Raw genomic sequence first — 57,671 nt, forward strand, 5'->3', positions numbered from 1 at the left:
GAAGTTGCTTTGTGCCCTAAAATTTGTGCTGATTTATACAATAGGCAGATTGTGAGCGAAGCTGTTGAAGATTTTTCTGGCGCGCGAACTGAGTTTTTAGTGCTAGCTCCTAGAGATGAGGCTTTAAGTTTTGTTAATATGCAGCGCGAAAGCTATTCATCTTTTTCTTCGATTATTGCTTTTATTCCGCGTTCTACAGGTGCTGGAGTATTAGCAAATTTGCTTGATGTTGTGCGCGATCATGGTCTTAATATGACTTCTTTTATGTCTAGGCCGATTAAGGGTCAGGATGGTTTATATAGTTTTATTGCAACTGTTGATTCTGCTCCTTGGGATTCTACGTGTAAAGCTATGATTCAAGAAGTTGTTAAACATGGTGATTGGGTTCGAGTTTTAGCAGTGTACCCTTCTGATAATCGCAAGAATCCAGTTATGAATGATTGGATGCTGCCAAATGGTGGAGTGTGCATTGATGTTTCGGCTGATGCTTTGAGTACTTTGAATGTAATGCGTGCAGAAAGAGAATTATTATGGTAGAAGATGCTGAATTTTCTCAAAAATTTTCTGTTGGTATTGTTGGACTTGGGCTTATTGGCGGCTCAATCGCAAAGCGTTTGGTGGACACTGGCTCTTGCAAAGTGTATGCGTATAATCGCCATCAAACAATGTACAGCGAGGCGAGGGCGCTTGGAATCACTTGCGTTGAAAGCGTTGCGGATCTTGCGCGTATGCAGCCAAATGTTTTGATTTTGTGCAATTCGCTTGCATCTATGCCAGAAGTTCTTGGCGAGATTTCGCGCGGAATCAACAAGCAGCGCACTACTTTGACGGATGTTGGTAGCGTTAAAGGGCTTGTGCGCGAGCAGGTTAAGGCAGTGGGGCTTGGCGATTGTTATATTGGCGCGCATCCTATGGCCGGAAGCGAGTTTACGGGTTGGCAGGCGTCGAGCGCGGAGTTGCTGCGCGGCGCGCTTTGGGCAGTTAGCGTTGATGAGAGCAGCGATTTTTGGCGATTTTTGGCGGTTTTGCGCGTGATTGTTAATCTGTGTGGAAACCGCGCGCTTGTGTTGAACGATTCTATACACGATGCTTCTGCGGCGCTGATTTCACACATGCCGCACGTTGTTTCTACAGCGCTGGCGAATGTTTTGTGTGAAAGCGCGAATCGCAATGTTGCGTTGCAAATGTCGGCTGGTTCTTGGCGAGATATGACGCGAGTGGCGCTTACGGACCCGAATCGCACGCGTGCGATGGTTGCGGAAAATCGGCGAAATGTGGCGGATTTGCTGGGGAGCGTTATTGCGGAGTTGAGTTTTGCTAAGAAGATGCTTGAGGAGAGCGATGAGTGCAATGAGCGCGATGAGCGCGCGTTTTTTGCTAAGGCTGATTCTTGGCGCGAGTACAAGTATAAGGAGCGCGCGGCGGCTTTCGATGAGTCTGGCGATTCGCGTGATTTGGCGGCGGTTGCTGGCGATTTGCGCGAGCTTCGATTTGCGCTTGATTGCCCAGGTGATTGGCAAAGTAAGATGATTCAAAGCGCGCAAAACGGTGAGCAGATTGTTGGGGTGGCGTTTAGCGACTCTGCGGTTGCTGGCGATGAGTGCGCGTCTCGCATAACACTTCGCCACGTCTCAACTCTCTAATCGTTTTGCATTTCGCTACAATCGAACGCCGAATTTTGTACAAAGTCGAGCGAAGATGTGAGCGATATTCTTTGTTTGGTGTTGCGCGAGGTTTGAGTATTTCTCTCCTCGCAAGTGACGCGCACTTTTACGTATAGCTTATGAACGTTAATATTCTAATGTTTTAGGTTGGCGCTATTTATTGCTCGTAGAGAAATACATCAAACCTTCTGAATATCTAGAACTTTTGCGTATCTTGCATCACCGAGATTCTCGGTTTTTCTTCTTCATTCGATGAATCACCATCAAAGATGCTGAGGTTCATCTCATTCAGTGCGAAAAATCTCGAATCTCCACCGCGTTTGGTGGTGTTTTAAATTCGAAGTGGTAGATTCGAGCGGCATATAATTAACATATGACCGAATCGCAGCAATCGCCATTTTCCCTAAAAATTCAGCAATTTCTAAACCACATAAGCGTGGAGCGTGGGCTTTCTCCCAAAACCGTTGAAGCCTACGAGTCGGATCTTACAAAATACACGAACTGGCTGCGCGAATCCCAAAAAATCAACGATGTTAACAAAATCACGCAACTAGACATCGAAGAATACGTGCGCGCAATGTCATCACAAGCAATGGCAGCGCAAAACTTAGGCCCTCGCACGATTGCGCGGCGAATCGCAAGCATCCACGAGTGGAACAAATTCATGCTTTCCAACGCGCAAATCGCAAGCGATCCTTCTGCAGAAGTCAAAGCGCCTAAGCAGTCGGAGCATCTTCCAGACGTGCTCAGTATTAGCGAAGTTGAGCGCGTAATCGATGCAGCTGGCGGCTTTGGCAGCACGGATGCCGTCTCGCTGCGAGACCGTGCGCTCGTGGAATTTTTGTACGCTACGGGCGCGCGCGTGAGTGAAGCGGTTGGCCTAAAATTCGAGGACATTGATTTAGCGGAATCGGTTGTGCGTCTTAGCGGCAAGGGGCAAAAGCAGAGGCTTGTGCCCCTTGGAAAGTGCGCGGTTCGTGCGTTGCGCGATTATTTAGATAAAGCTAGGCCGATTCTTGAAAGCCGCGCGCAAAAGTCGCCAGCAACCGCAGAGTTACAACTCAAATCGCCCTTAAACTCATCTTCAAAATCCGCGTCAAAATCCGCAAATTCTCACATGATTTTCCTAAACAAACGCGGCAAAGCGCTATCTCGCCAATCCGCGTGGGAGGCTATCTCGCACGCTGGCAAGATGGCAAAAATCGGCAAAGAATTGCATCCGCACACGCTTCGTCACTCCTTTGCAACGCATTTGATTTCGGGCGGCGCTGATGTGCGCACGGTTCAGGAGCTGCTTGGCCATGCGTCCGTTACAACAACGCAAATTTACACGCATATAAGTCCAGACGCGCTTATGGAAGCGTATGTTATGAGCCATCCGCGCGCAAGGTAGGGGTTATATTCGCCGCCGCATCGCGCAAATCCACTGAACATACCTTTTGATAGACTGGAGCGTATGCCTACTGATTTACTTGGACGCGAATATGAGACTTTCCGCGCGCCAGATGCGCTTACAACGCACGGTCCTGCGCGCATTATTGCTATGTGTAACCAGAAGGGTGGCGTTGGTAAAACAACCAGCTCCATCAATATCGCTGGTGCGCTGAGTCAATACGGTAGGCGCGTTTTAATTGTTGACTTCGATCCGCAAGGCGCTGCAACGGTGGGGCTTGGGATTAATGCGAACGCGCTTGATAACACTGTTTACACGGCGCTTTTTGATTCTTCTGTAGACGTGCACGATGTGATTCGCCACACGGCCACCGAAAACATTGACGTTATGCCTGCAAACATTGATCTTTCGGCAGCCGAGGTTCAGCTTGTTACCGAGGTTGGTCGCGAGCAGATTTTGGCTGGAGTGTTGCGCAAGGTTCGTAACGAATACGACGTTATTATTATTGACTGCCAGCCTTCGCTTGGCTTGCTTACCGTCAACGCGCTTACGGCGGCGGATGGCGTGATTATTCCTGTTGCTGCGGAGTTCTTTGCGCTTAGGGGCGTGGCGCTGCTTATGCAATCGATTGAAAAAGTTCAGCACCGAATTAACCCAGATTTGCAAGTGTTTGGCGTGCTCGTTACTATGTTTACGCGCACTTTGCACAGCGAAGAGGTTTTGCAAAGGATTTACGAGGCTTTCCAGGGGCGCGTGTTGCATTCTGTGATTTCGCGTTCGATTAAGCTGCCGGATTCTACTGTTGCGGCGGTTCCGATTACGATTTTTGCTCCTGAGCATAAGACTGCTAAGGAGTATCGCGAGGTTGCGCGCGAGCTTATTTCTAACGGCGTGGTTGAATAGCGCTTTGCGCGACGACCTGCCTTTTCGCTTAGACTGTGCGAACGATATTTCCGCTTTTTGTTGTTGATTTTGCGGTTTTGAGCCACAAAGTCGGCATACATCAAATATCACTGTATCGTGATATAATTATCAATATGATTTAATGAGGAAAAGAGAAATCAGAAAAAGAAAGAGGGGTGAATGTGCCTGTAATTTCAAGGTTTTATGGGATTGTTATACGAATGTATTTTGCCAGTGCAGAGCATAATCCGCCGCATATTCATGCTATCTATGGTAATTATGTTGCTGCTTTAGATATTCAATTATGCAAAGTCATTGACGGATATTTGCCAAGGAGAGCAGAGTGCATGGTGATTGAGTGGATGACAGTTCATAAAGATGAGTTGATTTTTATGTGGAATACTCAAGAATTTAAGAAAATAGAACCGCTAAGTTGATATGTGTAGTTAGCTAGCAAGTTGATAAAGTACTAAAAAATTAGTGCGTTAAAGCACATTTGAGGCAGCAATATTAGCTAGGCGATAAGTGCAACAAAGGAGAAAATATGAATTTCCACAAGATTAAAGATGTAAAAGCGTGCGCAAATATGAGGCTCCTCGTGCATTTTGTAAACGGAATCGTTAAAGAATATGATGTGCATAATCTGCTGCGCAAGTTTCCAGCGTTTAAAGCATTGGAAGACGAAGAGTTGTTTAATAAAGTTGTTGTGGATACGGGCGGATATGGCATTATTTGGAATGATGATTTAGATGTTTCTTGTGATGAGTTGTGGAATAATGGCGAGCAGATTAAAACGCCATTTGACAATTTAATGTCTTTTGCAGATGCGAGTGATTTGTGGAATTTAAGCGAGTCGACTCTTAGAAAAGCGGTGTCGTATAAGAAACTTGTTAAGGGCGTTGATGCTCAAAAATACGGCAAACAGTGGATTGTTACTCGTAGTGCGATGGTACGAGAGTATGGGAATCAAGTTGGTGTCGATTAGAGTTACAAAATGCGTCAATTGACGATTGCATGTAGTGCGATTGCGCGACGACCTGCCTTTTCGCTTAAAGCGTAGCGCGAAAAGGTAATTCGGAGCGCCGAGCTTGCTTAAGGTTGAAAGCACGGTGTGCTTTCAACGCGAGCGAGGACGTTCGCGCGCTTAGACCGCGCGAACGACGACACGCTGTATTTTAGGTACAATCGCACTACATGGCTCGCGCAGATTAAATGCGATGTTTGCGCTCGGGTATTGGCTTTAGCCTTACGATTGTGCGCGCGTCGATGAACATTTCTTGCTCGGGTCGGCTTCCATTTGCGGCCGCGTCGCGCATAAGGTGCAATGTTGCGCCGTCCCAGCTGATTACGTGACCAATCGCGTCGTGGTATTCGATTTTTTGTGTGTGACTGGTTGTTGGAGTGCTTGCTGTTATTGGCGCGATTCCACTTGTTTCTGCGCTGGCGTCGTCTGTTTGAGCACAGCCATTGTCTGTTTGTATGCTGCCAGCGGTTTGCAATCTTTCGCCGCTGCCTAATTGCGCGATTTTGTACGTTCGCACAACAATTCGCGCGCCAACTGGTATAAACTCTGGCAGAATCTGCTGCCTAATTAAGCTGCTCGTAGTTTGCCTCCGCGTTATTCGTGTCTTTGCGTTTTTTGTGTCTTTGCGTTATTTATCGTCGTAGTGACCTTTGCAATTGTGCTCTTCAAGCTTTATTGTGCCATTTTTAACGCCATCAATCTGCGATTTCAAATATGCTTGATTTGACGGTTCGTAAAACGGGTCTAGCGAAAAATCTAACGGTATCCTCTTTTCGCGACCAATTGTTTTAATAAACACGTTAAGCGCTGCGCTCATAGAGATTCCGAGTTCTTTGCAAACTCGTTCTGCGTTGAGTTTGTCTTCTTTCTTTGCTCGAAAGTTTACGTTTACTACGTCTGTTGTTGCTATAGTCATCTTGGTTCCTACTCTTATGCTTTTGTGGGGAGTTTTGTACTTTTGCATAAATATATACGACAATTATATATGATGTAACGTAAATGTCATTAATAATGCAAGTAATTGTTGATGATTTTGCGGTAATTCGCGCGCGCCAACCTGCCGGAGCGCTTGAAGCGTAGCGCGCGAAGGCAATTTGGCGCGCTGAGCTTGCTTAAGGTTGAAAGCACGGTGTGCTTTCAACGCAAGCGAAGACGTGAGCGCGCTGTAACGCGCGAACGACGACCTGCCTTTTCGCTTTGATGTTGTGCGTTTGTATTAAAAAACACCGAAATCAGGTACAATCGCACTACATAGCTGGCGATTTGTGGTCAGCGCGCATTTGAGCCACAAGATGTTGTGGTTTTGCGACACGCGGGTCATAAAAAACACTTCACCTACTACATAAAAGTATTCGGTTATTATCGCGTATTCAATAGATTTTTTGTAAAAGTCAATCATTATAAAAACTTTTACGTATTTTGAAATTGTATAGTATTTTAACTTGCAATTCGTTAGGGGGGGGGTATAAATGTTAAAGGCTTTGTTTAAAGCTGCGCCTTGCTATCTTGTTTTTTGCGCGCGCGTTTAGCGTTGCAAACGTTGTTGAACGTTGTTTAGCATTTAACGTTAAAAGGTGGCCGTTTGGTTGATAGTTTTTCGGCGCTTGCTGAGTTGACATGGTTGTTTTCCTGTCTTCTTGCACTCGCTGAATGTTTTTGAGTACTTGATTTATTGGGTGCTCTACCCATTTTTGGGCGTTACGCTCAAATGCACAAGACAAGTAAGAACGAAGAGTAACGAAGAAGAACTAAGAACAAGCTGCATGGAATGAGTTTATGCAGTTTTGTTGGGGTTACCACGATATTCGCGGTGCCAGAGAAGGTGAGTAGACTATGTTGCCAGCAGGGTTACGTGGATTCGCATCACGAGTGGGTCGTCTTGCGTCGCGCGCTTTTGCTTGGAATAAGGAAGGCGCCGACTCTTGTTCTGCCGCCGTTGTCTCCGACTCTGACTCACTCTCCAGCACCGCTGCAACAACCGCCGCTCGCACCGCACATCCAGCCCGCACTTCCCGAACCCTACTCCGCGCGCTCTTCGCAATGATCCTCGCCGCCGCCACGCTTTTCGCGACTTTTGTTGTGCCGCCTGTAAAAGAAGCAAATGCAACTCAGGCTTGGTGGGATTACGCTGGCAATGGATATTTTACTGATGGTGACTATTGGGTTGGTGATGCTGTTCGTGATGTTTCTATTAGCTATCCTAATATTCAATACAATCAGTGGGATAGTGATTATGGCAAAAGTGGAACTAAAATCAGTTGGGATATTACCTTCAATGCGAATGGTATGGGATTAAATTCTTTATCTTTCAATGTGCCTCCTAAAGGAAATGCAAAGTCAGATGGTTCGCCGTGGGATGGTAGGCCAGATTTGACAGTTTTTCTTCCAAAAGGTCTTAGGGATGGTGATGCTTCGCATCAAAGTTCAGTTCGCGTAACTCGCACTGCTGTTACGAGATATTTTGTAAAGAAAGAAGGAGAAGAAGGTCATTGGGAATTTAAAAGAGAAGTAAAATATAATAGTCAAAGACCAAGTGAATTTACTAATAGTGCTAAGCATAATTATACCTACGCTGATGGCGATTATTATTTTAATGAGGCTTGGAAATACTCGTTAGGTAGAGAAAAACTTGGTAAAAGCGATGATGCTACCTGTGGAGACCCCGAAATTAGAAAGAAATACAATTTTTGTGAGATTCGTAAGTGGCGAGGCAATCCGAATAATCCGAATGATCCCAGCAATAAATTTGGTCGTGTATTTCTTGATTGGGCTCAGAGTGATACAACTTTCTCTTATGAGTGGCATATAGAAGCATTTGTTGAAGATGGTGTTAATCCAGAAACCTTACCTATTATTGCTGGTTGGGATGCTAATACAACTGGTGTGGGTGCAGGTTATTGGGGGAATAGTACACGTAACAAGTGGGCTGCTATGGGCCCATTTGATACTGATGGTGATGGTATTCCTGATTACGTTGAGCATCAAGTAAAAATGGATCCGACAAATGGTGATGAGATTTCATACCCTCAATACAATAGTTCGGATGATAAAAAGTATGGGCAAGATAATATTCCTATTACTACATATCATCGCCCTGTTACAGTGAAACCGTTTGCAAGAACCGGTGAGTGGGAAGGTAATTCTTCGAAGGGCAGTTTTGAATACGATGGTGGTACGACTACTAATTTGCCTACCAATCTTGGCATAAAATATGAGCTTACTAAAAAAATTCCTAGTGGTGTAAAAGTAGTTAATTCTCCATCGAATATGCCTGAGGGCTCTGTGTATATTGATAGCAGAACTGGTCATGTAACTTATAACCCTAGAAAAGAAGATAAGGGCAAAGTTCTGGAATTTGGAACAAAAATTACTTATCCTGATCCTTCTCGATACCCGTATAACTGCAAGTATTATGATCGTGGTTCTTTCGCTACGGAGAAGCACACAACTAAGATAAAGGTTGTTTCGCAAGCATCGCTGTACAACCCTGTTTACACCCCAATTAATCTGACAGAAAAAACTGGCGATAATCAGGCTAGTGTAATGCCAATTGTTTACGCATCTGTTAAGAGCGTGCGTGATAATTCTAAGAAGAATGCTGATATTATTCAGACTGGTAATCTCCCTAACGATGCTACTTTTGAGCTTAAGCAGTATGTAAATGGTAAGAATGAGAGCGATCATGTTCTTGATTGGAGCAGTATTGAGAATAAGGATTTACATAACGGCAAAGTTCGTTTTTATTCCAACAAGTGGAGAGAAGTCGGTAAGTATCATTCACCAGTGATAGTGACTTATGCTGACGGATCTAAATCTACAGATTCAACTGCTGGTAATGCTGATAAGAATGGCGATTTCAAAAAAAGCGTTATTTACGCTACTGTTAACGTGAAACGTCCAAATCCTTCAAATCCTTACATTATTATGAATATTCATAATGGTGTAGGCGGTACTAATTTAGGAGATAATGGAACAGTTTACGCTGATATAAATTCTCCGCTTAATCCAGGCTTGTGGATTGATTCGTGGTCTAGATATAAAACTGGTCAAATTTCTTTGAAATCCTTGTGCTGGAAGGAAACTACAGGCAAGGGCGGTAAAGTAGAAAAGAAGGATTACACCTTTAGTAATGTCGGAGAAGATAGTACTAACTCTTTTAGCGGATTAACTTTTAAGCAAACTGAGAAATGGGCTCATGCTAGTGACAAAGATCAGCAGTGCTGGATTAATGGTAGATCTTGCAACCGTCAGAGCCAATTATATGATGACGACCAATACACTATTGAGCGTTCTCGTGGAGAAATTAAAGGAAGTCCTAATAAGGGTGGTAAGTACGTTTGTCGTGTGTTTGCGTTGAGTGATGGCAGCGATGCTAAGAAAAAATTCGACGCTTTTGTAAAAGAAAACAAACATGATTTTGCTTTGCCAACAGCTAGTAAAAATACTGAATGGGTTTCTAAAGACGTTAATATTGTTATTCGTTCACTGGCGCATAAGTATAACCCACGTTACACAAAGGTTGAAGTGCAAGCTGGCGGTAAAGCAAAGTCTGATGCTCCAGAAAGCCATCGTGGTGCTAACGGTGTAGATAAAAACGATAGCAGTCAGAATGATTTGGTGCAGGATGGCACTTCTTTGCCAAAGGGCACATGGTTTGAGCTTAAAAAGTACTCTAAGCATAAGAAATCAAAAGATAAGCTTGACTGGTCCAATTTCGAAGGAAAAGACAGTAATAAGAAGAAGGATGATAATAAGCCAGAAGATACTAAGACTGACACTAAGTATGGTCAAGTTACTTTTGCACCGCGTAAAAATACTCCTACTGATGACTATCTTGTTCCTGTAATTGTACATTATTCAGACGGTTCAACTTCAGAAGATGATGATTCTGGTAACAGAGGTATGCCAGTGTACGTTCCTGTGAGCGTGGTAAGTAAGCCAGTTACAGGAAAAGACTTGAAGTTAAATGTTTACTCTAATAGACAATTGAGCAGACATATTTCTGATAATGATAGTGAAGGTATGCGATTCCGAAAGGGTGATGAACTTAGGGATTTAACTGATGCAGAGAGCAAGGATAGTAAGAAAATTCCTGCCAATAGGAAAGATCCAATGTTCTTCGACTCTTGGTCAAGTACTAAGCAAGGCAAAATCTATCAGCATATGCTTTGTTATGAGATAAACCAGAAAACTGGCGCGCGTGAAAATTATAAGTTCGATGAAGTTAATGGTTTAAAGCTTGCTGGTAGAAAAGGCAACAAGGATAACGGAGCCTTTGAAGATGGGAATCCTTCTCAGTGGACTAGGTCAGAAAAGACGCGTCAGCAGTGCAATAAAAACAATAGTTGTAATAATGATCTTTACCTTTATGGCGACGAGCGTGACACGACTGAGCGTACTCGCGGTTGGTTGCATGGAACAGTTGAGAAAAATGGTGATTTTGTTTGCACCGTGTACGCTATTAAAGACCTTGAAAATAAAGGTAAACATGGTGGATTACAAACTAAGTTTGAAAAAGCTGTAAAAGGTTTTATAAATAATCAGTCTGGTAGGACTTTAGAAAAAGTTATTAATGGAGTTTTGACTAATAAGGAAGATAAAGAAAATCCTCAAAACAATACTATGAGGCATGTTGATTGGGAGTCTGTAACATTCCCAATTCATGTGCATAGTGACGCTCACTACTACAACCCAAAGTATCTTCCCGTTACTGTAAAAGCGGGCAATAAGGTTACTACCGAAAAACCTAAAAGCGCTAAGCCAGAAATTGGTGGAACGGCTGGTGGTATTACAGATTCAGGTCAAATGTATAAGGATATGAAGGTTGGTGACTTGCCACAAGGCACAAAATTCAAACTTAAGCAATATAAAAAAGACAATGAACATAAAGTTATCCCATGGTCATTTATGAAACAGTCTTCTGGAATTGGTTATAGTAACTCTGGCGAAGTGACCTTCTATCCAGATGTGACCATTAGTGCTAAAGATTATGAGACTCCAGTGGTTGTTACATACCCTGATGGTTCAACGTCGGAAGATGAGGATGCTGGAAATCAGGGCAAGCCTGTGTATGCGAAGGTTACAGTCGAAGGCTTAGATCAAAGTAATCTTCAGCTTAAATTGTACAAAGATAAGGATCCGCAAACTGGCGAGCCGATGAATGGTGAGTTGAAAGATAGGCTGTATGTTATGAATGGCATATCGTTGCTTAGAAAGCCGTTCATTCGCACTTGGAGTTTGACTAGCAAGAATAAGCTTAACCTTCGCATGCTGTGCCACAAAGATCATACAAGTGGTAATTGGACCAGCGATGAAAATCAAAGTGTTGTTTATATTCCTGGCAATGGTAGTAAATCTACTCAATGGAAGTTTGCTAACGAAGAGCAGCAAATGAATTGTCGCGAACGAGGGAATTGCAATGCTGCACATACACTTTATGGATTCATTAATGATCAGAGTGATGTGAATAGTGTTAAGAACGCAATCGCTAGAACAGAAGATATTGTTGACGGCACTCCAAAACAAACTGGCGACTATAGTTGCACAGTGTTTACGCTGGATGATGCTGCGCTGAATAGGTTCAATACTCTTGCTTCCGATAATACTTTTATGAGGAATCCTTCTAATAATGATGCTCGTAACTTAATGAATAATAATTTTTTGAAGCAGGGAACTAATTGGGATAGACTCACGTTCAATATTACTGTGGTCGAACAATTTAAGCTGCCGAATACGGGCGGGGAAGATTGCGTGAATTGGAACATGCTGATGAGCGTGGTGTGCGTGATTGGTACGGGCGTGATGGCAGCTGGGTTCTTCCTTGATCAGACCAAGTGGGGGCGCGCGATGCTTGAGGCGTTGCTGCGTAAGGCGCTGGCGCATATGGCGTTGTTGCGTAAGGCGCTGATGCGCAATGTGCAAATTAAAGATTTTATCTGCAAAACTGCCAAAAAGCTTCGCGCTTTAAGGCGACGTAGCGAAAGGTGGCGATGCTGATGAAAATTTTCTGCAGCGCAAAAACTGCAGTATCAACGTTCCATGTGTCGGGAATGACATTACGCGTTACACAGTGATGTTACACAGCAATGGCAATTATGCCGAAGCATGGTTCGGATTTAATCTTGCTGCGCGCGGCGCAAATCGTAGCCGCCAACAGAGTTCATGCGGCTTGCAATGGCTCCGCCGACCGTGCGCAACACAAAACAGAAAACTTATCTCTTAAAACTGCTCGAAAGGGCAATAAACAAGGAGAAATTATGAACAAGATAACTAAGCAATGCGTGGCCGCAATCGCCTCGCTCGCGATGGCTGGCACGCTGTGCGTTGCTGGCGCCGTGGTGGCTGGCAGCTCCGCTTGGGCTGATGATGGGACCGTCTGCGATACTTCTAAGGCACCATGGGCTAAAGACCAAATCGCCAACTGCGTTGGTTCCATCGAGATCACCAATTATGAGGCATCAGAATATCTTGTCGATACCCTTCTTCCTGGTGCTAAGTTCAAGGTACAAAGAGTTACGAAGCTTTCTACCTCTGATACCACAAGCACAGACCTCAAAGATTACAAGAATTGGGAAGCTCTTGCCACTAAGGTGAAATCTCTTAATGATAATCCTAATCCTACAGGCATGGAATTTGATAGCAATGCTACGCAAGAAGGTACTACTGGTTCCACAAAACCAAATAAGGGTGTAGTTAAATTCAACAATCTTCCTTTCGGCCTTTACAAGGTTGAAGAAACCGAGGCTGCACCTGGTCACTCTAACGACGTTACACCGTTCTACATGACGATTCCAGAAATCATTCATGAAGCAAATAATAAGGTTAATTATAGGTACAATGTATTTGTATTTCCAAAGAACCAGAGCCTTGCTGGTAAGATTACGAAGACTCTTGTTCATGGAGACAATGAAACATCATTCGTGGGTAAAAGCGATACCATGACCTACAAGATTTCTGCTGCTATTACTAGTAACACCGCTACAGAACGTTCGAATTGGACTAAGGATGATCTGAAGGGATACACTGTATTCGATCAGGCTCCTGATTATGCATTCACTTCCTTTTCGGAAGATAATGTTAAGTCTGTAAACTTAGTTTATACAAACAGCAATAAAGTGAAAACAACTACACAATTGACAGGTAAATATAGTGTAAGCCTCGAAGAAATTAGAGATGCTACTGGTACGAAAGTTGTAGCACATCGTGTTAAAGTTTCTTTCGATGGAGCAAATGGTGGTTTAAATGATATTGCAAACGCAGCAAAAGTTGATCCTGACGCAAAAGTTGAAATTGAGTTTGCGTTCGCGATTCATGATCCTATGGACGTCTCTGAAACTAGTTTCACCAATAAGTCTGGTTTTATTCAGGGACAGGGCAAGAATAAGCCAGCTCCTACCCCAGAAGTTTCAGACGATAAAGGTTCAACGGTTACGTCCAATTACGGCTATTTGCAGGTGAACAAGTACGATGGCACCTTTAAATCAACTGATAAGAATACTGATTCGGTTAAGCCTAAGCTCGCTGGCGCTAAGTTCAAGCTCTTCGCTAAGAAGGCTGACGCTGATAAGTGCGCTGCAGATACTTCTGCAGATGAATGCAAAAACGCTTCAAAGGTTGGCGAACTCACCACTAATGAGAATGGTATGTTTGAAAAACCTGTAAAGGTTGTTATTGATAGTGCAGATCATCCGTTCTACATTGTTGAGACTGAAGCTCCAGCTAATTATGAGCGTGATCATCAGGCTCATGAAGCAACTGTTCTTACAACTTCCACTGTGTCTAGCCCTACATCCGTTGACATTGCTAACTTGCCAACCAAGGATAATGGTTCTTGGTTCAAGCTTCCAAAGTCTGGTGCTGCAGGCGTGATTATCTTTGCGTTGGCTGGCGTGTGCTTGGTGTGCTTCGGCATCTTCGTCTTCATGCGCAACCGCAAGAAAGATGAAGAGCAGGCTGCGTGATTTGCTTACTTTAATCAGCAAATCATAAGTGATTGAGTCTATAAAGATTAAATCTATAAACGATTGAGTCTGTAACGATTGAGTCTGCATAAATTGAGTCTAGGAGCAAAATCCTAGACTCAATCCTATGTAGCCTGTTTGAGCTACAAAATCTGAAAAATCGCTCGCGCGTTACGCTTTGAGCGCGAAAGCAGGTCGTCGCGCCTGCTCTTATTCCTTTTTATCCCGCGTTTGTTCCCTTTTTGGTCGATTTGGGGAACAAAATCGGGAATTACTTCATTAAATAGCTTGAGCTTGGAGGAGTTATGAAGCTAGCCGATATTAGCAATTTGTGCCGCTCATTGATTGCGCGCGCTGTTGCTAAATTGTTTAAGAATAAGGCGAAGCGTACCTCCAGTGCGGCTGGCGCAAGCAGGGTGGCTGGTGTTAGCGATGTGGCTGGCGCAAGTGGTGTGGCTGCGGATAAGTCGCCAGCAACCGAAGAGCAAACTCCACGATCCAACTCAAGCCAAAAAATAAACCAAAATACACTTAAAACTAAACAAACAACTAAAAAAATAACTAAAAAGAAAAGTACACTGATGCGCATTCTAGAGCCGATTGCGCTGGTTCTTGCGGGAATTCTGTGCTTTAGTTACCCTGTGTGCTCAACGCTGTGGAACAATCACGTTTCTAAGGAGATTTCCACTGCGTACGATAAGTACAACCACGACCAGGCTGGCGATGTGCGCCGCGCACACATTCGCGCTGCGAAGCGCTATAATGCAACGCGCAAGGATATGCTCACGCGCGATCCGTACGGCGGCGACGGTCAGGAAAGCATAACTAACACGCCTGCGTACAAGCGCTACCTTAAAACGCTTGAGGAGCCGATGGGCATTATTGGCATCGTAAAAATTCCGAAGATTGGCGTGAAGTTGCCGATTTATCACGGTAGTTCGCAGGAAGTTTTGGCGCATGGCGCGGGGCATTTGTATGGCACAGATTTGCCAGTTGGGGGTAAGAATCGTCATGCGGTGGTGACGGCGCATACTGGTTTGGCGAATGCAACAATGTTTGATGATTTGGTGAATTTGAAGAAGGGTGACTATTTTTACTTTGACGTGCAGGGGGAGACCTTGCGATACAAGGTGTTTCGTATAAACGTAGTGGATCCGCACGATATAAGCCTTCTTCAGCGCGAGAAGGGGCGCGATTTGGCGACGCTGCTTACGTGCACGCCGTATGGTGTGAACTCGCACAGGCTGCTAGTGACTGGCTATCGCGTACTGCCGGATCCTGTTGCGGCGCCAGAGGACCACGTGCAATGGCCGCTTTGGATGACGCTGTTTGTTATAGCGGTGATATTCTCGGCTGCGATTCTTTCCATGATGATTACGGCGGCGGCTGGTAAGAAGCGGCGTAAGTGGGATATTCGCGGCAAGCACATATTGCGCGACGACCTGCCTTTTCGCTTCGAGCGTAGCGCGAAAAGGTAATTCGGAGCGCTGAGCTTGCTTAAGGTTGAAAGCACGGTGTGCTTTCAACGCAAGCGAAGACGTTCGCGCGCTGTAACGCGCGAACGATGCGTGGCGAGATTAAACTGCGCTAGCGATATTTCCCGAGTTTGTAGCTTTTGAGTTGCAGAATGTGAATAAAGCAACTGAGCTCTTGTCCAAAATGAACAAGAGCTCAATGAAATCACGTGTAGGAGCAACCTACACAGGTTTGTCAATTCTATCACACTCCATAACTATTTGTATTTTTACAATCATCTTGCGCAACTCATTTTGTGATTGTATTTCTGCGTTAAATATCAAACTAGATGTACAATGTCTTAATGGCTGTTAATACATCTTTTATATCTCTTCAAGAAGCGCAACAATTCTGCGGCGTTGCACGATTTGAACGTTATATGCGCGATGCGAATAATGATGTGAGCACAGCCATGCTTATATGCAAATCAAATCATGAATTAGCAGGAATATTACACGAGCAGATTGGATACGTAGAAATATGCGTGCGTAATTCAATTGATTTAGAGCTTCGCAAACTTGCATTGCAAGAAAAGCAAAATGAAGCATGGACTAATCCTCTATATACGCCAGATTTAGTTAAAGACTTAATAAAAAATCAAATCAATGAAGCAAAAAAAATCGCAGTTCACGCTCATGCTGGTAGCAGTGTAACTCATGATGACATTTTATCTAAACTCATGTGGGGAACGTGGGTAAAACTTATTGGATCTTCTGAAACAACAAAAAACAATCTCATACAGCAAAAACTTTGGCAAATATCTATATGTAACGCATTTCCATTTGTGAATGATTCCAAGAGCAATAAAAAATATGATGAGGATAGGAAGACAATAGCAAAAAATCTTATTTATATTAAAGAGATTAGGAATAAAGCAGCTCATTTTGATAATCTATACAACATAGCTAAAGGAAAGAGAAATCTTACAAACGCATTATTTACGCTACTTCATTCAGTTAATAAATCATTTACGAATGGCTGGATTGATTCTGCGAAAATACGTAAAGCTGCTAATAAGTATTTAGAACTAATAGATGGTTGAGTAAAACTTCCCGCTTTTTGTTGTTGATTTTGCCGTTTTGAGCTACAAAACGCGCGCGGACTATTCACACAATTTGGAATATTGGCTTTGCGTTAATCGTTGTTACGAACGCTTTTCGCTGAATTTCCGCATCTTCGTCCGCTAACGGCTGAGTTACGTAACTTTTGTTAACTAGGTCGATTTTTCTGCCCAATCAATCGGCGAGTGATCGCATTAGCTCTTGTTTGCGCACAATTCGCGAGGTTTCGCGTTCTAAGTTCGATTCGTCTTGCAGTTCGTATATAAAATCTACGTCTGAGTTGCGATTGGCGGTTCCTTGCGCAACCGATCCGAATAGATACAGTGATTTTACGCCGAGTTTGCGTGCGATTGGAGCACAAAGTTTTTGCACGACTAACGGGGTTAGAGTAGGAGGGTAGGCCAGCTTTGTGCTTTTTGAGATTTCTGCATATTTCGCAGATTTCGCTGGATTTGCAACTGTTGCATTAATTGCCATTTTTCCCTCCTTGTGCGCAAATAATTGTTAATTTTGACTTGATGATACCTATATATAAGTTTATACGTTTGCGCGACGACCTACCTTCGCGCTCAAAGCGTAGCGCGCTGTAACGCGCGAACGACACGACCTGCCTTTTCGCGCGTATTCTCAGGCGATTATCAGACTTATAACAAAATTGCGAGTAAAATAAAAAACGTGATACTTGATCGTCATAATCGTTTAAATTTGGCTGAACTTTACGCAAGCTTGCAAGGAGCAGGCGATGGTGGGGCACCAGACGCCGCTGCGGCAAATGCAGAAGCCGCGGAATCTGCGGAAAAGTCGCCAGCAACCGCCGACGAAAAGTCCGCGCAAAAATCACCTATAAAAAGCGAAACGCCGCATCTTCCGCCCGAGCAAATGGACGAATTTGTAAACATGATGCAAGTTTACGAAGGTGCGATGTACGAAATTAGCACGAAGCTGGAGATTTTGGACGGCGAGTTTCAAGTGCGATTTTCGCACAACCCCGTGCATCATATGGAGCGGCGACTAAAATCCGTGCACTCGATTTTTGAGAAGCTGCGCCGCAGAAACCTAAGCATATCAACGCGTTCGATTCGCGACAATCTGTTCGATGTGGCTGGAATCCGCGTGATTTGCAACTATCGCGACGACGTGTACGCGGTTGCGCAATACCTTTCCAAGCAAACGGATATTCAGGTGCTGCAGGTTAAGGATTACATTAAAAACCCAAAGCCGAACGGGTACCGAAGTTTGCATGTGATTTACGCTGTGCCAGTGTTTTTGTCGTCGGGCGCGCATTACACGCCTGTGGAGGTGCAATTCCGCACAATTGCAATGGATTATTGGGCAAGTTTGGAGCACGCGTTGCGTTATAAAGCGGATTTGCCTGACGCAAAGTTGGCGGAGCATTCCAAGACGCTGCTTGAGTGTGCGCAGAATTTGCAGGCAATTGAGGCGCAAATGCAGGGGATTCATCGCGATATTAATGGTGCACCGCGCGTGGAGGATGCGCCTGAGTCGTAACAAGCTAATGCGCGACGACCTGCCTTTTCGCTTAAAGCGTAGCGCGAATCGACTTGCATGAGCGCTTAAAGCGTAGCGCGCGAATGCACTTCGATTCGCTGAGCCGCTCAAAACAGAAGCACTGCTTCTGTGCGGCGAAGACGTTCGCGCGCGTAGACCGCGCGAACGACGACCTACATCTCCGCTTTTTGTAGCACGACACGCATAGTCGTACAAATGTACTATAATTAGATATTTAATAAGGATTTAGGAGGATTTATGGGAGATTTTGGAAATTTTAATGGCAATTATGCTGGCGATTTTGCGCAAAACCCAACAATCGTTGACGCGCAGGCTACTTATGTGCGCGAGCACGCTGAGCGAGTGAGTGTGCGTCGAGTTTACGCAGAGATGACCGTTGGATTAATCGTTACAACGCTTGTGGCAATGTTTACGCAAAGTACGGGTGCGCTTTACTCTTACTTGTATGCTACGGGTAGGTTTGGTTTCTTCGGCATTATTATTGCGCAAGTAGTGCTTGCTGTTGTGCTTGGAATGCGCGTTATGAAAATGAGTGTTGTGGCAGCTCGCGCACTTTTCTATGCATATGCTGCACTTACAGGCTTTACACTTAGCACGATTTTTACTGTGTTTAGCCTAGGCTCTATTGCAATGGTTTTGGCTTTAACTGCTGGATTCTTCCTGTGCCTTACAATGCTTGCGCTTACTACAAAAGTGAATATGCTTAAGGCTGGCCCGATTCTTATGGTGGCTTTGTTGGTGCTGTGCGTGAGCCAGGTAATTCTTATGTTTGTTGCTCCAAGCGCTGGAACAATGCGACTTATTGCTGCGATTGCTGTGTTGATCTTTGCAGGTCTTACGGCTTACGATGCGCAGAAGACTCGTGCGATTTTTGAAGCTTATGCTAATCAGCCAGAAATGATTAAGCGCGTTTCGATTATTTGCGCGTTTAATCTTTATTTGGACTTCATCAACATGTTTGTATACTTGCTAGAGTTGCTGGGAAACAGGCGCGACTAGGTACGGAGTCTGCGCGTTTTTCCTGGGGATTATGGTAAAATATACGCTTGTGTGCTTTGCGTGCTTATAGTGCGACTAGCGCACATGGATGGGTGTCCGAGTGGTCTAAGGAGACGGTCTTGAAAACCGTTGTAGGGAAACCTACCGCGAGTTCGAATCTCGCCTCATCCGCTTTTAGAATTCTATTAAAAGTTAAGTGTTAGCGACTTTTTACATACTTGTATATGTTGAAAGGAGATTGAACATGAAATCATTAGATATAGCAGCAATCTTCATTGAAAAGCATGGCAAGACGTTAACATTAACCAATCTCGCTTTAAACAAGCTCGTATATTTTGCGCAAGTTGAGGCTTTACGTAATAATCCTAGTCAACCTTTATTCACTGATGAGATTCAAGCGTGGGAATATGGTCCTGTAGAACCTAGTGTATATAACGCGTTTAAGCAATTTGGTCGCAATCGCATTACTCATGCGCCTAATCATGAAACAAGTCAGTATGCTTCGCAGATTGTAGAGTCTGTTGTTGAAAAATATGGTTGGATGAGTGCGTTCGATTTAGTAAACTATGCGCATCGCCTTGGTGGTGCATGGCATAACGTATACGATTCTGAACAGAAAAAACCGATTTTAGTTAACGATATTCTTCAGTCATCTGATATAGCTTCGTATCCTACTATGCAAAATACATTTATCAGTGCTGTAGATGCTGTGAAAAAACAGTATCCTAATACTTTACGTATTCTTGGTGATGCATGAGCAAGTATGATACTCTCGTTTGGAATGATGAGCAGATTATTGCTTTTGCTGGAATAGTGTGTTCTGTTCAGCGAGATATTGTTGACAATGGTCAAGGACTTTCTACTACTAAGCAAGAAGTTCAGGGTAGTGTTGAAAGTGTTTTGTATTCTACATTTGCGATCATTTTCGATAAATCTCCAGCTGAGCGATATGATTATACGGATATTTTTGACCAGATTGCAGATTTTGCTACTCATCTATCTAAAGATCACATTTTTCCTGATGCTAATAAGCGTACAACGGTGTTAACTTGTGTGGCTTTGCTTAGGAATAATGGAATTGTGCTTGATATTGAGGACAGCCTAAACCCATTCGATAATGTGTTATATCAGTGGATTCAAAGTGTTGTTGAAGGCAAGATTGATCGTTCTATCTTGGCTGAACAATTACGATCACGTGCATTGTAGCTATACTTATGTGTTGTCGTGTTTGCGCGATGACCTGCCTTTTTCGCTTAGAGCGTAGCACGAAAAGGCAATTCGGAGCGATGAGCTTGCTTAAGGTTGAAAGCACAGTGTGCTTTCAACGCGAGCGAGGACGTTCGCGCGGATTAGCCGTGTATTCCTCGCGGCTATTAGTAGCCGCTCGGCTGATTTGGCATGTAAAGTCCACTGGACTTTACATTTGAGCCAAATCACGCTTTGAAGGAGCTTGAAATGCGTTATGCAATTTCAAGCTCAGTCAAAGCGCAATCGCACTACAACTAGATAGAAAGATAGTTGCGCTCTTGAGATGTGATGGAGTCAAGCACGAATCGCGCGCCACTTCGATTCTCTTGGCTGCTTACAAAATCTTGCGGAGAATAAGGCGCCGCGCTGTTAAACATTTCCTCGTATTGCGAAACGCGTAATTGCGTGCGATTGTTTAGCGCTTTTATGTGCTGATTAGAAAACAGCGCGCTACGCCAGCCTGGAACCAGTGTTGCGCTAAAGAATTCCGCTACAGCTCCAGAACCATAGGAGAACAAGCCGATTTTTTGGCCTGGGAGTAGGGGAGATGGGCGCAACGGTGACTCATTTGGGTGTGTTGCGGAAGATGAATCGCCAGCAACCGACGAATCGCAAGTAACCGACGAATCGCAAGTAACCGCAGATGAATCGCCAGCAGACTCTGATGAATCGCAAGAATTCCTAAAATAATCGTAATCAAGTAAAGAAATTAATCCCAAATAGAGCGAACCAGTGTAAATATTCCCGATTCGGCGACTATATTGCGTGCTGTCTTCGTATCGCGCAAGAAGACGTTCGCGCGAATTGCTTGTAAGAGACACGCCGTCATTTGTGTACGACACGCCATCACATGCGTGCGACACGCCCGAATTTGCCTCGAAACCAGCTCGAAGCGCCTTAAGCCCCATTTTTGTGTACGGAAGATGGAAGCAAATCGCCTCAAAATCGTTGAAATTGCAGTCGTTTTCCGCACTGTATTTCTGCCACACATCGCAGAACATACGAATGTATTGCTCGGTTGAAAACTTTCCGCGCGCCAAAGCCGTGCTTTGATATACGGGACGCCAAAAATCCTGGATTTCCGCCGATTTTACAACACTGTCATCGTTGATTTGCAACACGCGCGGATTCTCGCTTACAAGCATCGCCACAGCACCAGCGCCTTGCGTCACCTCGCCAGGAGTTCCCACGCCGTAGCGCGCGATGTCTGCTGCAATTACCAAAACTTGCGCGCCAGAGTGCGCCAAAACGTAGTCACGAGCCATCATAAGCGCCGCAGTTCCGCCATAACACGCCTCTTTTACTTCCACGCAACGCACCCACTCGCTAAGGTTCAGCAGTTTGTGAATGTAGAGCGCGCTGGATTTGCTGGCATCGACGCCGCTTTCTGTACCAACAATCACCATTTTTAGGCGGCTGCTATCGATGTATGGCATCAGCGGCAGCGCAGCTTGAGCGCCAAGCGTTACGATGTCTTGATGATTTGGCGGCACAGCTTGCTGGCTTTGGCCGATTCCGATTGTGAATTTGTTCGGGTCGATTCCGCGCTCGATTGCCAAATCTTTCATGCTTAGGTAGCAATTTGGAGTTGCGAAAGTTATGCGGTCGATGCCGACTTTTGGCGGATTTTGGGGTGTGTTGGGCGTGTTATTAGGGGAGTTCGGTGTGTTGCTCGGTATTTTTTGTGTGTTGCTCATAGTTTCCTGTTTTTTTTTAAGTGTGATTTTTTAAGGGCGATTTTAGTGGTGTAAATTTTACGGCTCGGTTGCTTGCGATTTTTCTGCGGAAAAATGGCCATTAACCGCGCGTTTTTGCGGTTTTACGTGTTCCTGCGCTTGCGTAAATCCTCAAGAATTATTCTTGCAGAATTTGTGTTCAAATCTGAAGAATTTTCGTTTAGAAGCGCGTGAACAACCTTTTGGATTTCGTCCCCATGCGCTCCAGAAGCGATAGCGATGTTTGCAGCCTGAAGGCGCATGTGGCCAGCCTGGATTCCAGGACCCGCGAGTGCGCGAAGGGCTGCAAGGTTTTGGACGAGTCCGACGGCTGCTAGAACGTTGCGAAAATCGTTGGCATTCTTGACTTTAGCAAGATGCAACGCGACTTTTGACATTGGGAGAGAGGCGATTGCGCCGCCCACCGTGCCGATTTGCAATGGGATTTCGATGCGTCCGTAAAGGATTTGGTCGCTATTTTGTAAAGTCCACGTTGAAAGAGGCATGTAGCGGCCTGATTTTGCGGCCCATTCGTGCGCGGCGGCTTGCAATGCGCGCGTGTCGTTACCAGACGCGAGTGCTGCAGCCACTATTCCGTTTAGGATTCCTTTGTTGTGGGTTGCAGCGCGCTCCGCGTCTACGGTGGCCAGGGAGCTTAAGGCGGCGATGCGGCGCGCAAGGCGCATGCCGTCGGTGCGCTGCGAGTTGCGTTGTTCGGTGTTGCGTTGCTTGGTGTGTTGTTCGGCGTGTTGTTCGCAAGCCTTGCCGCTGTTCTCGCAGCGCTCGTCGGCATCTCCAGCCGCGGCAGTTTTTGCGCTAGGCACAAGCGCTTCTACGGGTATGCGCACTTCGGCGACTGTTGCCGCGCGGCTGGAGTTGGCAAGAATTGCCACCAGCGCCTTGCGCCCAACCCAGCTCTCCAGCTGGGTTTTAACAGCTTCGCCAATGGTGTTTGCAATGTTTGCGCCCATTGCGTCGCACGCGTTTATGTCTAGTGTTAGCTTGGCGAAGCCTGTTAACGCCGCCGCCTGCGCGCGTTCTAATCCGCCGCCGCGTTGGTATATTGATGGGTGTGCGGAGCGCGCAACCTCACTAATCGCCGCGCGTTTTGACTCGTCGCGCATTATGCTATCTAGTTTTTTGGCTACGCTTCCATCCGCGTCTTCAAAAACGATTTGCGCGCGCGTAACGTAATGCTCGCTGCGTGCAACAACGCTGTTTTCTAGGCTTTTCGACGCGATTTTTGCACCGTTGCATGCAGCAGCAATCACGGACGGCTCTTCCGTGGCCATCAGCACGTTTCGCGTAACGCCGTTCACTTTTAGGCCGCGCACAACGCCTATGGGCAGGCTGAATCGCCCGATTTGGTTTTCGATCATGCTGTTCGCAACGCTTGCAGGAATATTTGTTTCGCCACTTTGCGCGAGCTGTTCGAGCAGAAGTTGCGAGCAGTCGCTGCTAAGTGCGCCTTCCGATTCCAGCGTTTTTATGCGTTGTTCTACGCTTAATTCTCGAAAAGTTGCCATGTCTCTCCATTTTTTGACGCCATTTTTACGATTCTTCACTTTTACGATTCTTCACTTTTACGATTCTTCACTTTTACGATTTTTCACTTTTGCAATGTTGCTTTTACGTCACTTGACGCCATTTTCAAGTCGCCAGTAACAGATGAATCGCCAGTAGTCACAAAGTCGTAAGCATCCGCGTGTGTCGCAACACTCCGTAAGCAGTATCGTTCGCATACGTCACACTCCGTGCGTGTCGCAACACACGCTCGCCAGTCGCAACACTTATTTTTCATTCGTTCTCTTCAGTCGCGACATCGCGTGTCGCAACGCATCGCACGCATCACATTGCTGCTGCTACTTCTACTTTCGCATCCTAACTTGCATGCTCACTCCAATTCCGCCGCCCACGCACAGCGCCGCAACTCCGTTTTGCATGTGATTGTCTTTAAGCGCGTAAAGAAGAGTGGTCAAAATCCTGGCACCGCTAGCACCCAAAGGATGACCGAGTGCAATCGCGCCGCCTCTTACGTTCAGCTTGCTTTCGCTAATATTCAGCTGCTGGCAAACGGCTATGCTTTGCGCAGCAAACGCTTCGTTAATCTCAAAAAGGTCAATGTTTTCAACGGTGTAGCCAGTGTTTTTTAGCATGCGCTCCATAACGTGTTTTGGCGCGTATCCCATAAGATCTGGGCTGATTCCGCCTTCTGCAAATCCCACGATTTCTGCCAAATAGTCGATTCCGTAAGCGATTGCGTAGTCTTTGCTCATTAAGACGAGTGCTGCAGCTCCGTCGTTGATGCTGCTTGCGTTTCCAGCGGTTACAGTAGGAGAGTGTTTTGTGTTAAAATCTGCCTCGCTCATTCCACCAGTTTCGCGACTGCCAGAATCCGCCTCACTCAAACCACAGTTCGCCTTACTCATTCCATCAGCTTCGCGCGTTCCAAAATCCGCCTCAAACAACGTTTTAAGCTTAGAAAGCTGCTCCATAGATGTGTTTGCGCGCGGATGCTCATCGCGGCTAATAATAGTTCCGTCCATAAGCTTTACGGGCGCAATCTCCGCGTCAAAATCGCCGTTATTTTGCGCAAAAACGGCTTTCTGATGCGATTTTAGTGCAAAAGCGTCTTGCTGCTCGCGCGTTATGCCAAACTTTGCAGCCACGTTTTCTGCGGTAACTCCCATTTCTTTGCCAGTAAAAGCGTCACAAAGTCCGTCTTTTTTTAGGCCATCAACTAGCGCGCTGTTTCCGTAGCGAAGTCCACCAAATCGCACGTTTTGCGTGTAAAACGGCACGTTGCTCATGCTTTCCGTGCCTCCAGCAACTACGACTTGCGCATCTCCCATGCAAATCGCCGACTGCGCAAGGCGAATGGCTTTAAGACCAGATCCACAAACTTCGTTGATTGTCATTGCGCAACTTGACTCATCAAGTCCCGATCTAAGCGCGATTTGGCGCGCAACGTTTTGACCGCTACCTGCTTGAAGTACGTTTCCAAAAATCGCTTGATCTACGGATTTTGGGCTGATTCCTGCGCGTTCAATGGCGGCTTTTGCTGCGATTGTGCCTAACTCAACAGATGTGAGAGACTTCAACGCTCCTCCGAATTTTCCTATCGGTGTGCGCGCTGCGCTTACAATCACAACATCACTCATACGTTTAGCCGCCAATCAGTTGAAAACTAGCCGATTAAAGCCATATCGATCAAGCTATCTTATTGAAAATTATTAAAAATTGCATGTTGAAAACTAGCACATTTAGAGTAATAGATTTCAAACACCAACCGAACTACTTTATCGTATTTTTACGCAAAATTGCGATTTGTGAAGAATTATGTTTAATTTTTTCACAATTTGCGCACAATCTCATCAACTAGGCTATTTACGTAGTGCGCTTGTACCGCGACACGCCTTAAATCAGGTACAAACACACTACATGATTACGCATATTCCACCAAGCTATGTAGAGATTCGAGATTTTTCGCAGCGGATGAAGCGTTTCGTTCGCGCGGTCTAAGCGCGCGAACGTCTTCGCTTGCGTTGAAAGCACACCGTGCTTTCAACCTTAAGCAAGCTCAGCGCTCCGAGTTGCATTCGCGCGCTACGCTTTGAGCGCTCAGGCAGGTCGTCGCGCCTGCGAGGAGAGAAATACTCAAACCTCGCGCAACACCAAGTAAGGAGAATCTTCTCGAGTCTTCGTTTGAATTTATACCAAATTCAGCCTATTTTCGCTACAAAATGCGTCAGAATCGCTATTTGCGGAAGGTGATTGACCCATCGCTAGGGTCCATCGAGTCCACAATTGCAAGCGAATCCAAGTCATACCCAGCTTCGCGCAACGCATCACCGCCGCCTTGGAAGCCCTTCTCAATCGCAATGCCAATGCCAGCAACAGTGGCTCCAGCGTGATTGCAAATGTCAATCAACCCTTGCAAAGCTTTGCCATTAGCCAAAAAATCGTCCAAAATTAAAACGTGGTCGTCTGCGCTCAAATATTTTCTAGACACAATCACAGGGAATTCGCGCTGCTTTGTAAACGAGAATACGGTAGATACGTATTGATCGCCATCCAAATTGATTGACTGCGCTTTCTTTGCGAAAACTACTGGAACATTGCCAAAATGACGTGCAGCAACGCACGCGATTCCGATTCCCGAAGACTCGATTGTTAGGATTTTGTTGATATGCGTGTTTTGAAAATGCTGCGCCCACGCGGCTCCCATTGCGTCAAAAAGTGCACAATCACATTGGTGATTAAGGAATGCGTCGACTTTCAAAACATTTCCTGGCTTAACAATGCCTTCTTTTTGGATGCGTTCTTCCAGTTCTTGCACGATGATTCCTTTCAAATTGCGCAGCATTCCGCGTGTTCGGCGTGTATCTGTATAGCTTACCCCCAGCTTTGACTCACTTTGCGCACTACGCTTTAATCTCGAAGGTATGTCGTATAGCCCGAGTTTGTTTCTTTTCCCCCGCATTTGTTTACATTTCGGCCAAAAAGGGAACAAACGCGGGAATAGTGCGACTAATCGTCGACGCGCAAAACGCTGCGATTGCGTTTAGCTGCCGTCCGTTAAAATTGGTTAGAGTTTAATTTTTGCGATTTGGAACACGGGGGAGAGCGGCTTTTGAGCAAGTACGGTTACGATTTTGATTTGTTTGGCAATCCAGAAGATGCCAGCGAGCAGAGCGATGCCACTATTAATGATGTTACCGACGGGCATAGCGATGCTCCTACTAATGAAGTTTTTGACGAGCAAAGTGGTGCTTCTATTAGCAATGCCCCTATTAGTGATGCACCTATTAATGAAGATATGACGAGCGAAGTTTCTGCTTCTACGGCGGCTGGCGATTTTTCCGCTGCCTCCGCCCAATACAGCCAGTCCGAACAGTCCTCCCAATTCGCCCAATCTTCCCAATTCAGCCAATACAGCCAGTCCACCCAAGCATCCCAACACACTCCAATCGCACAGCCATCCGCATCATCCAGCCTCAGCCTCCCAGAAATCAACCCTCAAACACTGTTAGAAGGCTTAAATCCCCAGCAATCCAAGGCAGTCCAATACACTGGGCCCGCACTTTTAATCGGAGCTGGCGCAGGCAGCGGCAAAACCCGTGTTCTTACGCGCCGAATCGCGTGGATTTTGGCTAATCGCAAAGCGTGGCCGAGCCAAATTCTTGCAATCACGTTTACAAACAAGGCAGCCGCGGAGATGCGCGAGCGCCTGTCAAGCTTAATCGGAACTGCCGCAAACAGCATGTGGGTCTCTACTTTCCACTCTGCTTGCGTTAAGATTCTTCGCGCTCATGGCGATTCAATTGGCTTAAAATCGGGCTTTTCTATCTACGATTCTTCCGATTGCGAGCGTCTTGTTAAAATAATCGCATCCGAATTGAATATCGATATTAAAAAGTTTACGCCTAAACTTTTATTGTCTAAGATATCTGATTTCAAAAATAATTTGGTTACATGGCAGGAAAATCTTAAAAATTACGCACCAGATTATAAGCCAGGTGCGTCTGTATCTGGTGTATCTAACTTTAATGCAGCTGGCAATGCTGATGCGCTTTACGCTGCTGTTTATGCGGAGTATCAAAATAGGCTTAGCGTTTCGAATGCTGTTGATTTTGACGATTTGATTATGCTAACGGTCAAGCTTTTGCGCCAAAATCCGCAAGTTAGCGCGTATTACAAGCGAAAGTTCCGCTACATTTTGGTTGACGAGTATCAGGATACTAATCACGCGCAATACGTTTTGATTCGCCAGCTTGCAGGTGTTGATGATGCAAGTTTGAATGATTATTCCACTGATTCCATTGTTTCACCAGTTTCACAAGATTCCTCTCAACTTCCGCATTCTTCAATCACGGTTGTTGGCGATTCCGACCAGTCGATTTACGCTTTCCGCGGTGCAGATATTCGCAATATTCAAGACTTTGAGCAGGATTTTCCAAACGCTACAACAATTATGTTGGAGCAGAATTATCGCTCTACGCAAACAATTTTGGACGCTGCAAATGCTGTGATTTCTAACAACACTAATCGCAAGCCTAAAAAGTTGTGGACATCTTTAGGCAAGGGCTCTCCAATCGTCGGTTACGTGGCCGATAATGCGCAAGGTGAGGCTTCTTGGGTTGCAAGAGAAATCGCGCGTTTGGCAAGCGAAGATGGCGTAAATTACTCAGATATTGCGATTATGTATCGTGCAAATTCGCAATCGCGTAGCTTAGAAGATGCGCTTATTAAGTCGGGTTTGCCTTATCAACTTGTTGGCGGAACTAAGTTCTATGAGCGCCGAGAAGTCAAAGATGCGCTTGCTTACTTGCAATCGATTGCAAACCCTGATGACGATGTCAATATGCGCCGCATTTTGAACGTTCCAAAGCGTGGTCTTGGCGCGCGTGCTGAGTCGCAGATTACGTCTTATGCAAAACAAAATTCTATAAGTTTTTGGTCTGCTCTTAGTCAAATAGATAAGATTGCGGAGCAAATTGGTATTTCATCTAGAACTTTTAACGCGCTTAAGAGTTTTAGGGATCTTATGACTTCGCTTATTGACTTTATGAAAGCTAACGATTCCAAGCCTTCTAAGGTTGTAGAGAACGTGCTTAACGAAAGCGGATTATTGCAAGATTTGCGTGAATCTAAGGACCCTCAAGACGAATTTAGAGTAGATAACTTGTCTCAATTGCAATCGGTTGCATCGGAATATGAGCAAAATACGCCTGATGCTAGTGTTGCTGATTTTTTGGAGACTACGGCTTTGGTTGCAGATTCAGATCAGCTTCCAAACCAGGGCGAAAACACTGGAAAAGTTACGCTTATGACACTTCATACAGCTAAAGGTTTGGAGTATCCTGTTGTGTTTTTGACTGGTATGGAGCAGGGCACTTTCCCTCATTCGCGCTGTGTTGACAATCAAAAAGAGCTTTGCGAGGAGCGCCGTCTTGCATACGTTGGCATAACGCGTGCTAAGAAAATTTTGTACGTTACTTGGGCGGCTGAGCGATCGCAATGGGGCAAGTCTGCAGAGATGATTCAAAGCCAGTTTTTGGATGAGATTCCTGCGGATTTGATTTGCTGGAAGCGCACGGAAGCAGATGTTATGCGAGCTGGGCTTAGGGGAGCAGGCAGTGATTTTGACCACGATTTTGCTGGCGATTTCTCCGACGATTTTGGCAGCGATGGCGGTTGGGGTGACGATTCGTACACAACTTATGGCGGATCGAGTTATGGCGGATCTAGTTACAACAAATCGCATTATGGCAACTCATATGGCTCAAAATCTTACGGTTCAAAATCTTACGGTTCAAAATCTAGCAAAGTCACCACTCGAATCGCTAGAAAATCAAGCGCATCGTATCAGAGTCAATCATCCGCCTCAAATTTGCAATCATCCGCATCGTCATTATCTTATAAAAAGCAGAGTTTGCAAGAAAAAGATAACAACTTAAACATTAATGATTTCCACGAAGGCGATAAGATTTCGCACGACACATACGGTCTTGGAACTGTTCTTAAAACGCAAGACAAGGGCAGAAACTCGATTATTACAGTCGATTTTGGATCGGATGGTGTAAAGCGACTTATGTTAAGAGTTGCACCAATCGAGAAATTGTAAAATTGTAAAATTGTAAAATTTTTTGTTTTATAAATGTTGCACGCAAAATAATACAACCCTATTAAAGATTACTTTAAATTGTTAATTGTGATGTTGTTATGACTATTGCGTGATTATATACACGAAAACAAAATATTCAAGACTTGTTTTCTATTAAACTATACGAAAAAATATAAAAGTAGGAAAAATATAGAAGTAAACGAAACCGCAAATGTTCAAGATTTTAGACTCAAGGGGAAGTCGATTAAGTTCTGAATCGTTGCAGTTGTATTTATACGAGATTTAAAAGGCGTGGCGCTTGCAAACGTGAGTGCCGTAAAGCGTGTTGCGTTAAACAAAAAGCAACACTAAAAAATAATAACTAGATTTAATGAGGTATTTATTATGAAGAACAAATTATTCGCATCGCTTCACGCAATTGTGTTTGGAATTCTTATTGCTATAGCGCCATTGACATTTGCAAAACCATGCTCAACTGGTGGCATGGGCAAAATGCCTAAAATGCATAAAATGCCTATGATGATGCAACCTATGGCATGCTACTACACAAGTCGCGTGGCTATTGGAATTGGCGTAGTTATAGCGATTCTAGGCATTATTGCGCTATTTGTTAAAGAACACGTTCGCGCTGGCTTAAATATTGCTGTAATCGCTAATTCTCTGTTTATGATTGCTACTACAACATTCCTTATTGGTGTTTGCAAAAGCCCAATGATGCATTGCGCATCTGTTATGCGCCCAACGTTGATTGTGTTATCTGTACTCGCGTTGGTGTTTGCATCCGTTAGCGTGTATCTTGATACTAAATCTGCTTGCTAGTGCGCATCTAAGTAATCTACTATGCGAACTATTACATTAAAGCGATTGCCGCTAGAAAACCTAAAGCAAAAGCCGCTAAGAACCGCCGCGTTAATCGTGGTTTCCGCGTGCTTAGCTGCAGTGTTTTTTGGCGGCTCGCTAATCTCCCTAAATCTTTCAAACGGCCTAAACAGCATGCGCGCTCGCCTTGGCGCGGATATTATGGTGATTCCGCAAAACACATACAATCGTGCAGAAGCGTTGCTAACTAATGGCGGATCGAGCACGTTTTACTTTACGAACAATATTGAGGATTTTGTGCGAAAATCAAAAGGTGTTGAAAAAGCAAGCGTACAAACTTACATATCTTCTCTATCTGCTGGATGCTGCGCGGAAAAGTTGCAAATCATAGGTTTTGACCCTACGAGTGACTTTGTAATCGCGCCATGGATTTATTCGCAACACAAAAGCGAGCTTAAAAAAGGGCAGATGATTGCAGGCGCAAACGTGCTTGTTTCTTACCAAAACACTGTTCGTTTGTATGGGCACGAATGGCCGATTGTTGCGCAACTTGCTAAAACGGGCACTAGCCTAGATAACTCAGTGTTTGTAAACAGAGACACGATTCCAGCGGTTGTTAAGTATTCGTCGAAAGTTGGGCACACTGCGATTCCTGCAAAATACGCACGCAAGGCCGTTAGTGCGGTTCTTGTAAAAGTGCGCAAGGGTTTTAGCGCTAAGAGTGTTGCGGAAAATATTCGTAAAACTAGCGGAATTAAAAGCCTTGGAATGGTTTTTCCAGGCGGAATTACCGAGCAGACTAAAAAGAGTTTAGAGGTGCTAAACAAGGCGATTTTCCTTGGCATTCTTGCGTTTTGGCTTGTGGGCGTGTTGATTCTTGTGTGCGTTTTTGCGGCTTCTACATCGGAGCGCAAGAGGGAATTTGCTTCATTGAGGATTTTGGGCGCAAATAAGCGCATGCTTTTTGGCATGATTTCGCGTGAATCGGCTGCAATTGGCGTTGTAGGCGGCGTGATTGGCGTTGCGTTTGCTTCGCTTATTTTGTTCCCATACAATATTGCGATTTCTAGTCAGTTGCAATTGCCGTATTTGGAGTCGAATGTTTGGTTTGTGTGCGCGCTTGCTGCGATTTCTGTAGCGTTTTCGCTCGCTAGTGTTTTGGTAACTTCTGCGATTATTGTGGGGCGAATCGCAAGTAAGGAAGCGTATTTGACTTTAAGAGATGGCGAGTGAAGTGGCTAGCGATATGGCAAATGAAGTGTTGAATGAAGTTGTTAGCAACGATTTAGGCGATTCAGTCGATTTAGTCGTAAATCTTAAAAATGTTACTCGCGAATTTAAGCGCAAAAATCGCAAGTTTATTGCTGTAGACAATGTTGATTTTTCGCTTAAAGCTGGCGATTTTGTTGCGATTGTTGGCAAGTCTGGAAATGGAAAGTCAACTCTATTAAACATGATTGCAGGACTTCTAAAGCCTACTCGTGGAAGCATTACGATTTTTGGATGCAATATTTCGATGCCTTCTATAAGCGACGAGCAAACTTCTGCGATTCGCGCAAAAAACATTGGTTTTGTTACGCAATCGCAAACGCTTCTTGCTAATTTGAATGTGCTAGATAACGTTATTTTGCCTGTTATGATTGCGCGCTCATCTTCTAAGCGAGTAGACGATTCAGCGCAAAAGCTTAATCCGAATGATTACGCTAGTTTGACTTCACGCGCTATGGATTTGCTTAAGCGACTTAACGTGGACGATCTTGCGCATTGCTACCCGCGCGAGCTTTCTGGCGGAGAAATGCGTCGCGTTATGATTGCGCGCGCTTTGATTAACAAGCCACGTTTGTTGATTTTGGACGAACCTACTGGCGATTTGGATTCGCAAAACACGCACACTGTGGTGTCTCTTTTACGCGATTGTACGGCTTGCGGCGCGGCTGTTTTAGTTGTGACTCACGATGAATCTGTTGCTGCAAGCGCTGATTGCGTTTACACAATGGACTCTGGCGTACTGCGTGCGCAATGATGCGGCTAGAGATGAGCGCGAGTATCTACGGCGCGGAGTAGTATAAGAAACGATGCCTATTTTCGTAGGCATTATCTGGAGCCTTAGCCCATCAGTGGGTCGGCGCGTAAGAATTATGGCGTTATTTAATCGTTTTAATGCTTTCGCGTTCGTGTGTTTGCACGAAGAAGCACTGGAGAGGCCGGCTCAGCGTGAATAATCGTAAAAGTTTGGTTCACGTTCCGTTCAGATAACGACAGAATAAAGGATTAGTAATGACTAATATTCAGCGTTCTCGCCGTCAGGTGCGTCTTTCTCGCGCCCTCGGCATCGCTTTGACCCCAAAGGCTCAGCGTATTTTCGAGAAGCGTCCATATGCTCCAGGTGAGCACGGTCGCACTCGTCGTCGTACCGAGTCCGATTACGCAGTACGTCTTCGCGAGAAGCAGCGTCTTCGCGCTCAGTACGGTCTTTCCGAGAAGCAGCTTCGTGCAGCTTACGAAAAGGGTACGCACACTGCAGGTCAGACTGGTGACGCAATGCTCACCGATTTGGAAACCCGTCTTGACGCTTTGGTTTTGCGCGCAGGTTTTGCTCGCACAACCGCTCAGGCTCGCCAGTTTGTTGTGCATCGTCACATCTTGGTAGATGGCAATCTTGTTGATCGCCCATCCTACCGTGTTAAGCCAGGCCAGACCATTCAGGTTCGCGCTAAGAGCCAGACAATGGTGCCATTCCAGATGGCTGCGGAAGGCGTTCATCGCGACGTTTTGCCAGCAGTTCCTGGTTACCTCGATGTGAATCTTGCCTCTTTGAAGGCTACTTTGACTCGTAAGCCGGAAGTCGATCAGATTCCAGTTGAAGTCAACATCCAGTACGTCGTCGAGTACTACGCTCGCTAAATTCTGGATTTCATTCTTAAGGACATACCGCTTGACCCCTGCTGTGCATTGCATAGTGGGGGTCAATGCGTTGTGGCGGCGATTTTTGCTGTGATTTTGCCTGCGTTTGTTCCCTTTTTTGCGGTTTTGGTAAACAAAAGCGGGACACTTTCCCGTGTTTGTTCCCTTTTTTGGTGTTTTGGTAAACAAAAGCAGGAAGTTGTAGTGCGATTGTATAAAAAGCAATCTGAGTTATGCTAAAAGCTGGTTACGTGTTGGTGAGCATTAACTTTTGTTAGGGAAGGATCGCAAGCAACCGAACATTATGCAACAAAACACTTTAATAATAAAACAAAATCACATATAATCATTACAACAATGCCCGTTATATTACAAAATATAACATTGTGCGAGTGTTGAATCAGAAAATATATAATAGATAACTAAGCGTATAAAGCGTGTTATTAAGATACAAAAGAATATACAAAAGAATAAAAGAAGATACAAAATACAAGTAAAACAGAATACGCAATAAAAAGAAGACTAGAGAGTAGAAGAGACGATGGAGTCAAAGATGTCTCAACAAAATACCAAAGCGAATGCGCTAAAAGCACAACAACTTGCCGCATGCGCAATCAACAAATACGCAAAAGACGCGCTAAACAATAACACTTTTGAAGGGGTGGTCTTGTGGTAGAGCCTAAAAAGATTAAAGGGTTGCACAATATTCCAACTACAGCTGGATTTGCAGGCCCAGGCGGCGGCTTTGAAGGTGGCGCTGCTGCGGGATTCGAGATTGATGATGCTTCTGTGCATAAGAAGGCAGATGAACGAGAAGTCGAAAAAAGTCTAGAAGACACAGATGCTTTTGATGCAATAGACGTTAACGCGATTCGTGCTAGAAACAAAGCTAGCGGCGCAAACGAAACGGTTATGAGCAAAATTACAAGCACGGGTGTTGGGGATTCTTCGCTTAGTAGCCTTGTAGCTCAAGCCGAAGGAGAAGCTGCTGCCGATGTGCGCGATTCGTTGTATGTAACTCAGCAAATGCCTGCAATACCTGCGGTTTTAAGTGGTATTACTCCGCAAGAGCCATCTTACGCAACGCAATCTCCGATTCGCGATTTTGGCGGCGAGTACCCGTATAAGTTGTATAGACCTGGAACTTACGCGCGCGAGCATATGCGCATTACAGCAACAAAACTTTCCGACGGGCGCGACTTTTTCTACATAGATGACAATCCAGAATACGTTAGCGGCCACAAAACAAGGGAGCTGATTGACCCTAGAAAGTTGGCGTATCGTTTTACTTCGCATGTTGATAGCGAAGGCAACGAAGTTCCTAGCGAAGTTCCGCAAATGCGCCAAGATCCGCTCACAGGAGACTGGATTCCTATGTCTAGACTGTGGGCAAAGCGGCCAGCTGCGATTCTTGGTGAGGATTCAAATAATCATGATTCTGCGGATTCTGCGAAAGATTCTTCGCCATCAAGAATCGACCCATTTGCTGGCAGAAAAGCGCAGTGCGAGTATCAAGATGGCGAAATTCCAGACGAAGACTACGACGTTGTTGTTTTTGAAAACCGCTATCCAGCTATGGCTCAGGTTGCAGGCGTGCCAAACACAACAACATACGTTGACGGAAATCCATTGTGGAAACAGGCTCCTGCAGCTGGCCGATGCGAAGTGATTTGCTTTAGTTCAAACGAAAACATGCTTCCAGCTAATCTTTCTGTTTTGCGCATGCGCACGATTGTTGAAGCGTGGGCGTTTAGAACTGCAGAAATTAGCCAAATCGAAGGAATTGAGCAAATTTATCCGTTTGAAAATCACGGCAGTCAAATCGGCGTAACTTTGCATCATCCTCATGGTCAGATTTACGCGTATCCGTTTATTGCTCCTAGGCTGGAGCAGGAGTTGCGCCATACGGAGGCTTATTTTGAGCGCACTGGCAGCAATCTTCTTAAGGATTTGATGAATTCAGAGATTGAGGCTAAAAAGCGTGTGATTATGCATAATCACAGTTGGGTTGCTTATGTTCCAGCTGCCGCTCGATGGCCGCTAGAGGTGCATGTTGCTCCTGTTAGAGACGTTCTTACTTTGGATCAGCTTGACGACCAAGAGCGTTGGGATTTGGCGCAAATCTACATAACACTTCTTAAGCGTGCTAATAAGTTCTTTGGATTATCGTCTTCAAACGCGGGCGATTCGAGTGCTAAATCGTTTGCAAGTTCGCCTGCTTTCGACTTATCTTCTGGCGCGTGTGATGCAAATTCCAGCGAATTCGTTGATTTGCCTTACGTTGCAGCGTGGCATCAAGCCCCTGTGCACGATTCTCGACGTTCGCATTATCGCCTTAATTTGCAATTCTTCTCGTTTATGCGAGATGCTAATAAAATCAAGTATTTGGCTGGGTCGGAAGCAGGGATGGCGTCTTGGATTTCCGATACTACTCCAGAGTTGATTGCAAGCAGATTCCAAGAATTAGGAGATGTTGACTTGGATTAGTCTGACTTGGATTAGTCTGACTTGGATTAGTCTGACTTGGATTAGTCGTGATTAGTCGTGATTAGACTTGCCTTAATTTGACTAGTCTTGTCTTAATTACTCTAATTTTTACGCGTTTTACTTAAAAAGTGAGATGATTAAGTTATGTTGTTGCATCTTTATTTAGTTCGTCATGGCCAAACCATGTTTAATTGTTACAATCGCTTGCAAGGATGGAGCAATTCTCCACTAACTCAAAAAGGGCTCAAAGACGCCGATTTAGCAGCTCAAAAGCTTAAGAACGCTGTTTTTGCTGCCGCATATTGCTCCGATACAACTCGTGCGCAAATCACAGCTGAGCGTATTTTAAGCGAAAACGAAAAGCATACGCATATTCGTCCTCATCTTGTAAGTGATATGCATTTTCGTGAGCAATGCTACGGCTATTTTGAAGGCCAAGATATGAATATGGCTTGGTGGGCTGCAGGCGCGCCTCACGGAGCAAAAACTTATAACGAAATCGTTGAAAAATTTGGTCTTGCTGCAACTCGAGACATGCTTAAAGAGGCCGACCCATTCCACGATGCGGAGTCAGATATTGAGTATTGGAAGCGCGTTGAAGGCGGTTTCAAAATAATCGCCAGCAATCCAGCGTTAAAAGACGGAGACAACGTTTTGCAAATCTCCCACGGAAACACGCTTTTAAGTCTTATGCATCGTTTTGCGCCTGCTGGTTACGATTTAAGCGAGCGCCCGCAAAATGGAAGTGTAACTAGACTTGATTTCAACACGGAAGTGCCAATTGATCAAGCTATAACAATTAAGGGATATAACGAGTAAATGCGATTAGTTTGCGCAAAAAATGTTCGCTAAGTGTTCGCTAAATGTTCGCTAAATTTACAAAAAGAGTCTTGACTCTTCGTTAATCTTTTAATACATTGCGTGGGTAGTCGTGCGTAAAACAGCAGGAAAGAGGTTACGATGAGCGTTGGAGACATTGCTGCTCTTATTGCAGCGATTTCGTTTGCGGTGCTTTCGGGATTTATGATTTATCCGCTTATTCGGCTGGGTAAAATGTTCAATCAGATTTCTCAAACTGTTAAGGAATCGGGCGAACACGCTTTACCTGCTATCGACGAATCTGTTACCACAGTAAAACAAGTGAACAAAACCCTTGAAGACGTTAATGCCGTTACTAGTGCTGCTCGCACTACCGCTACAAATGTTGGCGCTCTTACGGATTTGTATGGCGCTTTTCTTGGAAAGCCAGTTGTTAAAATTGCATCTGCTTGCTACGCGCTTAAAGACACTTTTAATGCGTTCTTTAATAAGGCTACTGTTCCAACGGATGCTGCAGAATCTTCCGCTAGGCATGCGGCAAATTCTGGCGAGTCGTTTACGCCTAAGGGGGAGTGATGTTTAAGCGTTTATTTTGGATTTGCATCGGTTTTGTAATGGGAGTTATGTCTGTTACAAAAGCTCGCGCGTACGTTAAGGAAAAGTTCCCGCAAAGCGCTAGGAATTTCTTCTTTGATAAAGATCCAAAAAATCTTACTTTAAGCACGGTTTTGTCTTTGTATCGTGATTTTAATTCCAGCAGAAAAGCCCACGAGTCGCAGCTTAACTCTAAGTATGCTAGTAAGTATGCTGATAAGCGTGACGATTCGTTTACAAATAAGTCTTATACTAAGTAGTTACTAAGTAGTCTTATACTAAGTCTGATAAATAAAAAAAGGAGTTCGTACCCATGCGCACAGCAGAAATTGCAAAGCGTTATCTTGACTATTTTGGTAATCATGGACATATGGTCGTGCCTTCTGCATCGCTGATTTCTCCAAATCCAACGACGCTTTTCACGATTGCAGGCATGGTTCCATTCATACCTTATCTTTTAGGAGAGCAAACGCCTCCTTCTCGCAGAATGACGTCTAACCAAAAGTGCGTGCGTACTCTCGATATTGACGAAGTTGGTAAAACAACTCGCCACGGTACCTTCTTCCAAATGGTTGGTAACTTTAGTTTTGGCGACTATTTTAAGGAAGAAGCAATTCACTATGCTTGGGAGCTTTTAACAACTCCTCAAGATAAGGGCGGCTACGGTTTTGACCCAGAAAAGCTGTGGGTTACTACTTTTACAGACGACGACGAAGCTCGCGCAATTTGGAAGAATGAGGGCTTCGACCCAGAGCACATGCAAGTTTTCGGTATGGAAGATAACTTCTGGACTACTGGTGGCCCTGGCCCTGGCGGCCCATGCTCCGAGATTTACGTGGATCGCGGTCCAGAATATGGAAAGGATGGCGGTCCTGCTGCAGACGAATCTCGTTTTATTGAGATTTGGGATTTGGTTTTTGAGAACTTCCAGGTAGATAACGTAAAGTCTAAGACCGATTTGCACATTGTTGGTGAGCTTGATCAAAAGAATATTGATACTGGTGCTGGTTTGGAGCGTTTGGCTTACCTTATGCAAGGCAAGGAAAACATTTACGAAACCGACGAAGTTTACCCAGTTATTGAAGCGGCAGAAAAGCTTAGTGGCGTAAAGTACGGCAGCAACGCCGATGCGGATGTTCGTTTCCGCGTTGTAGCAGATCACGTGCGTTCCGCTTTGATGATTATGAGCGATGGCGTGCGTCCAAGCAATGTTGGCCGCGGATATGTTCTTCGTCGTCTTCTTCGCAGAACTGTTCGCGCAATGCGTATGCTTGGCGTGCAAGACCCAGTTCTTCCAACCTTGTTCCCAGTTTCTAAGGGCGCTATGGAACCAAGCTATCCAGAGCTTAATAATACTTTCCATGAGGTTAGCGAAGCTGCATATGGTGAGGAAGATGCGTTCCGCAGGACTCTAGAAAAGGGTACTACTATTCTTGACTTGGCTGTTGAAAAAGCCAAGAAAGAGCACAAGGATGATCCTATTGTTGGCGGCTCCGACGCATTCACTTTGCACGATACTTACGGCTTCCCAATTGAGTTGACTCTTGAGATGGCTGCTGAGCAGGGTGTTAAGGTTGATGAAGCTAAGTTCCGCGAGCTTATGAGCGAGCAGAAAGGTCGTGCTCGCGCGGATGCTTTGAAGAAGCGCCACAATGTGGATGTTAGCGTTTACGACGACATTAAGAAGGCTCTCGAAAAGCCAATCGACTTCCTCGGTTACACAGACTTCTCCAGCCGTTCAAACGTTTTGGCAATTGTTGAAGCAGGTAAGGGCTCTGTTAAAAGCGTTAGCGCTCCTGCAAACGTTGAGGTTATTCTTGATCGCACGCCATTCTACGCTGAGCGCGGTGGTCAGATTGCTGATCAAGGCGAGATTATTTCCGATGACGGCGCGATTTTGGAAGTTGACGATGTTCAGCGACCAATCAAGGATTTGATTGTTCACAGCTGCCGACTTACTGAAGGAACTCTTAGCGTTGGTGCTCCTGTAAACACCAATATTGACCAGGTTCGTAGAGCTGCTTTGGCTCGAAGCCACACTGCAACTCACACTCTTCACAAGGCTTTGCGTGAGGAGCTTGGTCCGCAGGCAACTCAGCGCGGTTCTGTGGTAGATCCAGACCGCTTGCGTTTTGACTTCCAATGGCCAAAGGCTGTTGATAAAAATGCGTTGTTGCGCGTAGAAGCTCGCGTAAACGAGCGTATTCGCGAAGACTTGCAAGTTGTTCCAAAAGAGATGCCAATCGACGACGCGTTTAAGCTTGGTGCAATGCACTTGTTTGGCGAGAAGTATGGCGACATTGTTCGCGTTGTAGAGATTGGCGATGGCTGGAGCCGCGAGCTTTGCGGCGGTACTCATGCTAAGAGCACTGGTAAGATTGGCATGGTTACAATCCTTTCTGAGTCTTCTATTGGCTCTGGTGTGCGCAGAATCGACGCGCTTTGCGGCGAAGAAGCGTACCAATATGGCGCTCGCGAGCATGCTTTGGTTGCGCAACTTGCAGACATGGTTAATGCTCGTCCAGACGAGTTAGCTGAGCGCTTAGAGTCTTTGCTTAATAAGATGAAGGATTCTGATCGCAAGCTTGCTTCTGTTTACGAATCCCAGCTTAATGAGGCTGTTCCAGAATTGGTCGATGCAGCTAAGCAAAGCAGCTCAAAGATTAAACTTGCTGTAAAGAATGTTGGAAACTTTGGTTCCTTCGAGGCTTTACGCAAGACGGTTCTAGATGTTCGTTCTCGTTTGGGAGAAGATGCGCCAGTAGTTGTTGCGTTGTGCGGTGTAAACGAGAGCGATAAGCCAATGGTTGCTGTTGCTACTAACGATGCAGCTCGCTCGGCTGGTGCTAAGGCTGGCGACTTGGTGCGTACAGCTTCCAAGGTGCTTGGCGGCGGTGGCGGCGGCAAGCCAGATTTTGCTCAAGGTGGCGGTGCGGATTCCTCTAAGATTGATGAAGCACTAGAGGCCGTGAAAGCCGAAGTTTTGAAGCTATAGTCAAAAGGTTAAATGTTTAATATGTTTAACACTCGAGCCGAATTAATAAGTTAGAGTTTTCGTATGATTTGGCTTGGCGTTGATTTAGGAGATGCCAGGGTTGGACTTTCTAAGTCCGACCCTGAGCTGACTTTTGCGCACCCAATCGGTAATATTCAATCTTATGGCGACTCATTTAATGCGATTGAAGATGTTATTAACGTTATAGAAGACAATAGCGTGAGCCGAGTCGTAGTTGGTTTGCCTTTACAGTTAGACGGATCCGAAGGAAAGTCTGCCAAAAAAGCTCGCAGATGGGGTGCTAATTTAGTTAAACGCATTAAATCGCTTTTTGATTATGGCGATTGGTCGCTTGATTTTATTCCAGAAGTCGTTTTTAATGACGAGCGACTAACAACAGTTACTGCCCATAAGCAATTGTTAGATGCTGATTTTTCTACTAAAAAGCATCGTCCAATGGTTGATCAGCAATCGGCAGTGTTGATTTTGCAATCTGCGATTGACGATTACAGAAATGCTTGCAAAAATGTAAAAAGTGATTCGCAAAGTGATTCGCAAAGTGACTACATAAGGAAGGAAGCGTTTAATGAGTGAGAATATAGACGATTTTTTCAATCAAAACGCTAAATGGAGTCACAATTCATCCAATCCACCTGTTCCACCAAAATCGCGAAAAGCAAGAACTGCGCGTAAAAATCGCAGAAACAAGCGGAATCGCATAATCGCATTTATTCTTACGCTAGTTTTTGCGTTGCTATTTGTTGTTGGATACGGCTTATATCGCGTTGCGGTTTATGTAAGAAACAATAGTCAGTCTGCAATTATGGAAGACTGGCCAGGCCCTGGAAGCGGTTTCATTGAATTTACGATTGAACCAGGTCAAGGATCTGTAGAAGTGGGAAATAACCTTGTTAAGGCGCAGGTTGTAAAGTCGCAATCCACTTTTTCTAACATTGTTGCAGCAAATAACAAGATTTTGTACCCAGGAATTTACGCGCTTAAAAAACACATGAATTCCATGGACGTAGTGGAAATTCTTTCCGATCAAAGCAAGGCGGGCGGATTCTTAGACGTTAAAGCTGGTGAGCGTGCAACAGACGTTATTCACAAGGCTGCACAAATATCGGGAATTGACATTGAGCAATTTAACGCGATTCAAAAAGCAGACGGCGAGGGGATTTTGCCACCAGAAGCGGGCGGAAGCTTTGAAGGATGGTTGGAGCCTGGAGTTTACAACGTAAAATCCATTAAATCAGCTAGCAAGATACTGGCAAAAATGGTAGATAAGCGCATTGAAAAGCTTGATTCTCTAGGCGTTCCTAGGGGTGATTTGCGTCAAAAAGTTCTTAAAATCGCTTCCATTGCAGAAGCAGAAGTCAATAATCGTGAATACTACGGCAAAGTTTCGCGCGTAATCTTAAATCGTTTAGCTAAAGACATGCCTTTGGGAATGGACACTACGGTTGCATACGGCATTGGAATTAAGGCGATTAACCTTACGCAATCGCAGCTAGACGATGCAAGCAACCCGTACAACACTAGGATTCACAAGGGGCTGCCGCCTACTCCTATAAGCATTCCTGGAGATAATGCGATTTTGGCGGCGCTTAATCCTGCAAGTGGGTCGTGGATTTATTTTGTTACTACTAATTTAAAGACTGGCGAAACTAAGTTTGCGGATAACTACGACGATTTCTTAAAGATTCGCGATGAGTATAAGCGTTCCAACGAAAACGCTAACTAGCGCTCCGACCTGCCTTTTCGCTTAGAGCGTAGCGCGAAAAGGCAGGTCGGAGCGCTGAGCTTGCTTAAGGTTGAAAGCACACCGTGCTTTCAACGCAAGCGAAGACGTTCGCGCGCTTAGACCGCGCGAACGATATTTCCTATTTAGCGTTGCGTGAGGGCTGGGTGTTTCTTGTCTCACAACGCTTCGCCTCTTACGTGTTGTCTTGTGTTGCGGTTGTTCCGATTTGGCTTTGATTTTGTTTTTGGCTGAAGTTTGTTTGTAGGCGTGTGCCATTGGATTATTTGGTATCGGCTGCCGCTCTTATACTGTTCGACCAAGAATCACCCAGCCCTCTTGCATGCTAGAACTTTTGCGTGATTTTCATCACCGAGATTCTCAATTTTTCTTCTTCATTCGATGAATCACCACCTTCGGCGCTGAGGTTCATCTCATTCAGTGCGAAAAATCTCGAATCTCTACCTTACTTATCACTATAGAATTGCAGCAAAAGTTCAAATCATAACAGCGATGAGCGCAGATACAGCTAAGACGGGTACGAACGGGATTTTATTTTGTTCATTTTGCACAATATACACACGGAAAAATCGCAAGCAGACTCTAGAGCAGATTTTCCATACTAAAATCCAAATTAATCCAAATATTCCAACTAATGCAAACCAGTAGATTATGCAGGTGAATCCAAATAGCGCCAAAGCTTGAGTAATCATAGAAGCGCATGTAACATCGCCAAATCCAAGTGCTCCGCGCACGCAAAGTTTTTGCACCAAAACGTAGAATGCAAAAACTGATACTGCACAAAGCCAGCCGCGCAAAAGAAAATTAACATTATGAAAAGTAATCAGCGAAAAAATAAGGTTTGCTGCAGATTGTGCAAAAGCAGCTAGTACAACCCAAAGTCTAGGCACAATGCGGCTTGTTAAATCCGTTGCACACACTGCAATCATGCATATAAGCGTTGGCGTTGTAAATAAACAAGTAACAATAAACTGACTCATTTGATTATGCTAAATGCGCAAAAACTGCGAACGCAACAAATTATGCTCAATGTGGTTAAAGGCTTTTGCGATTGATTACGTGGATTGTGAGCAATACTTAGTGGTTAGTAGAATACAGATTTAGAATCGAATACTGATTTAGAGTAGTGTGCATTACAAAGTACAAGATTTATAGCAACAAATATAACGCATAACGCGATTGGAGAAGGCATGCTTAGATGGCAAACGGCAGGGGAGTCGCATGGTGAAGCGCTGGTGGCAATGATTGAAGGCGTGCCGGCAGGAGTCAAGATTACTAGCGCAGACATTGTTTCTGCTCTTGCACGCAGGCGGCTTGGATATGGTCGCGGCGCGAGAATGAAGTTTGAGCAAGACAAAGTGCGTTTGCTTACAGGCGTTCGCCACGGTGTTGCTCTTGGATCGCCAATTGCTATAGAAATCGCAAATAGCGAGTGGCCAAAATGGGTGGAAGTGATGAGCGCAGATCCGCTAGACCATGATTTGCCAAAAGAAGGCCGCAACGCGCCGCTTTCTAGACCTCGCCCAGGGCACGCAGATTTAACAGGTATGCGAAAGTATGGTTTTAATGATGCTCGCGAGGTTTTGGAGCGTTCGAGCGCTAGGGAAACAGCTTCCCGTGTGGCTTTAGGTGCTGTAGCTAATGCGTTTTTGCAACAGGCGCTTGGCGTGCGAACAGTTGCGCACGTTATTGGAATCGGCGGAGAGTATGCCAACAAAAGTTTACCTCTACCAACACCAGATGATCTTGCTGCTTTGGATGCTTCGCCAGTTCGCACTCTAGATAAAGATGCGCAAGCGCGAATGATGGCTCGCATTGATGAGGCAAAAGCCAATGCAGATACGCTTGGCGGCGTTGTGGAGGTTTTGGCTTACGGCATGCCTGCTGGAGTTGGAACGTATGTTGAGTCGGATCGTCGATTGGATGCGGCGTTGGCGGCGGCGCTTATGGGAATTCAGGCTATTAAAGGCGTGGAAATTGGAGATGGTTTTGAAGAAGCAAATCGCCCTGGTTCGGCTGCTCACGACGAAATCGTAACAGGCGAAGATGGCAAAATCACGCGCCTTAGCAATCGTGCTGGTGGCATTGAAGGTGGAATGTCGAATGGAGAGACGATTCGCGTGCGCGCAGCAATGAAGCCGATTCCGTCTATCCCTCGCGCATTGCAAACTGTGGATGTTCTTACTGGCGAGCCAGCTCAAGCGATTAATCAGCGCTCCGATTTTACAGCAGTTCCAGCAGCTTCCGTAGTTGCAGAGGCAATGGTTCGATTAACGCTTGCAAAATATGCGTTGGAAAAGTTTGGCGGAGATTCGCTAGAAGAAACCGCTAGGAATGCTAAGAATTACGTTCAATCTTGGAAAGAGCATATGAGATGAGCGAAGAATCTTTGCAAAACGTGCATCAAAGTTCCGCTCAAAGCGCTCGCCAAAGTGCCTTTCAAAGTGCGCCTAAATACAAAATCCCATTAGCTGTTATAATCGGCATGCCTGCAGCTGGAAAAACGCGTGTTGGCAAGGAATTAGCGCATATTTTGAATGTTCCTTTTATAGATACAGACGATTTGATTGAGCAAAAAATCAATATGCCGATTGCTCAATATTTTAAGGATTTTGGCGAAGAGTCTTTTAGAGATATTGAAGCTCAAATTGTTAAAGATGCTATTCTTGCATGTTCTGAGCAATCCGCCCCAATAATCTCCCTTGGCGGTGGCGCCCCAATGCGCGCGCAAACGCAAGAAGTCTTAAAAAAATACATAAAACTCGGCGGCCATGTTGTTTACTTGCAAGTTGATTCAAACGATGCAATTGAGCGCGTAAGCTGGAATTCAAATCGCCCTATGCTAAGCGGCAAAGATGGTGCAAAACGATGGGTGGATTTGTTTGCTAAAAGAGACCCAGTGTTTTGTAAAGTGTCGAATTTGCACGCTCGCGTTTATGGACTAACTCCAAAGCCAGCAGCAAGAAAGATAAAAGATATGATTATGCAACGAATAGTGCACGTAAGTGGCAAAGATGTTGAAGACTACGATGTTCATATTGGCGTTGGTGCTATGAGTCTTTTGCCTCAAATGCTTGGAAAAGAGCCTGTTCGGGTAGCTTTGATTCACACTCAGCCTGTTCAAACGCATAGCGATAAAGCAAGGACTATTTTGCGCGCTGCTGGCTACGATGTTCTAGAAATTCTTATTCCAGACGCAGAGGCTGGCAAAACCGTTAAGGTTGCTGATTTTGTGTGGTCGCGCCTTGCAAACGCTGGCTTTACGCGTTCAGACGCGATTGTTGGTTTAGGTGGTGGAGCGGCCACGGATTTGGCTGGATTTGTTGCGTCTACTTGGATGCGCGGAATTCGTTACGTAAATTGCCCGACTTCTCTTCTTGCTATGGTAGACGCTTCGACTGGCGGAAAAACTGGCGTAAATACTGCGTTTGGCAAGAATTTGGTTGGTAGTTTTTACACGCCTGCAGGCGTTTTGGCAGATACTTGCGCGTTTTCTACTCTTCCTAACGATATTTTTGTTGAAGGCTTAGGAGAGGTTGCAAAATCAGGGTTTATTGGCGATTCTAGCATTCTAAAAATTCTGGAAAATCCGCAAAATGCTAGCAAATTACGCACTCTTGATGGCTCTTCTGTTTTAAGTGATTCACATTTGAACAATATGGTTTGCGATTTAATAGAAAAAAGCGTGCGCGTTAAGGCATATCATGTTTCTAACGACTTAAAAGAGCAAGGTTTGCGCGAGTTTTTGAACTACGGCCACACTCTTGGGCATGCAATTGAGCAAATCGAGCATTTCTCTTGGCGTCACGGAAACGCGGTTGCTGTTGGAATGGTTTTTGCGGCGGAGCTTGCGCAAATTTTGGGCTATTTAAGTCCAAAAGACGTTGAGTATCATCGTTCGCTTCTAAAATCACTTGGATTGCCAATATCTTGGAATGGTGGCGGCAATAATGACGATTCTTTTGCTAAGGTTCTTGACTTAATGCATAAAGATAAAAAAGCTAGAGGCAACACTTTGCGATTTGTTGTTTTAGACGGGATTGGAAACCCAATTCACTTAGATAATCCGCCGCTGGAGGCGATTCGCGAAGCGTTTAATAAGATTAGAGGTTAGAAAATGTTAGATGTAGAAAACGCGCAAAATTCAGAAAATTCAGAAAATTCAGAAAATGCACAAAATCAAGAAAATCAAGAAAACGCTATAAGTATCCGCAAGGTTTTGGTAGTAAATGGCCCGAATTTGGGGCGATTAGGCGTTCGACAGCCAGATGTTTATGGTAGCCAAGATTTTGAAACGTTGTGCTCGCTTTGCAAAAAATGGGCGCAAAAGCTTAACTTGCAAGTAGAAGTGCGTCAAAGTGACGACGAAGCTCAAATGGTTCACTGGATGCACGAAGCTGCAGATGCGCATACGCCAGTAGTTATGAATCCTGCTGCCTTTACGCACTACAGTTATGCGCTCGCGGATGCTGCGCACATGGTTTTGGATGCTGGAGTGCCTCTGATGGAAGTGCATATTTCTAATCCTTCTGCGCGCGATTCCTTCCGCAAAATAAGCGTGATTAGCGCTGTTGCTACTGGCACTATTACAGGCATGGGTCTGTATGGTTATAAGCTTGCGCTAGAAGCTGTTGCTCATTGTATAACACCCGCGTCTAGGCTCGAAGATACTATGGAGTTCCATGGTTAGAAGAAAACATGGTAACTCTCAGGAGCATATTACAAAGCATATTTTTGTTACTGGTGGCGTTGTTTCGTCCCTCGGAAAAGGTCTTACTGCATCGTCTTTAGGCAGGCTTCTGCGAAGCCGCGGCCTTCACGTTTTGCAACAAAAACTTGATCCTTACATCAATGTTGACCCAGGCACAATGAACCCATTCCAACATGGTGAAGTTTACGTTACGGAAGATGGCGCAGAAACAGATCTTGATATTGGTCATTACGAGCGATTCCTTGATGTTTTTCTTAGTCAAAAAGCTAATGTTACAACTGGCCAGATTTATCAATCCGTGCTTAGAAAAGAGCGCGCTGGTGAGTATTTGGGTCAATGCGTGCAAGTTATTCCACACATTACTGGCGAGATTAAGTCGCGTATGCGTGCGCAAGCTAGCGACGATGTAGACGTTATTATTACGGAAATCGGCGGTACTGTTGGAGATATTGAGTCGCAGCCATTCTTGGAAGCTGCTCGCGAAGTTCGCCGCGATTTAGGTCCAGAAAATTGCATGTTTGTGCACGTTTCTTTGGTGCCTTATATTGCTGCAGCTCATGAGTTGAAGACTAAGCCAACTCAGCATTCTGTAATGATGCTTCGATCTCTTGGTATTTCTCCAGACGCTCTAGTTTTGCGTTCGGATCGTCCTCTTAATCAAGGCATTAAAGATAAGATTTCGCTTATGTGCGATGTTGATGCAGAAGGTGTTGTGAATTGCGTGGATGCTCCAAGCATTTACGATGTTCCAAAGATTTTGTTCAACGAGGGCTTGGATGCTTACGTTGTTCGTGAGCTTGAGCTTCCATTCCACGATGTTGATTGGAACGAGTGGGAAGATTTGCTTGAGCGCGTTCATCATCCAAAGCATGAGCTGAATATTGCAATCGTTGGAAAGTACATTGATTTGCCAGATGCGTATCTTTCGGTTACTGAGGCGATTAAGGCTGGCGGTTTTGCAAACTGGGCTAAGGTAAATGTGCGTTGGGTTGCTGCCGATAAGTGCGAAACGCAAGAAGGTGCTGCTGCAGCTCTTGACCAAATGGACGGCATGGTTATTCCAGGCGGCTTTGGCATTCGTGGCATTGAAGGTAAGATTGGCGCGCTTCGTTATGCTCGCGAGCATGGCTTGCCAACGCTCGGACTTTGCCTTGGCTTGCAATCTATGGTTATTGAGTATGCTCGTCACGTGCTTGGGCTTGAGGATGCTAATTCCACAGAGTTCGAGAAGGATTGTGGAGATCCAGTAATCGCAACTATGGAAGAGCAAAAAGATATTGTTGCTGGCAAGGGAGATATGGGTCACACAATGCGACTTGGCTCTTATCCTGCAACTCTTGAAGAAGGCTCTATTGTTGCCGAGCTTTACGGTTCTACGCATGTTACAGAGCGTCACCGTCACCGTTATGAAGTGAACGTGGCGTATAAGGGTCGTTTGCGCGAAGCTGGCTTGCGTATTAGCGGCCAAAGCCCGGACGGTAATTTGACTGAGTTTGTGGAGCTTCCTAAGAGTGTTCACCCATTCTATGTTGCAACTCAAGCTCATCCAGAGTTTAAGTCTCGTCCAACTAAGCCTCATCCTTTGTTTGCTGGATTAGTGGCAGCTGCTCTTGAGCATCAAACAAATAACGCTAAGTGATTTAATCAAACTAGCTATTAGATTTGACTAGCTATTTGACTAGATTTGATTAGCTATTTGACTAGATTTGATTAGCTATTTGACTTAAATTATTAAGTGGTGTAAACTCGTGCGTTTGGGTGCGAATTTACACCACTTTTTATTTTGATTAATATTTGATTATCTTGTTGCATATTTTGCATCGTTTAACATGATTGTTACATATTCTAGATGCAAATTTACATTTTTGTAATATCACTGTAGATGTAAAAGGCTTGGCAAAATATCACATAAAATACGATTTAATCTAATATTTTTCTATTATAATAGTTATTTTTACGATTTATAGGCAAAATAACAGTAAATTTTACATTTAGACTTTGAGCTTGCATTGTTTAATAAAATCCGTATCATTGAATTTTAATCAACGAAGAGGCCTCCTTATTGGCTTTGCAAAGAATCCATCTGGCAATAAATACTAGGTGGATTTTATTTATTAAGCCTATAGAGCCTGTAAAGCGTAAAGGCTTTGCAAAGCTTGTAATGAGACTTTTTCGTGATAATTAATGGAATCCTGCCATACCCAACGTTAGGAGAAAACATATGAAGAATAAGGCATTACTTTTTGCCGCAGCTGCGTGCTCGGTTGCTATGCTGCTCGGTGGATGCGGTTCTTCTGCTTCGAAGACCGCTCAAACAAATGGTGGCAAGGTTGTTATTACCGTAAACGACTCCGAGCCTCAGAACGAGCTTGTTCCAGGAAACATTAACGAGAATGCTGGTGCTCGTCCTGCTGTATTGGTCAACTCCACGTTGGTCACTTTTGACGAAAAGGGCAATACTGTAAACGAAGATGCCGAGAGTGTGACTCCAAACGCGGATGCAACCCAATACACTATTAAGCTTAAAAAAGATAAGAAGTTCAGCGATGGCACTCCAATCACCGCAGAAAGCTTTACTAAGGCTTGGAGCTTTGTAGCAAACGCTAAGAATGCTCAGAAGTGCTCTTCCTTCTTCCAGACCATTAAGGGTTACGAAGACTTGCAAAATAAGGATGCTAAGGGCGATGAGCAGCTTTCTGGCTTAAAGGTTGTAGATAAGTACACCTTTACTGTTGATTTGAACCAGCCAGATTCTGTGTTTGCTATTAAGGTTGGTTACCTTGCATTCGCTCCTCTTCCAGAATCCTTCTACAAGAATCCAAAGGCTTATGGCGAAAAGCCAGTTTCTTCTGGACCATACCTCTTTAAGTCTTGGGATCACAACAAGCAGATTGAAGTTGTAAAGAACCCAGCATACGAAGGCCCACGCAAGGCTCAGAATGATGGCGTTACCTTTAAGATTTACACCGACGGCACCGCTGCTTACCGCGATGTTCAGTCTGGCAATCTTGATATGACCGACAACATTCCAGATACAGAAACCAAGACTTTCCAAAAGGATACTACTGTTAAGGCATACAACCGTCCAGGTTCTGTAATCCAGCAGTTTGGTATTCCTGCATCCTTGCCACACTTCGATGTAACTACCGAAGAAGGCCGCTTGCGTCGTCAAGCTGTTTCCATGGCAATCGATCGCGAAACCATCATCAAGAAGGTTCTTAACAACACTGCATCTCCTGCAAACGAGTTCACTTCTCCTTTGACTCCAGGCTACAAGGCAGATCTTAAGGGTCACGAGAATCTTAAGTTTAATGCAGAAAAGGCTAAGGAGCTTTGGGCAAAGGCAGATAAGATCTCTAAGTATGATGGTCCTCTTACCTTTACTTACAACGCCGATGGCAACGCTAAGTCCGTGTTCGACGCAGTTGTAAACTCCCTTAAGAATCATCTTGGAATCAATGCCGAAACAACTCCAGTTCCAACATTCCAAGAGTTCCGTAACGCATGCGAACAGCGTCAGGTTAAGGGTGCATGGCGTGCAGGCTGGATGCCAGATTACCCAAGCCCAGAAAACTACTTGACTCAGGAATTTGCTTCTGTTGCTGCAGATGGCAATGGTTCTAACGAAGCTGATTACAAGAATCCTAAGTTTGATGCTTTGCTTAAGAAGGCTGCTTCTTCTCAGCAAGCTGAGGCAACTAAGCTTTATCAGCAAGCTAACGAGATTCTTCTTGAGGATCTTCCATACATCCCACTGTTCTACTCGAACGCTAAGGCTGTTATGGTTCCAAGCTTGAAGGGCTTTGTAATGGATTGGCAGAATATGCCACTTTACTACAAGCTCCACAAGTAAAGATCAAAATCAAGTAGCTATTAAAAAGTAAACCATAATTAAATAGCATGTAAAAACGTGCTGCTGCCTTCGAATGGCGAATAAAATTACAAAATTCTATCCGCTGTTCGAGGCAGCACTTTGTGTTTTTACTTAGGTTGGGTTAAATCAATATGCAAGCCACAAGTTGGGTGTGTGCTATGCGAATTTTTAAGTAAATATATAAGGAGAAACCAATGGGTAAATATGTTCTGCGCCGTGTTTTGCAGATGATTCCTGTGGTTCTCGGCACAACATTGTTGGTATACGCTTTGGTGTTTGCTTTGCCTGGAGATCCAGTAAAAGCAATGTTTGGCGATAAGCCAATTAACCATGCTGTAGAAGCGCAAATTCGTGCCGAGTATAACTTGGATAAGCCATTTATTATTCAATATTTGTTGTTCTTAAAGAATGCGCTTACTCTTGACTTTGGCCATACTTTTGCTGGTCAGCCAGTAATTGACGAGATTGGCCGCGCATTCCCTGTAACCATTAAGCTTGCGTTGATGGCGTTTGCTTTTGAAGCCTTATTCGGCGTAGCTTTCGGCATAATTTCTGGCTTAAAGAAAGGAAAGTGGTACGACAGTGTAATCCTGGTTGTATCACTTCTTCTTATTTCTGTGCCAACATTTGTTACTGGCTTTATTGGCCAATATTTGTTTGGTGTTAAGTGGCATATTATGCCTGTTACTGCAAGCAATGATCCTGGATTCTACGATCTTCTTCTTCCTGCAATAGTTCTTGGATCCGTTTCAATGGCGTATATTATTCGACTTACAAGGTCGGAAGTTTCTTCAAACATATCGCTTGATTATGTGCGTACAGCTCGTGCAAAGGGCTTAAAAGAAGGCTCCGTTATTGTTCGACACATTTTGCGCAACTCGCTTATTCCTGTTGTTACATTCTTAGGTCAAGATTTGGGCGCTCTTATGGGCGGCGCAATGATCTCGGAAACAATCTTCAACATTCATGGCGTTGGATTCCTTACTTATCAAGGAATTCTAAAGGGAGAGGGAAACCTTGTTGTTTCTATAGTCACGCTTCTTATGTTGATATTTGTAGTCAGCAATCTTCTTGTTGACATGTTGTACGCGGCTCTAGATCCGCGCATTCGTTACGCGTAAGGAGAGCACATTATGGAAGATAATTTGATGGAAGATAATTTGACTACAAATAATGCAAATTACAACACATTGCCAGGTCAGGAACGCTATGTTGCTCCTCTTGACGATACGCCTCTTCAAGAAGTTGATTCTGTAGACGAATCCGCTCCAGCCACAAGCATGTGGTCAGATGCTTGGCGATCTTTGCGCAGAAATCCATTGTTTATTGTTTCTGCAATTTTGATTATTGCGATTATTTTTGTTGCGCTCTTCCCAGGAGCACTTACAAAGCACAATCCTAATTATTGCGTTTTGGAGCATTCGCTTGAGCCAGCTTCCGCTGCGCATCCGTTTGGATTCGACATGCAAGGATGCGATATTTATGCTCGAGTTGTATACGGAACACGTACATCTTTAAGCGTTGGCTTGCTAGCAACGGCTTTAGTGGTGTTAGTTGGTTCTCTAATCGGCGCTTTGGCTGGATTCTTTGGCGGATGGATTGATGCGGTTCTTAGCCGAATCACCGACATCTTCTTGGCTTTGCCAATGCTGTTAGGTGCAATCGTAGTTTTGCAAATGTTCCGCACATCTAAGTCGATTTGGAAAATCGTGTTTGTTATGGTTCTCTTTGGATGGGTAGGCGTTGCTCGAATCGCAAGAAGTGCTGTTATGGAATCCAAGAATCTTGAATTTAACACAGCATCTACCGCTTTAGGTTCTACTCCAATGCGAAACTTGTTCCAGCACATTATTCCAAACTCGCTGGCTCCAATCATTGTTGTAGGTACAACTTCTCTCGGCTCTTACATTGTTTTGGAAGCAACACTTAGCTTCTTGGGTATTGGTTTGCCAACTACAACAGTTAGCTGGGGTGTAGATATTTCTACCGCTAGAAATGTTCTTACTACGAATCCAGAAGTCTTGTTCTATCCGTCTATTGCGCTCGCTATTACCGTTCTCGCCTTTATTATGATGGGCGACGCTGTAAAAGATGCGTTGGATCCAAAGAGCCGCAAGGCGTAAGTTAGCGTGGAGGAATAGTGATTATGAACACAGCAACACGTAAAAATGTAGATACTATTGCAATGCAACGCGAGCAGGGTCCTTTGTTGGAAGTCAAAAATCTTCAAGTTGACTTTACAACGGATTCTAAAAAGGCCGTACACGCTGTTCGCGATGCAAGCTTTAACGTTTACCCAGGTCAGTGGGTTGCAATCGTAGGCGAATCTGGTTCTGGAAAGTCCACTTCTGCAATGGCGGTTTTAGGCTTGCTTCCAGGAACAGGTCACGTTACGGGTGGTTCTATTAAGCTTAAAGGTCAAGAAATAAGCAATCTAAAGCCTAAAGATTATGCGGCTTTGCGCGGTACGGCAATGGGCTTGGTTCCGCAAGACCCTATGAGCAACCTTAATCCTGTTTGGCGAATTGGAACTCAAGTTAAAGAAGCTCTTCTTGCAAATGGCGTTGACGTTAGCCACGAAAAGCGCTCCGCACTTGCAGAAGCTTTAGCAGGAGACGCTGTAGAAGTTAAAAGCAACGAAGACGAAATCTTCCTCGGCTCTAAAGAACTGAGCGCATTATTGGACGAAGCAAAACAAGCTTTGGCGCAAATTGGTCTTAGCGAACAAACGAATGCCGAAAAGTTTAATGAAGCTATGGAATACTACAAAAAAGAGTGGGTTCCAGGTTCCGAAACTCGTTGGCGCGTTGCAGACGATTTAATCAAGTATGGCGTTGATGACGACAAAGCTTGGGAAATCGCCAAAAAGTATGTTGTTGGAGCAAGCGTTGAAGACCGCATTGCTGGTTTGCTAGATGAAGCTGGTTTGCCAGATGCTGCAACTCGCGCACGTCAGTTCCCGCACGAGTTTTCTGGCGGCATGCGTCAGCGCGCGTTAATTGCGATTGGCTTGGCTTGCCGACCAGATTTGCTTATTGCAGATGAGCCGACTTCCGCACTAGACGTGACTGTGCAAAAGCGTATTCTTGACCATTTGCACACGCTTACTGATTCGCTCGGCACGTCTGTTTTGTTTATTACTCACGATTTGGGTTTGGCTGCAGCTCGCGCGCAGCACGTTGTTGTTATGTATAAAGGTCGCGTTGTTGAGTCTGGTCCATCTCTAGACGTTTTGCAACATCCGCAGCATCCATACACTAAGCGACTTGTTGCAGCGGCTCCAAGTTTGGCTTCTCAGCGAATCATCTCCGTTAAGGAGCATGGCGGCAACGCGGATAATTTGCTTGAGCATCACGTAGTAGGCGAGCAAGCTCTTGAAAAGAGCGAGCATATTATTACAGTCGACCACTTAACGCGCGAGTTTAAGCTTCCTCGAAAGAAGGAGCTTTTCAAGGCTGTTGATGACGTTTCGTTCTCTATTAAGCGCGGCACAACTTTGGCAATTGTAGGCGAATCCGGTTCTGGTAAGTCTACTGTTGCAAACATGGTTTTGCGACTTCTTAAGCCAACAAGTGGAACTGTTACTTACGAAGGCAAGAATATTGCTGACTTAAAGGGCGCGGATTTGCTTGATTTCCGCCGCCATGTTCAGCCAGTATTCCAAAATCCTTACGGTTCGCTCGACCCAATGTATTCGATTTATCGTTCTATTGAAGAGCCTTTGCGAATTCATAAGATTGGAGATAAAAAGAGCAGGCAGAATCGCGTACGCGAGCTTTTAGATATGGTTCGTATGCCTTCTTCTGTTATGACTCGATTCCCGAACGAGCTTTCTGGTGGTCAGCGTCAGCGCATTGCGATTGCGCGTGCAATGGCTTTGGACCCAGACGTAATCGTTTGCGATGAAGCTGTTTCTGCTTTGGATGTGCTTGTGCAAGATCAGGTTTTGCACCTGCTTAACGATTTGCAAGCAGAGCGCGGATTAAGCTACTTGTTCATTACTCACGATTTGGCTGTTGTTCGTCAAATTGCAGATGAGGTTGTTGTTATGCAACACGGCAAACTTGTTGAGCATGCTACAACCGACGAAGTGTTTGATCATCCTCAAAAGGAATACACTCGCGATCTTCTCGACGCAATTCCAGGTGGAAATTTGGAGCTTGGATTGGATTAGTCGCAAGATTCGTATTAGTGCAAGCTAATAGATGGAGATAAAAGTGCAGGAGCTAAAACTTCTGCACTTTTGTTTTATAACGCGCTTTAATAGACTTTAGAATCTTGGTCTGTTTATTTGGTCTGTTTATTTGGTCTGTTTATTTAGTCTGCTTATTTAGTCTGCTTATATTCGCGTGTTTATATTCGCGTGTTTATATTATTAAAACATGGCTGATTTTTCTCATATTCTTGCAACGCGTCCAGATTTTGACGATTCGGATCGCGAATGGTTGCATCACCTCGTAGCAGATTGGCAAGTAATAGCAGATTTAAGTTTTGCAGACTTGCTTTTAGTTATTCAAAATGGCAATGGCGATTACGTTGTAGCAGAACAATGCCGTCCATCTACAGCAATCACACTTAGAACCGAAGATTTACTCGGCGTAAAGCTAGACGAATCAATGCATAATGAGCTAGAAGCAGCAATGAGTAAAGAAACAAGTTTCCACTCTTCGGTTTTAAGAACTGTTGGCAGAGCTACTGTTTGCAACGTTTACGCTCCAGTTCGCCACAACGGCAAAACGCTTGGTCTTGTTCTTAGGGAAACAAATCTTGCAACAAGAGAATCAAACGGTAGGTACGAGACGGAAAGCATTAATGCTGGCAAAACGTTGTTTGACATGATTGCGCGCGAGCAGTTTCCGTACCACGATTCAATGCTAAATCAGCGCCACAATGCTCGAGTTGCAGACGGTTTTATTATTTTAGAAGAAAGCGGTGTTGTTCGTTATGCTTCTCCAAACGCAATCAGCTGCTTCCGCAGACTTGGCGGATTAAACACTATGCAAGGCGAGTTCTTGTGCGAGTTTGGAGCGCGTCTTCTTCACACAAACGATGTTGTTCCCGAAAGCTTGCCTTTAGTTTTAAGCGGTAAAGCAGATGTTGATTGTGAGTTAGAAGTAAATAATTCCGTTGTTTCTATGCGCTCGCTGCCGCTTTATGGGCCTAACGATAGAACTGGCGCAGTTGTTCTTTGCCGAGATGTTACGGAGGTTCTTAGAAGAGAAAAGGAGCTTCAGACTAAGAACGCTACCATTTCCGAGATTCATCATCGCGTTAAGAATAATCTTCAAGCTGTTTCTGCTTTGCTTCGTCTTCAAGCTAGAAAAACTAAGTCGTACGAAGTTAGAAAAGAGCTAGAAGAAGCTCAAAGGCGAGTTCAAACTATTGCTCTTGTTCACGAAGGTTTAAGCCAGACTGCCGATGAGGTTGTTGACTTCGACAAAGTAATTTCTAGCTTGCTTAAAATGACGATTGAACTTGCTTCGCAAAATCAAAATATTACGGTTGATTTTTGTGGTAAATTCGGCAAGCTTGCAGCTCAAGATGCAACGCCTCTTTCTCTTGTTTTAACCGAGCTTGTTACAAATGCAGTTGAGCATGGTTTTGAAGGAATGAGCGAAGGTCATATTACGATTTCTGTTGGTCGTGGTGGAGACAACCTTAGTATTGTTGTAGAAGACAATGGCGGCGGAATCGAAAGCGAATCCTTGCATGGAATGGCAAAGTCTTCTGGATCTGGATTAGGCACTCAGCTAATCAACACTTTTGTTACTAACGATTTTGGTGGCACTGTTAAGTGGGAATCGCGCAGAGAAGGCGGAACTCGCGTTCTGCTAGATATTAAGCTGCGCGTGCCTGGAGTAGAGTAGTAGAGTAGTCTCTTACTTAAAATTCAGTGCTTTGATTTCTGCGCGCTCGCATTGCTCTACGCTTTAGCGAGCGCCTTTCATCTTCGCTAAGTCCGCCCCAAACGCCGTAATCTTGGCTTGTTTCTAGAGCGCATCTTAAGCAATTGTCCGCCACATTACAAGTTCTGCACACCGCTTTGGCTTCTTCAACTTGCTGATTGGATGCGCTGTTATTTCCTACTGGGAAGAAAAGTTCAGGATCCTTATCTCGGCAAGCTGCTTTTGCACGCCAGTCGAATGCGCTACTCATAAGTAAATAACCTCTTTTTAATACGCGTATGTTTTGACTAAATTTGTTAGATTTTGTATAAAACTATCCGCACTCCAGGAAAGCATGAATATAACTTTTTTTCAAGACTTTTACAAAAATTTTTTTAATCTTTTGAGTGATTTAAGTCATATTTTTATGTAAAACTCAATATTTGCAGCAAATTAGCTTTTCCAGGAATCACCATTATGCATCTTCCTGGTGTTTGATAATCTTCCACGCTTAGTGTTTTTAGTAAGTCGGTAGGTATTCCAAGCATTGAGTCTGTTGCAGAATCGCCTGTTGGGAAGATTATTCTTACTGGCGCTTGATCTGGTATGCGTATGTATCTTGCGTTTTGAGCGCAAAATATTACTGTTGTTCTAGTGTCTTTTAATTTGTGTTGGAATTCTTGAGATTTTTCGTCGCTGTTAAAAGGCTCCAAAAGTGAGTCTGCGTTGTCTTGAATGTGAATGTTTTTTGAATCTAGACTTTGCATACTAATCGCATTTTTAATCACATTTATAAGATTAGACTTTCCTCGTTTGCTTCCGCCAATAATCGCTATGTTTCCAAGATTTGTTGGCAAAATTGCTTCGCTTAAGTTAATTCCATCGTCTTTTAAGCCGATTAAAAGTCCAAACTCGCTATCTTTTGTGTTTTTGCAATATTTATTAAGAGTTGAATTATTTAAGTATCTTGGTAGGGGAGTGCTAAACAATTGTTTAGGAGTTTTGTAGCAATAGAATTTTCCAGCCAATTCGATTGCTTTTATAAGCGAATTTTTATTTTGACTTTGTGAGCATTGTAATGCTACTATTCCGTCTCCTGTATTGCAATATGCTGCTCCAGGCTTATTTGGGTTTATGCTTGCTGCGGCTTGCGACCCGAGTAGCTCGTGCGATTGCATTGCG

General features: G+C 44.6%; 45 protein-coding genes and 1 tRNA gene (2 of these 46 running past the window's edge). 36 read left to right on the forward strand and 10 right to left on the reverse strand.

Annotated features, from left to right (window positions below; genetic code table 11):
* From AC1EKB_RS02760 to AC1EKB_RS02785, 6 genes are all read left to right on the forward strand, one after another.
* Positions 1-537: the 3' portion of a prephenate dehydratase gene (locus AC1EKB_RS02760; RefSeq protein WP_481248781.1), read on the forward strand. Its footprint begins 462 nt before the window's first position; the window shows 537 of its 999 coding nt (coding positions 463-999); its start codon lies off the left edge, out of view; the stop codon is at positions 535-537.
* Positions 531-1,643: a prephenate dehydrogenase gene (locus AC1EKB_RS02765; RefSeq protein ID WP_481248782.1), complete on the forward strand. Its 1,113-nt coding sequence runs from the start codon at positions 531-533 to the stop codon at positions 1,641-1,643. The genes AC1EKB_RS02760 and AC1EKB_RS02765 overlap by 7 nt, the downstream gene beginning before the upstream one ends.
* 394 nt (positions 1,644-2,037) lie before the next feature.
* Positions 2,038-3,057, forward strand: a complete 1,020-nt coding sequence (locus tag AC1EKB_RS02770; protein ID WP_481248783.1) for a site-specific tyrosine recombinase — start codon at positions 2,038-2,040, stop codon at positions 3,055-3,057.
* A 63-nt stretch (positions 3,058-3,120) separates the two neighbouring features.
* Complete coding sequence (locus tag AC1EKB_RS02775) at positions 3,121-3,960, forward strand: ParA family protein (RefSeq protein WP_004113420.1); 840 nt, start codon at positions 3,121-3,123, stop codon at positions 3,958-3,960.
* 182 nt (positions 3,961-4,142) lie between these two features.
* On the forward strand, positions 4,143-4,397 hold the full coding sequence (locus AC1EKB_RS02780) for a DUF4160 domain-containing protein (RefSeq protein ID WP_481248784.1): 255 nt from the start codon (positions 4,143-4,145) through the stop codon (positions 4,395-4,397).
* Between the two features lie 107 nt (positions 4,398-4,504).
* Positions 4,505-4,945 (forward strand): helix-turn-helix domain-containing protein, encoded by a 441-nt coding sequence (locus tag AC1EKB_RS02785; RefSeq protein ID WP_415693835.1) that lies wholly within the window; start codon positions 4,505-4,507, stop codon positions 4,943-4,945.
* A 223-nt stretch (positions 4,946-5,168) separates the two neighbouring features.
* Here the strand turns inward: AC1EKB_RS02785 and AC1EKB_RS02790 are convergent, their stop codons facing one another.
* Together AC1EKB_RS02790 and AC1EKB_RS02795 are read right to left on the reverse strand one after the other, a co-directional pair.
* Positions 5,169-5,501, reverse strand: a complete 333-nt coding sequence (locus AC1EKB_RS02790) for a DUF6725 family protein (protein WP_481248785.1) — start codon at positions 5,499-5,501, stop codon at positions 5,169-5,171.
* A 111-nt stretch (positions 5,502-5,612) separates the two neighbouring features.
* Positions 5,613-5,900: a type II toxin-antitoxin system RelB/DinJ family antitoxin gene (locus AC1EKB_RS02795; protein ID WP_481248786.1), complete on the reverse strand. Its 288-nt coding sequence runs from the start codon at positions 5,898-5,900 to the stop codon at positions 5,613-5,615.
* A gap of 1,124 nt (positions 5,901-7,024) precedes the next feature.
* On the opposite strand from AC1EKB_RS02795, the gene AC1EKB_RS02800 reads away from it, so the two are divergent.
* The 4 genes from AC1EKB_RS02800 to AC1EKB_RS02815 all read left to right on the forward strand — a co-directional run bounded on the left by AC1EKB_RS02800 (position 7,025) and on the right by AC1EKB_RS02815 (position 16,501).
* Positions 7,025-11,980 carry a Rib/alpha-like domain-containing protein gene (locus AC1EKB_RS02800; RefSeq protein ID WP_481248788.1) on the forward strand — a complete coding sequence of 1,652 codons (4,956 nt, stop codon included), beginning with the start codon at positions 7,025-7,027 and terminating at the stop codon, positions 11,978-11,980.
* Positions 11,981-12,069: 89 nt separating this feature from the next.
* The gene (locus tag AC1EKB_RS02805; RefSeq protein ID WP_481248789.1) at positions 12,070-13,944 is read left to right on the forward strand and encodes a SpaH/EbpB family LPXTG-anchored major pilin; all 1,875 of its coding nucleotides are present in this window, start codon (positions 12,070-12,072) and stop codon (positions 13,942-13,944) included.
* Positions 13,945-14,249: 305 nt separating this feature from the next.
* Entirely contained in the window at positions 14,250-15,422 is a 1,173-nt protein-coding gene (locus AC1EKB_RS02810) for a class C sortase (RefSeq protein WP_481248790.1), read from the forward strand.
* Positions 15,423-15,763: 341 nt separating this feature from the next.
* Positions 15,764-16,501, forward strand: a complete 738-nt coding sequence (locus AC1EKB_RS02815; protein ID WP_415693841.1) for an Abi family protein — start codon at positions 15,764-15,766, stop codon at positions 16,499-16,501.
* Positions 16,502-16,694: 193 nt separating this feature from the next.
* On the opposite strand, the gene AC1EKB_RS02820 is transcribed toward AC1EKB_RS02815, so the two are convergent.
* Entirely contained in the window at positions 16,695-16,997 is a 303-nt protein-coding gene (locus tag AC1EKB_RS02820) for a nucleotidyltransferase family protein (RefSeq protein WP_415693842.1), read from the reverse strand.
* Positions 16,998-17,195: 198 nt separating this feature from the next.
* On the opposite strand from AC1EKB_RS02820, the gene AC1EKB_RS02825 reads away from it, so the two are divergent.
* The 5 genes from AC1EKB_RS02825 to AC1EKB_RS02845 all read left to right on the forward strand — a co-directional run bounded on the left by AC1EKB_RS02825 (position 17,196) and on the right by AC1EKB_RS02845 (position 20,255).
* Positions 17,196-18,029, forward strand: a complete 834-nt coding sequence (locus AC1EKB_RS02825; protein ID WP_481248791.1) for a GTP pyrophosphokinase — start codon at positions 17,196-17,198, stop codon at positions 18,027-18,029.
* Positions 18,030-18,287: 258 nt separating this feature from the next.
* Positions 18,288-19,049: a Bax inhibitor-1/YccA family protein gene (locus AC1EKB_RS02830; RefSeq protein WP_415693844.1), complete on the forward strand. Its 762-nt coding sequence runs from the start codon at positions 18,288-18,290 to the stop codon at positions 19,047-19,049.
* An 86-nt stretch (positions 19,050-19,135) separates the two neighbouring features.
* Positions 19,136-19,220, forward strand: a tRNA-Ser gene (locus tag AC1EKB_RS02835).
* A 73-nt stretch (positions 19,221-19,293) separates the two neighbouring features.
* Positions 19,294-19,806, forward strand: coding sequence for a Panacea domain-containing protein (locus AC1EKB_RS02840; protein ID WP_481248792.1), 513 nt, complete (start codon positions 19,294-19,296; stop codon positions 19,804-19,806).
* Entirely contained in the window at positions 19,803-20,255 is a 453-nt protein-coding gene (locus AC1EKB_RS02845) for a Fic family protein (protein WP_415693846.1), read from the forward strand. Before AC1EKB_RS02840 ends, AC1EKB_RS02845 begins: the two co-directional genes overlap by 4 nt.
* A 296-nt stretch (positions 20,256-20,551) precedes the next feature.
* Here the strand turns inward: AC1EKB_RS02845 and AC1EKB_RS02850 are convergent, their stop codons facing one another.
* The 4 genes from AC1EKB_RS02850 to AC1EKB_RS02865 all read right to left on the reverse strand — a co-directional run bounded on the left by AC1EKB_RS02850 (position 20,552) and on the right by AC1EKB_RS02865 (position 26,351).
* Complete coding sequence (locus AC1EKB_RS02850; protein WP_481248793.1) at positions 20,552-21,994, reverse strand: hydroxymethylglutaryl-CoA synthase family protein; 1,443 nt, start codon at positions 21,992-21,994, stop codon at positions 20,552-20,554.
* 122 nt (positions 21,995-22,116) lie between these two features.
* Positions 22,117-23,538 carry a hydroxymethylglutaryl-CoA reductase, degradative gene (locus AC1EKB_RS02855; protein ID WP_481248794.1) on the reverse strand — a complete coding sequence of 474 codons (1,422 nt, stop codon included), beginning with the start codon at positions 23,536-23,538 and terminating at the stop codon, positions 22,117-22,119.
* A gap of 342 nt (positions 23,539-23,880) precedes the next feature.
* Positions 23,881-25,173 carry a thiolase family protein gene (locus tag AC1EKB_RS02860; protein ID WP_415693849.1) on the reverse strand — a complete coding sequence of 431 codons (1,293 nt, stop codon included), beginning with the start codon at positions 25,171-25,173 and terminating at the stop codon, positions 23,881-23,883.
* A gap of 596 nt (positions 25,174-25,769) precedes the next feature.
* Positions 25,770-26,351 (reverse strand): xanthine phosphoribosyltransferase, encoded by a 582-nt coding sequence (locus tag AC1EKB_RS02865; protein ID WP_481248795.1) that lies wholly within the window; start codon positions 26,349-26,351, stop codon positions 25,770-25,772.
* 294 nt (positions 26,352-26,645) lie between these two features.
* On the opposite strand from AC1EKB_RS02865, the gene AC1EKB_RS02870 reads away from it, so the two are divergent.
* From AC1EKB_RS02870 to mltG, 12 genes are all read left to right on the forward strand, one after another.
* Entirely contained in the window at positions 26,646-29,639 is a 2,994-nt protein-coding gene (locus tag AC1EKB_RS02870; protein WP_481248796.1) for an ATP-dependent helicase, read from the forward strand.
* Positions 29,640-30,023: 384 nt separating this feature from the next.
* Positions 30,024-30,458, forward strand: a complete 435-nt coding sequence (locus AC1EKB_RS02875; protein WP_481248797.1) for a DUF4418 family protein — start codon at positions 30,024-30,026, stop codon at positions 30,456-30,458.
* A gap of 21 nt (positions 30,459-30,479) precedes the next feature.
* On the forward strand, positions 30,480-31,691 hold the full coding sequence (locus AC1EKB_RS02880; protein WP_481248798.1) for an ABC transporter permease: 1,212 nt from the start codon (positions 30,480-30,482) through the stop codon (positions 31,689-31,691).
* Between the two features lie 13 nt (positions 31,692-31,704).
* Complete coding sequence (locus tag AC1EKB_RS02885; RefSeq protein WP_481248799.1) at positions 31,705-32,481, forward strand: ABC transporter ATP-binding protein; 777 nt, start codon at positions 31,705-31,707, stop codon at positions 32,479-32,481.
* Positions 32,482-32,735: 254 nt separating this feature from the next.
* Entirely contained in the window at positions 32,736-33,362 is a 627-nt protein-coding gene (rpsD, locus tag AC1EKB_RS02890; protein WP_004113375.1) for a 30S ribosomal protein S4, read from the forward strand.
* 1,161 nt (positions 33,363-34,523) lie between these two features.
* Positions 34,524-35,849: a galactose-1-phosphate uridylyltransferase gene (gene galT, locus AC1EKB_RS02895; RefSeq protein ID WP_481248849.1), complete on the forward strand. Its 1,326-nt coding sequence runs from the start codon at positions 34,524-34,526 to the stop codon at positions 35,847-35,849.
* 144 nt (positions 35,850-35,993) lie between these two features.
* Entirely contained in the window at positions 35,994-36,668 is a 675-nt protein-coding gene (locus AC1EKB_RS02900) for a histidine phosphatase family protein (RefSeq protein ID WP_481248800.1), read from the forward strand.
* Positions 36,669-36,809: 141 nt separating this feature from the next.
* Complete coding sequence (locus AC1EKB_RS02905; protein ID WP_415693857.1) at positions 36,810-37,244, forward strand: DUF948 domain-containing protein; 435 nt, start codon at positions 36,810-36,812, stop codon at positions 37,242-37,244.
* Entirely contained in the window at positions 37,244-37,522 is a 279-nt protein-coding gene (locus tag AC1EKB_RS02910) for a hypothetical protein (protein ID WP_415693858.1), read from the forward strand. The genes AC1EKB_RS02905 and AC1EKB_RS02910 overlap by 1 nt, the downstream gene beginning before the upstream one ends.
* Positions 37,523-37,575: 53 nt before the next feature.
* Complete coding sequence (gene alaS / locus AC1EKB_RS02915; RefSeq protein WP_481248801.1) at positions 37,576-40,257, forward strand: alanine--tRNA ligase; 2,682 nt, start codon at positions 37,576-37,578, stop codon at positions 40,255-40,257.
* A 63-nt stretch (positions 40,258-40,320) separates the two neighbouring features.
* Positions 40,321-40,851, forward strand: a complete 531-nt coding sequence (ruvX, locus tag AC1EKB_RS02920) for a Holliday junction resolvase RuvX (RefSeq protein WP_415693860.1) — start codon at positions 40,321-40,323, stop codon at positions 40,849-40,851.
* The gene (mltG, locus tag AC1EKB_RS02925) at positions 40,844-42,001 is read left to right on the forward strand and encodes an endolytic transglycosylase MltG (RefSeq protein ID WP_481248802.1); all 1,158 of its coding nucleotides are present in this window, start codon (positions 40,844-40,846) and stop codon (positions 41,999-42,001) included. Before ruvX ends, mltG begins: the two co-directional genes overlap by 8 nt.
* A gap of 494 nt (positions 42,002-42,495) precedes the next feature.
* Here the strand turns inward: mltG and AC1EKB_RS02930 are convergent, their stop codons facing one another.
* A complete protein-coding gene (locus AC1EKB_RS02930) occupies positions 42,496-42,948 on the reverse strand; it encodes an A24 family peptidase (protein ID WP_481248850.1) in 453 nt (150 codons plus the stop codon).
* A gap of 261 nt (positions 42,949-43,209) precedes the next feature.
* Here AC1EKB_RS02930 and aroC point away from each other — a divergent pair, with 261 nt between their 5' ends.
* From aroC to AC1EKB_RS02975, 9 genes are all read left to right on the forward strand, one after another.
* Positions 43,210-44,397 (forward strand): chorismate synthase, encoded by a 1,188-nt coding sequence (gene aroC, locus AC1EKB_RS02935; protein ID WP_481248803.1) that lies wholly within the window; start codon positions 43,210-43,212, stop codon positions 44,395-44,397.
* The gene (locus AC1EKB_RS02940; protein ID WP_481248804.1) at positions 44,394-46,133 is read left to right on the forward strand and encodes a bifunctional shikimate kinase/3-dehydroquinate synthase; all 1,740 of its coding nucleotides are present in this window, start codon (positions 44,394-44,396) and stop codon (positions 46,131-46,133) included. The genes aroC and AC1EKB_RS02940 overlap by 4 nt, the downstream gene beginning before the upstream one ends.
* A 93-nt stretch (positions 46,134-46,226) precedes the next feature.
* On the forward strand, positions 46,227-46,709 hold the full coding sequence (gene aroQ / locus AC1EKB_RS02945; RefSeq protein ID WP_481248851.1) for a type II 3-dehydroquinate dehydratase: 483 nt from the start codon (positions 46,227-46,229) through the stop codon (positions 46,707-46,709).
* Complete coding sequence (locus AC1EKB_RS02950) at positions 46,702-48,369, forward strand: CTP synthase (protein WP_480032294.1); 1,668 nt, start codon at positions 46,702-46,704, stop codon at positions 48,367-48,369. Before aroQ ends, AC1EKB_RS02950 begins: the two co-directional genes overlap by 8 nt.
* A gap of 582 nt (positions 48,370-48,951) precedes the next feature.
* A complete protein-coding gene (locus AC1EKB_RS02955) occupies positions 48,952-50,583 on the forward strand; it encodes a peptide ABC transporter substrate-binding protein (protein ID WP_481248805.1) in 1,632 nt (543 codons plus the stop codon).
* Positions 50,584-50,798: 215 nt separating this feature from the next.
* Positions 50,799-51,725: an ABC transporter permease gene (locus AC1EKB_RS02960; protein WP_004131972.1), complete on the forward strand. Its 927-nt coding sequence runs from the start codon at positions 50,799-50,801 to the stop codon at positions 51,723-51,725.
* A 12-nt stretch (positions 51,726-51,737) separates the two neighbouring features.
* Positions 51,738-52,727 (forward strand): ABC transporter permease, encoded by a 990-nt coding sequence (locus AC1EKB_RS02965; RefSeq protein WP_415693865.1) that lies wholly within the window; start codon positions 51,738-51,740, stop codon positions 52,725-52,727.
* A 23-nt stretch (positions 52,728-52,750) separates the two neighbouring features.
* Positions 52,751-54,778 carry a dipeptide ABC transporter ATP-binding protein gene (locus AC1EKB_RS02970; protein ID WP_415693866.1) on the forward strand — a complete coding sequence of 676 codons (2,028 nt, stop codon included), beginning with the start codon at positions 52,751-52,753 and terminating at the stop codon, positions 54,776-54,778.
* 208 nt (positions 54,779-54,986) lie between these two features.
* Positions 54,987-56,471: a sensor histidine kinase gene (locus AC1EKB_RS02975; protein ID WP_415693867.1), complete on the forward strand. Its 1,485-nt coding sequence runs from the start codon at positions 54,987-54,989 to the stop codon at positions 56,469-56,471.
* 16 nt (positions 56,472-56,487) lie between these two features.
* On the opposite strand, the gene AC1EKB_RS02980 is transcribed toward AC1EKB_RS02975, so the two are convergent.
* On the reverse strand, positions 56,488-56,760 hold the full coding sequence (locus AC1EKB_RS02980; protein ID WP_415693868.1) for a WhiB family transcriptional regulator: 273 nt from the start codon (positions 56,758-56,760) through the stop codon (positions 56,488-56,490).
* 154 nt (positions 56,761-56,914) lie between these two features.
* Positions 56,915-57,671 carry the final stretch of an FtsK/SpoIIIE domain-containing protein gene (locus tag AC1EKB_RS02985; protein ID WP_481248806.1) on the reverse strand. The gene runs 1,019 nt beyond the window's last position, so the window shows 757 of its 1,776 coding nt (coding positions 1,020-1,776); the start codon falls outside the window, past its right edge; it ends in the stop codon at positions 56,915-56,917.

Source organism: Gardnerella sialicivorans subsp. sialicivorans (assembly GCF_056746795.1).

Bases quoted from the DNA above. Each gene is read 5' to 3' on its own strand.
- AC1EKB_RS02765 (WP_481248782.1), top strand. From the start codon at position 531: ATGGTAGAAGATGCTGAATTTTCTCAAAAATTTTCTGTTGGTATTGTT.
- AC1EKB_RS02770 (WP_481248783.1), top strand. From the start codon at position 2,038: ATGACCGAATCGCAGCAATCGCCATTTTCCCTAAAAATTCAGCAATTT.
- AC1EKB_RS02775 (WP_004113420.1), top strand. From the start codon at position 3,121: ATGCCTACTGATTTACTTGGACGCGAATATGAGACTTTCCGCGCGCCA.
- AC1EKB_RS02785 (WP_415693835.1), top strand. From the start codon at position 4,505: ATGAATTTCCACAAGATTAAAGATGTAAAAGCGTGCGCAAATATGAGG.
- AC1EKB_RS02795 (WP_481248786.1), bottom strand. From the start codon at position 5,900: ATGACTATAGCAACAACAGACGTAGTAAACGTAAACTTTCGAGCAAAG.
- AC1EKB_RS02800 (WP_481248788.1), top strand. From the start codon at position 7,025: ATGATCCTCGCCGCCGCCACGCTTTTCGCGACTTTTGTTGTGCCGCCT.
- AC1EKB_RS02805 (WP_481248789.1), top strand. From the start codon at position 12,070: ATGGCAATTATGCCGAAGCATGGTTCGGATTTAATCTTGCTGCGCGCG.
- AC1EKB_RS02810 (WP_481248790.1), top strand. From the start codon at position 14,250: ATGAAGCTAGCCGATATTAGCAATTTGTGCCGCTCATTGATTGCGCGC.
- AC1EKB_RS02815 (WP_415693841.1), top strand. From the start codon at position 15,764: ATGGCTGTTAATACATCTTTTATATCTCTTCAAGAAGCGCAACAATTC.
- AC1EKB_RS02820 (WP_415693842.1), bottom strand. From the start codon at position 16,997: ATGGCAATTAATGCAACAGTTGCAAATCCAGCGAAATCTGCGAAATAT.
- AC1EKB_RS02830 (WP_415693844.1), top strand. From the start codon at position 18,288: ATGGGAGATTTTGGAAATTTTAATGGCAATTATGCTGGCGATTTTGCG.
- AC1EKB_RS02840 (WP_481248792.1), top strand. From the start codon at position 19,294: ATGAAATCATTAGATATAGCAGCAATCTTCATTGAAAAGCATGGCAAG.
- AC1EKB_RS02845 (WP_415693846.1), top strand. From the start codon at position 19,803: ATGAGCAAGTATGATACTCTCGTTTGGAATGATGAGCAGATTATTGCT.
- AC1EKB_RS02850 (WP_481248793.1), bottom strand. From the start codon at position 21,994: ATGAGCAACACACAAAAAATACCGAGCAACACACCGAACTCCCCTAAT.
- AC1EKB_RS02855 (WP_481248794.1), bottom strand. From the start codon at position 23,538: ATGGCAACTTTTCGAGAATTAAGCGTAGAACAACGCATAAAAACGCTG.
- AC1EKB_RS02860 (WP_415693849.1), bottom strand. From the start codon at position 25,173: ATGAGTGATGTTGTGATTGTAAGCGCAGCGCGCACACCGATAGGAAAA.
- AC1EKB_RS02875 (WP_481248797.1), top strand. From the start codon at position 30,024: ATGAAGAACAAATTATTCGCATCGCTTCACGCAATTGTGTTTGGAATT.
- AC1EKB_RS02880 (WP_481248798.1), top strand. From the start codon at position 30,480: ATGCGAACTATTACATTAAAGCGATTGCCGCTAGAAAACCTAAAGCAA.
- AC1EKB_RS02885 (WP_481248799.1), top strand. From the start codon at position 31,705: ATGGCAAATGAAGTGTTGAATGAAGTTGTTAGCAACGATTTAGGCGAT.
- rpsD (WP_004113375.1), top strand. From the start codon at position 32,736: ATGACTAATATTCAGCGTTCTCGCCGTCAGGTGCGTCTTTCTCGCGCC.
- galT (WP_481248849.1), top strand. From the start codon at position 34,524: ATGCGCATTACAGCAACAAAACTTTCCGACGGGCGCGACTTTTTCTAC.
- AC1EKB_RS02900 (WP_481248800.1), top strand. From the start codon at position 35,994: ATGTTGTTGCATCTTTATTTAGTTCGTCATGGCCAAACCATGTTTAAT.
- AC1EKB_RS02905 (WP_415693857.1), top strand. From the start codon at position 36,810: ATGAGCGTTGGAGACATTGCTGCTCTTATTGCAGCGATTTCGTTTGCG.
- AC1EKB_RS02910 (WP_415693858.1), top strand. From the start codon at position 37,244: ATGTTTAAGCGTTTATTTTGGATTTGCATCGGTTTTGTAATGGGAGTT.
- alaS (WP_481248801.1), top strand. From the start codon at position 37,576: ATGCGCACAGCAGAAATTGCAAAGCGTTATCTTGACTATTTTGGTAAT.
- ruvX (WP_415693860.1), top strand. From the start codon at position 40,321: ATGATTTGGCTTGGCGTTGATTTAGGAGATGCCAGGGTTGGACTTTCT.
- mltG (WP_481248802.1), top strand. From the start codon at position 40,844: ATGAGTGAGAATATAGACGATTTTTTCAATCAAAACGCTAAATGGAGT.
- AC1EKB_RS02930 (WP_481248850.1), bottom strand. From the start codon at position 42,948: ATGATTGCAGTGTGTGCAACGGATTTAACAAGCCGCATTGTGCCTAGA.
- aroC (WP_481248803.1), top strand. From the start codon at position 43,210: ATGCTTAGATGGCAAACGGCAGGGGAGTCGCATGGTGAAGCGCTGGTG.
- AC1EKB_RS02940 (WP_481248804.1), top strand. From the start codon at position 44,394: ATGAGCGAAGAATCTTTGCAAAACGTGCATCAAAGTTCCGCTCAAAGC.
- AC1EKB_RS02950 (WP_480032294.1), top strand. From the start codon at position 46,702: ATGGTTAGAAGAAAACATGGTAACTCTCAGGAGCATATTACAAAGCAT.
- AC1EKB_RS02955 (WP_481248805.1), top strand. From the start codon at position 48,952: ATGAAGAATAAGGCATTACTTTTTGCCGCAGCTGCGTGCTCGGTTGCT.
- AC1EKB_RS02960 (WP_004131972.1), top strand. From the start codon at position 50,799: ATGGGTAAATATGTTCTGCGCCGTGTTTTGCAGATGATTCCTGTGGTT.
- AC1EKB_RS02965 (WP_415693865.1), top strand. From the start codon at position 51,738: ATGGAAGATAATTTGATGGAAGATAATTTGACTACAAATAATGCAAAT.
- AC1EKB_RS02970 (WP_415693866.1), top strand. From the start codon at position 52,751: ATGAACACAGCAACACGTAAAAATGTAGATACTATTGCAATGCAACGC.
- AC1EKB_RS02975 (WP_415693867.1), top strand. From the start codon at position 54,987: ATGGCTGATTTTTCTCATATTCTTGCAACGCGTCCAGATTTTGACGAT.
- AC1EKB_RS02980 (WP_415693868.1), bottom strand. From the start codon at position 56,760: ATGAGTAGCGCATTCGACTGGCGTGCAAAAGCAGCTTGCCGAGATAAG.